34 protein-coding genes and 9 pseudogenes are annotated in these 44,419 nt (G+C 57.0%); 24 read left to right on the forward strand and 19 right to left on the reverse strand.

Annotated elements, in window-relative coordinates; translation table 11 throughout:
- The first annotated feature begins 126 nt into the window (after positions 1 to 126).
- From RHIBR816_RS38815 to RHIBR816_RS38825, 3 genes are all read left to right on the forward strand, one after another.
- Complete coding sequence (locus tag RHIBR816_RS38815; RefSeq protein ID WP_245262822.1) at positions 127 to 678, forward strand: recombinase family protein; 552 nt, start codon at positions 127 to 129, stop codon at positions 676 to 678.
- Entirely contained in the window at positions 633 to 1,814 is a 1,182-nt protein-coding gene (locus RHIBR816_RS38820; RefSeq protein ID WP_245262824.1) for a recombinase family protein, read from the forward strand. The genes RHIBR816_RS38815 and RHIBR816_RS38820 overlap by 46 nt, the downstream gene beginning before the upstream one ends.
- Positions 1,815 to 1,999: 185 nt before the next feature.
- Positions 2,000 to 2,227 carry a hypothetical protein gene (locus tag RHIBR816_RS38825; protein WP_018240927.1) on the forward strand — a complete coding sequence of 76 codons (228 nt, stop codon included), beginning with the start codon at positions 2,000 to 2,002 and terminating at the stop codon, positions 2,225 to 2,227.
- A 215-nt stretch (positions 2,228 to 2,442) separates the two neighbouring features.
- On the opposite strand, the gene RHIBR816_RS35200 is transcribed toward RHIBR816_RS38825, so the two are convergent.
- From RHIBR816_RS35200 to ehuB, 8 genes and pseudogenes are all read right to left on the reverse strand, one after another.
- A complete protein-coding gene (locus tag RHIBR816_RS35200; protein WP_157628316.1) occupies positions 2,443 to 3,801 on the reverse strand; it encodes an ISL3 family transposase in 1,359 nt (452 codons plus the stop codon).
- 23 nt (positions 3,802 to 3,824) lie between these two features.
- Positions 3,825 to 4,043, reverse strand: a pseudogene (locus tag RHIBR816_RS38830) (ISL3 family transposase); the annotation flags it as partial.
- Positions 4,044 to 4,496: 453 nt separating this feature from the next.
- Positions 4,497 to 5,336, reverse strand: coding sequence for an aldo/keto reductase (locus tag RHIBR816_RS0133370; RefSeq protein ID WP_018240931.1), 840 nt, complete (start codon positions 5,334 to 5,336; stop codon positions 4,497 to 4,499).
- A gap of 414 nt (positions 5,337 to 5,750) precedes the next feature.
- Positions 5,751 to 6,482, reverse strand: a complete 732-nt coding sequence (locus RHIBR816_RS0133375; protein ID WP_018240932.1) for an aspartate/glutamate racemase family protein — start codon at positions 6,480 to 6,482, stop codon at positions 5,751 to 5,753.
- A gap of 223 nt (positions 6,483 to 6,705) precedes the next feature.
- Positions 6,706 to 7,527: an ectoine/hydroxyectoine ABC transporter ATP-binding protein EhuA gene (ehuA, locus tag RHIBR816_RS0133380; protein ID WP_026187722.1), complete on the reverse strand. Its 822-nt coding sequence runs from the start codon at positions 7,525 to 7,527 to the stop codon at positions 6,706 to 6,708.
- Between the two features lie 43 nt (positions 7,528 to 7,570).
- Complete coding sequence (gene ehuD / locus RHIBR816_RS0133385) at positions 7,571 to 8,236, reverse strand: ectoine/hydroxyectoine ABC transporter permease subunit EhuD (RefSeq protein ID WP_018240934.1); 666 nt, start codon at positions 8,234 to 8,236, stop codon at positions 7,571 to 7,573.
- Positions 8,233 to 8,898: an ectoine/hydroxyectoine ABC transporter permease subunit EhuC gene (gene ehuC, locus RHIBR816_RS0133390; RefSeq protein ID WP_018240935.1), complete on the reverse strand. Its 666-nt coding sequence runs from the start codon at positions 8,896 to 8,898 to the stop codon at positions 8,233 to 8,235. Before ehuC ends, ehuD begins: the two co-directional genes overlap by 4 nt.
- A 64-nt stretch (positions 8,899 to 8,962) precedes the next feature.
- On the reverse strand, positions 8,963 to 9,832 hold the full coding sequence (ehuB, locus tag RHIBR816_RS0133395; RefSeq protein ID WP_018240936.1) for an ectoine/hydroxyectoine ABC transporter substrate-binding protein EhuB: 870 nt from the start codon (positions 9,830 to 9,832) through the stop codon (positions 8,963 to 8,965).
- A 754-nt stretch (positions 9,833 to 10,586) separates the two neighbouring features.
- On the opposite strand from ehuB, the pseudogene RHIBR816_RS39160 reads away from it, so the two are divergent.
- A pseudogene (locus RHIBR816_RS39160) lies at positions 10,587 to 10,964 on the forward strand (phage integrase N-terminal SAM-like domain-containing protein); the annotation flags it as partial.
- Positions 10,965 to 11,002: 38 nt separating this feature from the next.
- A complete protein-coding gene (locus RHIBR816_RS35210) occupies positions 11,003 to 11,533 on the forward strand; it encodes a transporter substrate-binding domain-containing protein (RefSeq protein ID WP_018240939.1) in 531 nt (176 codons plus the stop codon).
- A 481-nt stretch (positions 11,534 to 12,014) separates the two neighbouring features.
- Here the strand turns inward: RHIBR816_RS35210 and RHIBR816_RS0133415 are convergent, their stop codons facing one another.
- Together RHIBR816_RS0133415 and RHIBR816_RS36970 are read right to left on the reverse strand one after the other, a co-directional pair.
- Positions 12,015 to 13,046 carry an IS110 family transposase gene (locus RHIBR816_RS0133415; protein WP_018240940.1) on the reverse strand — a complete coding sequence of 344 codons (1,032 nt, stop codon included), beginning with the start codon at positions 13,044 to 13,046 and terminating at the stop codon, positions 12,015 to 12,017.
- A 93-nt stretch (positions 13,047 to 13,139) separates the two neighbouring features.
- A protein-coding gene (locus tag RHIBR816_RS36970; RefSeq protein ID WP_085929596.1) for an IS5 family transposase occupies positions 13,140 to 13,900 on the reverse strand; the annotation gives its coding sequence in 2 pieces (ribosomal slippage) (positions 13,140 to 13,576 and positions 13,576 to 13,900; 762 coding nt in all).
- Positions 13,901 to 14,215: 315 nt separating this feature from the next.
- Here RHIBR816_RS36970 and RHIBR816_RS36975 point away from each other — a divergent pair.
- A complete protein-coding gene (locus RHIBR816_RS36975) occupies positions 14,216 to 14,491 on the forward strand; it encodes a serine hydrolase domain-containing protein (protein WP_245262825.1) in 276 nt (91 codons plus the stop codon).
- A 354-nt stretch (positions 14,492 to 14,845) separates the two neighbouring features.
- Here the strand turns inward: RHIBR816_RS36975 and RHIBR816_RS0133435 are convergent.
- Positions 14,846 to 15,259: pseudogene (locus RHIBR816_RS0133435) on the reverse strand (citrate/2-methylcitrate synthase); the annotation flags it as partial.
- On the opposite strand from RHIBR816_RS0133435, the pseudogene RHIBR816_RS38835 reads away from it, so the two are divergent.
- The 13 genes and pseudogenes from RHIBR816_RS38835 to RHIBR816_RS0133495 all read left to right on the forward strand — a co-directional run.
- Positions 15,254 to 15,401, forward strand: a pseudogene (locus tag RHIBR816_RS38835) (short-chain fatty acyl-CoA regulator family protein); the annotation flags it as partial. The pseudogenes RHIBR816_RS0133435 and RHIBR816_RS38835 overlap by 6 nt on opposite strands.
- A gap of 494 nt (positions 15,402 to 15,895) precedes the next feature.
- Positions 15,896 to 16,489 carry a HupE/UreJ family protein gene (locus RHIBR816_RS0133440; protein WP_018240945.1) on the forward strand — a complete coding sequence of 198 codons (594 nt, stop codon included), beginning with the start codon at positions 15,896 to 15,898 and terminating at the stop codon, positions 16,487 to 16,489.
- 238 nt (positions 16,490 to 16,727) lie between these two features.
- Positions 16,728 to 17,699: a lipoyl synthase gene (gene lipA / locus RHIBR816_RS0133445; protein ID WP_018240946.1), complete on the forward strand. Its 972-nt coding sequence runs from the start codon at positions 16,728 to 16,730 to the stop codon at positions 17,697 to 17,699.
- Between the two features lie 211 nt (positions 17,700 to 17,910).
- The gene (locus RHIBR816_RS35215) at positions 17,911 to 20,544 is read left to right on the forward strand and encodes a CehA/McbA family metallohydrolase (RefSeq protein ID WP_034817634.1); all 2,634 of its coding nucleotides are present in this window, start codon (positions 17,911 to 17,913) and stop codon (positions 20,542 to 20,544) included.
- Between the two features lie 623 nt (positions 20,545 to 21,167).
- Positions 21,168 to 22,907 (forward strand): CocE/NonD family hydrolase, encoded by a 1,740-nt coding sequence (locus RHIBR816_RS0133455; RefSeq protein WP_018240948.1) that lies wholly within the window; start codon positions 21,168 to 21,170, stop codon positions 22,905 to 22,907.
- 475 nt (positions 22,908 to 23,382) lie between these two features.
- A complete protein-coding gene (locus RHIBR816_RS0133460) occupies positions 23,383 to 25,053 on the forward strand; it encodes an ABC transporter substrate-binding protein (RefSeq protein ID WP_026187724.1) in 1,671 nt (556 codons plus the stop codon).
- A gap of 27 nt (positions 25,054 to 25,080) precedes the next feature.
- Positions 25,081 to 26,055 carry an ABC transporter permease gene (locus RHIBR816_RS0133465; protein WP_018240950.1) on the forward strand — a complete coding sequence of 325 codons (975 nt, stop codon included), beginning with the start codon at positions 25,081 to 25,083 and terminating at the stop codon, positions 26,053 to 26,055.
- A complete protein-coding gene (locus tag RHIBR816_RS0133470; protein ID WP_018240951.1) occupies positions 26,052 to 26,984 on the forward strand; it encodes an ABC transporter permease in 933 nt (310 codons plus the stop codon). The genes RHIBR816_RS0133465 and RHIBR816_RS0133470 overlap by 4 nt, the downstream gene beginning before the upstream one ends.
- Positions 26,981 to 27,991 carry an ABC transporter ATP-binding protein gene (locus RHIBR816_RS0133475; RefSeq protein WP_018240952.1) on the forward strand — a complete coding sequence of 337 codons (1,011 nt, stop codon included), beginning with the start codon at positions 26,981 to 26,983 and terminating at the stop codon, positions 27,989 to 27,991. The genes RHIBR816_RS0133470 and RHIBR816_RS0133475 overlap by 4 nt, the downstream gene beginning before the upstream one ends.
- Entirely contained in the window at positions 27,984 to 28,985 is a 1,002-nt protein-coding gene (locus tag RHIBR816_RS0133480; protein WP_018240953.1) for an ABC transporter ATP-binding protein, read from the forward strand. Before RHIBR816_RS0133475 ends, RHIBR816_RS0133480 begins: the two co-directional genes overlap by 8 nt.
- A gap of 816 nt (positions 28,986 to 29,801) precedes the next feature.
- Complete coding sequence (locus RHIBR816_RS36980; RefSeq protein ID WP_026187725.1) at positions 29,802 to 30,188, forward strand: M20/M25/M40 family metallo-hydrolase; 387 nt, start codon at positions 29,802 to 29,804, stop codon at positions 30,186 to 30,188.
- Between the two features lie 47 nt (positions 30,189 to 30,235).
- Positions 30,236 to 31,331: pseudogene (locus tag RHIBR816_RS0133490) on the forward strand (IS1595 family transposase).
- Positions 31,332 to 31,410: 79 nt separating this feature from the next.
- Positions 31,411 to 31,752: a hypothetical protein gene (locus RHIBR816_RS0133495; RefSeq protein WP_026187727.1), complete on the forward strand. Its 342-nt coding sequence runs from the start codon at positions 31,411 to 31,413 to the stop codon at positions 31,750 to 31,752.
- 398 nt (positions 31,753 to 32,150) lie between these two features.
- Here the strand turns inward: RHIBR816_RS0133495 and RHIBR816_RS0133505 are convergent, their stop codons facing one another.
- Both RHIBR816_RS0133505 and RHIBR816_RS0133510 read right to left on the reverse strand, forming a co-directional pair.
- Positions 32,151 to 33,557 carry a M20 family metallopeptidase gene (locus RHIBR816_RS0133505; RefSeq protein ID WP_018240955.1) on the reverse strand — a complete coding sequence of 469 codons (1,407 nt, stop codon included), beginning with the start codon at positions 33,555 to 33,557 and terminating at the stop codon, positions 32,151 to 32,153.
- Between the two features lie 19 nt (positions 33,558 to 33,576).
- Complete coding sequence (locus RHIBR816_RS0133510) at positions 33,577 to 34,377, reverse strand: enoyl-CoA hydratase/isomerase family protein (protein WP_034817638.1); 801 nt, start codon at positions 34,375 to 34,377, stop codon at positions 33,577 to 33,579.
- A gap of 127 nt (positions 34,378 to 34,504) precedes the next feature.
- Between RHIBR816_RS0133510 and RHIBR816_RS0133515 the strand changes: the two genes are divergently transcribed.
- The gene (locus RHIBR816_RS0133515) at positions 34,505 to 35,164 is read left to right on the forward strand and encodes a GntR family transcriptional regulator (protein WP_018240957.1); all 660 of its coding nucleotides are present in this window, start codon (positions 34,505 to 34,507) and stop codon (positions 35,162 to 35,164) included.
- A gap of 313 nt (positions 35,165 to 35,477) precedes the next feature.
- A complete protein-coding gene (locus RHIBR816_RS0133520) occupies positions 35,478 to 36,980 on the forward strand; it encodes a malonyl-CoA synthase (RefSeq protein ID WP_052522791.1) in 1,503 nt (500 codons plus the stop codon).
- Positions 36,981 to 37,615: 635 nt separating this feature from the next.
- On the opposite strand, the gene RHIBR816_RS0133525 is transcribed toward RHIBR816_RS0133520, so the two are convergent.
- From RHIBR816_RS0133525 to RHIBR816_RS0133540, 3 genes and pseudogenes are all read right to left on the reverse strand, one after another.
- A complete protein-coding gene (locus RHIBR816_RS0133525) occupies positions 37,616 to 39,043 on the reverse strand; it encodes an amidase (protein WP_026187730.1) in 1,428 nt (475 codons plus the stop codon).
- 272 nt (positions 39,044 to 39,315) lie between these two features.
- Positions 39,316 to 39,950, reverse strand: a pseudogene (locus RHIBR816_RS35225) (IS66 family transposase); the annotation flags it as partial.
- A gap of 124 nt (positions 39,951 to 40,074) precedes the next feature.
- A pseudogene (locus RHIBR816_RS0133540) lies at positions 40,075 to 40,320 on the reverse strand (transposase domain-containing protein); the annotation flags it as partial.
- 306 nt (positions 40,321 to 40,626) lie between these two features.
- Between RHIBR816_RS0133540 and RHIBR816_RS0133545 the strand changes: the two are divergent.
- Together RHIBR816_RS0133545 and RHIBR816_RS36990 are read left to right on the forward strand one after the other, a co-directional pair.
- A complete protein-coding gene (locus tag RHIBR816_RS0133545; RefSeq protein ID WP_018240897.1) occupies positions 40,627 to 40,806 on the forward strand; it encodes a hypothetical protein in 180 nt (59 codons plus the stop codon).
- A pseudogene (locus RHIBR816_RS36990) lies at positions 40,793 to 41,086 on the forward strand (recombinase family protein); the annotation flags it as partial. The gene RHIBR816_RS0133545 and the pseudogene RHIBR816_RS36990, both read left to right, overlap by 14 nt.
- 1 nt (position 41,087) lies before the next feature.
- Here the strand turns inward: RHIBR816_RS36990 and RHIBR816_RS35230 are convergent.
- The 3 genes and pseudogenes from RHIBR816_RS35230 to RHIBR816_RS0133555 all read right to left on the reverse strand — a co-directional run.
- Positions 41,088 to 42,437, reverse strand: a pseudogene (locus RHIBR816_RS35230) (IS66 family transposase); the annotation flags it as partial.
- A gap of 45 nt (positions 42,438 to 42,482) precedes the next feature.
- The gene (gene tnpB / locus RHIBR816_RS36995; RefSeq protein WP_018240762.1) at positions 42,483 to 42,836 is read right to left on the reverse strand and encodes an IS66 family insertion sequence element accessory protein TnpB; all 354 of its coding nucleotides are present in this window, start codon (positions 42,834 to 42,836) and stop codon (positions 42,483 to 42,485) included.
- Positions 42,833 to 43,267 carry a transposase gene (locus RHIBR816_RS0133555; RefSeq protein WP_018240763.1) on the reverse strand — a complete coding sequence of 145 codons (435 nt, stop codon included), beginning with the start codon at positions 43,265 to 43,267 and terminating at the stop codon, positions 42,833 to 42,835. The genes tnpB and RHIBR816_RS0133555 overlap by 4 nt, the downstream gene beginning before the upstream one ends.
- A 771-nt stretch (positions 43,268 to 44,038) precedes the next feature.
- Between RHIBR816_RS0133555 and RHIBR816_RS0133560 the strand changes: the two genes are divergently transcribed.
- On the forward strand, positions 44,039 to 44,419 hold a 381-nt coding region (locus tag RHIBR816_RS0133560; protein ID WP_018240960.1), incomplete at its 3' end, for a transposase.

Raw genomic sequence — 44,419 nt, forward strand, 5'->3', positions numbered from 1 at the left:
AGCGGCATGCCCTGATCAAGGCCAGTTTTACCTGTCATCGGCCACCCGACCGGCGCACGGCGAACTCAGCGCCGTCGTTCATGTCCTGGCGACCATCGCCATGAGCATCCACCAACGGAGAGCACCATGAATGTACACCTCAAAGTCCAGTCTCATCACCGTGAACGCAGCGCCTACCTCTACATCCGCCAATCTTCGATGCGGCAAGTCATCGACAATACCGAGAGCGCCATGCGCCAATATGCGCTTCGCGGCCGTGCTATCGCCCTTGGTTGGCGCGAGGAGCAGATTATCGTCATCGATAATGATCAAGGCGAATCCGGCGCATCGGCGGTCTGGCGCGAGGGATTTCAGCGGCTGGTCAGCGATGTCGGCATGGGGCATGCCGGGATCGTCATGGGCCTGGAGGTCTCTCGTCTGGCGCGCAACAATGCCGATTGGCAGCGGCTGCTCGAGATCTGTGCTCTCGCCGATACCCTGATCCTCGACGAGGACGGCGTCTATGACCCGGGTAGTTTCAACGACCGGCTCCTGCTCGGCCTCAAGGGAACAATGAGTGAGGCCGAACTGCATGTGATCAAGGCACGGCTGCGCGGCGGCATCCTCAATAAGGCCCGGCGTGGCGAGTTCCGTTGCCCCTCCCGACCGGGCTGGTCTATGACCATTCCGGCAACGTGACGCTTGATCCGGACATGCAAGTCAGAGAGACGATCGCCCATTTCTTCGAGACATTCTCTCGCGTCGGATCCGCCTCCCAGACCGTCAAGGCCTTTCGTCAAGAGGGCATTCTCTTTCCCTCCCGTCTGCACGGCAGCCAGACGGTTTTCCGGCCGCTGACGCCTTCGACGGCGATGCGCGTCCTGCACAATCCACGTTACGCCGGAGCCTATGCCTATGGCCGCCGCCGCTATCGACGCACCATTGATGGCAAGAGGATTGTGCGTGAACAAGATAATGATGATTGGACGGCATGCATTCCAGATGCCCATCCCGGCTACATCAGTTGGGAGCAGCATCAGGAGAACTTGAAGATTCTGAAGTCGAACATCTGCCACAAATGGAACGCGGCGGTCGCATCACCTCCGCGCGAAGGCCCGGCACTGCTGCAGGGGCGGGCCGTGTGTGGGCAATGCGGCAGGCATTTTCGCATGCGCTACGCCGCCCGACGCGGCCGGCAGGAAGCCTGGTACGTTTGTGATCGCGCCCGTAGCGATCGCGGTGAACCCCTATGCCAGGCGATTGCTGCACCTCCCGTCGACGAAGCCATCGGTATCCTGATCGCCGAGCAGATGACGCCGGCAGCCATCGAACTGGCGATTGAAGTCCGCAAAGAGATCGAAGCGCGACATGAAGAGGCGGATCGGCTGCGCTGTCGCGCAATCGAGCGCGCCCAAACGGAAGCCGATCTCGCCCAGCGCCGTTTCATGCTCGTCGATCCCAATAACCGCCTCGTCGCCGACACGCTCGAAGGCGAATGGAACGAGAAGCTCCGCATCTTAGCCAATGCCCGCGAAGAGCGCGAGCGCGGCCAGGAGCACGATCAATTCATCCTTGATAAGGCCGTCCGCGAGCGGTTGGTCGCAATGACGGCGGACTTCAAAAAACTCTGGACCAACCCAGAAACCCCGAACCGCGAACGAAAGCGTCTGCTTGCCCACATCATTGAGGACGTCACCCTCCTCAAACTACCGAAGAGAGGCACAACCAAGGCTCATATTCGCACTTCAAGGGCGGTAAAACCCAGACGCTCGTCACCATCAGCCCAAAATCGCCAAGCCAGCAGGTCAAGACGAACCCCGACGTCATCCAACTGATCGATAAACTCCTCGACGATCATATTTTTTCCGAGATCGCCGACATTCTCAATAATCAGGGACACCGTCCGGGCTCGGTGACGCGCCGTGACCAGCGCGACGCCCGCTTCACAACCAAACGCGTCACCTATCTTGTTCGCGAATACAAGCTGAGATCACGCTATGACCGGCTCCGGGATCGTGGGATGTTGACAAAGAAGGAGGCGGCTGCACACCTCAATATCCATGAGCATACCCTCGCCAGATGGGCCGAACATGGCCTCGTCACCAGCCATGCCTACAACGGACACTACTACCTGTACGAGCTTCCGAAGACAGATTTACCGCAAAAGCAATCCAGTCGATGGAACCAGCTCGTCGATCGCGTGGCCGCCCATAAGGAAAATGCCAGACACGCCAAAACCTTCAACTGAACCCGAAAGAGAGATGCAGTATGAATGCAGATCGTTGGCGTAAAGGCAGACGCCGGAGCCGCCCCACCAGACGATCTTAATTCTGTCCGCTCGTTTGAAGGAAGTCTGATGCGCAGCCATATCGCAATCCTTGTAGAGCTTCGAACAAATCTAAGGCCGATGCTCCGCCACAGGCAATGCTGAATGGTTCCCGTCCCCGGCATTCTGACTATCAGCTATGCCGCCATTAGAACGCGACTGCGCAGCAGTGCGTAGCCGGCACGACCATACATCTGCCGCTTCAGTGTCTTCAGGCGGTTGATCTGACCCTCGACGGGGCTGGTCGTCCATCGATGATTGATCGCGCCGCGGACGGCCTCGATGTCGCGGCTAATTCCGGCAGCCAAAGAGGCCAGTTCGCTGTCCCCGGCCTCAGCGATCCATCCCTCCAGGAGGGAGGCATCATCACCCCGCAATATTGCTGCTAATCGGCGAGAAAGATGCCCGGCAACCGAAAGCTGCGGCGCATGTTCGTAAACATGCTTCAGGAAACACGCGGCCTTCGCATCACAGGATTGCGGGTCCTGACCCAGAAGCCATGCACATCTTCGCCGGGATGGCGGTCGCCAGGGACGGCTCTTTTCTCGTTTGGAGGATTGTTGCTGTTTCTTCAGGTCTGCGGTCCATCGGTAAACAGTGGCACGGCTTCCTTTAAATCCCTGGGCTTTGATCTCGGACAGAAGCTGTCGACCATTGTGACATCCTTCGTTCCAACGTCGAAGAAGATAATCCTCGAACGCCAGAAGGGTATGGTATTGAACCGAAGGGCGGTGGTGTTCGGGTTCACCGCCCGCTGCCAGCCACCGTTCAATTGTACGCACACTCATGCCGACCTGCGGCGCAATCTGCCTCGCAGAGGTGATCCCGGCATCACGCAGGCGCATCACCTCCTCATACAGATCACGACGTTGCAGCTTTCGCTGGTGCCGCAAGCTTTGCAGCGATGTTTGCTTCTGCGATGGGTGTTCGGGGACCTCATGACTTTCTGCGGCGATCTCATTCATCGCGGCGACGCCGGCAAGACGGACAGCTTTGCGATGACGACCGACCGCCAGACGAAGAGCCTCACCCAAATTCGCGAGAAGATGCCATCGATCCGCGATCTGAGCGGCATCAGGGGCGCCTCGTCGTGCCCCTTCTGCATAAACGCCAGCACGGTCGCGGGCGATGATTTCTACGCCAGGATGACGGGCCAGCCATTCGGCTACAACATCAGCATTTCGTTCGGGAAGCAGATCAAGAACGCGGTTGCGTTCCAGATCGCAGACAATCGTGCCGTAACGCTGGCCCTTGCGCCAGGCCCAATCGTCGATACCAACGATCCGAGGGGCAGGATAGGATTCGTGCACCGATGAGCTCACCATTCGCAGAAGTGTATCGCCGCTCACAGGAATGGTCAGCTTTTGCGATAAGCGACCGCCGGGCTCGCCTCCTGCCGTAAGTCCGACCGCCGTTTGCGCCGCTCTGAGGCGGTTCGACGGGCCTTGGCCGAAACCAATCCCGGAAATCGTTCGGTGAAGATACGCGTTACGCATTGTCTGTCGACACAACGAAAACGCCTGGCGCGAAGTCGGATCGCCGCAGCTTGATCCTGGAAAGGCAGATCGGCAAGCCGGCGCAGGTAATGACTGTGAACGCGCCCGCTGGATCGGTCGCAAGTGGGGCAATTGGACGAGGCCGAAATCGACCGCGCCGAAATAACGACAGCGCCACATTGGCGCACGATCTCCACGACCTCGAAATTCGAGGGAAGCAACGAGTTGAAAAAGTGAAGCACGAGCAAATCACTGCATAGACTACGATTCCGAATCTATGACCGTATTCGCGCCACACGTGGATCCTCCTGCACCAAATATGCGGAAGAACCCTTGATTGCCGCTATGCAGCTCACCCCTTCCGCCAGACGGGGTCTGCTTGCCGCTTACCAACTGCTTCTTTGCGCTTGTCCTTATTCGCGGCGGTGGATTAGCGACCCCAGATCGCATTGGCGAGTTCCCATACGCATCGCGCGCGTCATCTTCGTCGTCATGATACCCCCCTAGCGATGAGGGCGCCATATGCCGTCGCCGTCACGGTCCCATTCTAGGTGAGGCAACGAACTCGCTCAGTAACAATCTGCCTGAGGCAATGTGACAAGCATGCACAAACACAAGGACCTGCCAGTCACGGACGCAACTCCCGCATCATAGTAGATGTCTTCGGAAGGCGGGCCATCCCATAACCAGGGATCTCAACTGTTGGCGTCCCATTCCGGAACGTCGTATCCCTCATTCACGTAGAATCGCGCATTTCGCACTCTGAGGCCTGAAATGCTTGCCATTTCATCAGCTGCGAGTTCGAAATCGAAAACGTCGAAATTCTCGCGGAGCCATTCCACACGCTCGGCACGCGGTATGGCCACCACTCCTTCTTGCTGAACCTGCCATCTTAGCAATATCTGTACCGGCTTCTTGGAATGCTTACTCGCAGCTGTCAATACTGCAGGTTCGTTGAGCAAATCACCGCCGCGCCCTAAGGGGCTGTAAGCCACCATTGCCATGTCCGCGTCCCGGCATCCGCGGTGAACCTTAGCTTGGCTCAGGTAAGGATGATATTCGACCTGGTTGGCCGCCAGCGGTGATTCTGAAAGGCGCACTGCATCAGCTAGCAAGTAACTCGGAAAATTGGATACACCAATATTTCGCGTGAGGCCGGAAGAACGCGCACGGTTCAATGCACGCATCGACTCCGCAAGCGGAATTGTCGGGTGCGGCCAGTGGATTAGGAGTAGGTCGATTGTATCAAGACCCAGTCTACGAAGGCTTGCCTCTGCCGAGCGCTCAAGATCGCCTTCAGCGATGTCGGTGTACCAGACCTTGGTTGAAACGAAGTACTCCTCTCGGGACACTCCTGAATAGCGGAGACCCTCGCCGACAGCAGCCTCGTTCTCGTAAATAGGGGCGGTATCAACGTGACGGTAGCCAATTTGTAATGCTTGTGCTACTAGCTCCGAGCAGGTTTCTCCCAATAACGTGTAAGTACCCAAGCCGATGGAAGGAATTCTCGCAGTTTTAGTTTCAACATACAACATGATCGTGGAAACCCCAAAGTTTCAGAGCGCAAGATTTATGCAGCTGGCTTGGATCTGTGATGATCTCCATCAGACTTCTCAAGAATATTCCGGCTGATGCGAGAGGGGGAGGTATTTCGAGGTATCCAACTGCGACCAGCTTGCCAACCGGGAATAGAGAACTCCCGGGGACGTCATCGTGTCCGTGACAAGTCTCCAACAGAAACGGCGAGAGAAGCGCTTTTCAACTGGTATGTTGGAAAAGGTGCTCGGCGGCGAAGATGATCAACGTCGATATGCTTGCCTAGCTCACGCAATCCCTCGAGCGCCTTGCCAAGGGCTGGTCGGGCAGCGAAATCGACGCGCTCATGCCGTGAACCTTCGCCTGCTAAACGGCCTCATTGCCGCTTACGGTCTTTCCATACACCGATGGCATTATTCCTTGGTGACTAAGTTGCGCAAAGGGGCTCGCGCCAGCCGGCCGGCCCCGTCCGTTCCGTCGTAACCAGCAATGCGACAGGCGTGCCAAATCGTGGCCTGGTTTGCTGTGATAACTGGCTTGCCTAGAGCTTGTTCAAGATCAGAAATTATGGAGTACGTGTTTAGGTCCGTGCATGCGAGAACCACCGCCTCTGCTTCTGAGGTGTCTGCCTGCTGAGCGAGTTTAAAGATCCTGTCCGTTTCAATTCTGCCGACGGCCTGAGCCACCCCCAAGCTTCGACTGGACATGGGTTCCAGTCCGGATTCAGCGAGATACTTCTGGAACTGTGATGTGATTTCTGCAGGATAGGGTGCACCTATTGCGATCCGCTTGACACCCAGCGCATTGCACGCTGCAACGATAGCGCTAGAAGTAGTGGTAGCCCGCGAGTCCGCACCTTTTTCAATTTTTTGCTTGATGGAGTTGTCTCCTGATAAGCCCCTCGCAAAGCTAATTGACGTACAGGCGTAGGCAACTGCTGCAGGTCGAATCGGACGTAGCGCTTCCGCAGCTAAATCCAAGTCCTCATCATCGACCAGCCCCTGCACGAGTTCAAGCGTGGCTGGCGCTTCGGGAAAGCGAACCCTGGTAACATGGATCGTTGCTTCGGGTGGGGCAAATTGCCAAAATTCCCGGTCAAGGGTTCCGTCAGACGGATAGATGACTCCAATGCGAAAAGTACTCATGTCAATCCTTTCAAGCGCGAGCCGCACTGGCTGCGTACTAGAGTTAAACGATCTGCGCCAAGCTCCCGCGTCATACTTGTTAAATCCCACCGAGCATGCGCAATGCTGCGCTAATCGACCCGTCATGGTTCGCGGGAGCTGTAACTTTTGCAACGGCTGGCTATCTCTGCACCGTCGGGAGGTGAACCCTGCACATAGCAATAGGTGGTCGTAGGTTTCCCGATTAGCCGGCCTCCAGCACCGCGCTCAGAAATTGACGAGTTCGCTCATTTTGTGGGTTGCCGAAGAGTTGGTCAGGTGGGCCCTGCTCAGTAATCTTCCCCCCGTAAAAGAAGCATACGCGGTCAGAGAACTCCTTTGCAAAACCCATTTGATGGGTGACCATGAGCATCGTGAGGTCGTGCTCTGCACCCAGCTTGCGTATAACGTTTAGGACTTCCCCAACGAGTTCAGGATCAAGCGCGGAAGTGACCTCGTCAAACAACATCACCTTCGGTCGCATGGCAAGCGCGCGGGCAATCGCCACACGCTGTTTTTGCCCGCCAGAAAGCTGGATTGGATAGTGTTTCTTTTTATCGCCGAGGCCCACCATGTCGAGCAATTCAGCGGCCCGTGCTTCGGCTTCTTGCTTGCTGAGGCCCAACACAGATATTGGCGCTTCCATACAGTTTTGGAGGGCGGTCATATGTGGGAAGAGGTTAAAGTGTTGAAACACCATTCCAATTTTGCCCCGGACGCGCCGCATGTGCGCGTTGGTTGCGGGGACCATCTTGCCATTCTTTTGCATGTGCGTGAGTGGCTCATCATCCACCCAGATTATGCCGTCATTAATTCGCTCTAAAGTCATTAACATCCTGAGAACGGTCGTTTTTCCTGACCCTGACGGGCCGATTATCGATACCTTCTCGTTCCGCGCGATGTCGAGGTTAAGGTTATCAAGCACGGTATATGTGCCGTAGCGCTTCGAGACATTTTCGAATCGGACAAAGGGCTTCGCCGGTGAAAGCTCCGGATTGACGGGTAGATTACTTGGTTTGAGTGCCATGACATTTCCAATGCGGCTGATCGAGTCGCTCATATTGGACCTCCTACAGTAGGTGATAGCGGCGGTTCAGCCAATAGCTAACCGCCTGTACGATTGCAGACGCGATCAAACTAAAAACCAAGTAAAAGAAACCTGACATAGTGATGACTTCGAGGTATCGGTAGTTATCGGAGCCAAAATTCTTGGCCTGCTGCAGCATTTCCAGTATCGCAATCGCAGCGAGCACTGGTGTGTCCTTGAACATACTGATCAAGTAATTGCCTAAGCTGGGCACGATAGGAGGGATCGCCTGGGGTAGTATGATTACCCGCCAGCTGCGTATCGGTGAGAGATTGAGAGCGGTGCAAGCTTCCCACTGACCCTGCTCGACATTCTCAATTCCGGCTCGATAGCACTCTGAACAGAAGGCGGCGTAATGAATTCCCAAAACTCCAACCCCAGCGACCCATGCGGAAATATTCAGCCCAAACTGCGGTCCGACGAAGTACACAAAAAACACCTGCAGCAGGAGGGGTGTTGATCGGATAAACTCGACGATTTCGGTTACGCTGGCGGAAACAATGCGGTTTGGGGATTGGCGGATTAATGCAAAGCAGAGACCGAGGATGAGCGCGATTGCGAAACCGAGGATCGTTGCCTGGATAGTGACGATCGCGCCACGATATAGATATGGGAAAGCTTCCCAAACGACAGACCAGTCCCAAGTCATGCTACCGCCTCACGAACGAAGCCGCGGGAAAACCGGCGTTCCGACAACCGAACGAACGGTGTTACAAGAAGTCGCGCTATCAGGTAATAGCTGAACAGCGCTACTGCGAAAAAGAGCAAGTAATTCCCCGTGGTGTCTGCGGCCTGCTTCGAAGCGCTGGTCAGTTCGGGTATTGTGATGAAGAAGACTAGCGAGGTGGCTTTAAGCAGATCGACTAGTAGGTTTCCCCAGGCCGGCAACATAGCACGTATTGCTTGAGGAAGGAGTATCCGGCGCATCATGGCAAACCGGGAAAAATTCAGTGCCACGCTGGCTTCATATTGACCCCGATCAACACTTTGGATTGCCGCTCGAACTACCTCAGCGCCATATCCGGAAACGTTCATTCCGATGCCAAGAATCCCTACGGTCCACGGCGAAAGCGTAACGCCGAAAAATGGCAACACGAAAAACCAGAGATAAAGCTGCACCAGGAGAGATGTCCCTCGAAAGAACTCAATGTATATGATCGCTAGGCAGCGGAAGGCCCAGAACGAGGACACGCGAATGTAGCCGATTGTGATTCCGAGAATGATGGCCACCGCAGATGCGCCTAACGTTATGACAAGCGTCGTCAACAACCCGTCGGCAAGCGCGGTAGCAATGAATGTGCTACTATTCATCTCTATTTCCTGCAGAAAGCTCTCCGGCTATTGGCCGGAGAGACAGCTCCGATAAGCGGAGCGTTTAACCCTTGCAGAGGTCGGCTGTGGTCTTGCTTCCTGGCAGGTGCTCCTTCGTGTATCCGTATTTTGCAACTCGTGCCAGCATTTCATCGGAGCCAAGATAATCCTTCAATACGGCATTGAAAGCGTCCACCTCTTCCTGCTGACTTGGCAAGAAGGCCAGCGCAGGATACCCCTCGGGCATGATTTGCTGAAACGGATCGGCCAGTTCTAGTGAATTATCGTTGTCAACGAACCTTTTCATAACGAAGTAGTCGCCCGAGCCTGCCGCTGCGCGGCCGCTCTTAACAGCCTGTACAACCTCAGGTGCGCCGGCGACCTGCAGGATCTTGTCATCAGGGATGCCTGCCTGCCTCGCGGCCTTGACAGACAACCATCCTGCTCCGGTCACGATCGACAGGCCCTTGTCACGGATATCATGGAAAGAATGGAGCGCCTGAGGATTTCCTTTCGCCACAAGGAAAGCATCGCCAAACTTTCCCAACGGCTCTGTGAAAAGCATGTTCTTGCAGCGGTCTGGAAGCACAAACATGCCTCCAGTGATAACATCAAACCGGCCAGCTTGGAGGCCAGGAACCAGAGAACCCCACTCAGTTTGAATAGGCTCAATTTTGGTCGTACCGAGCTTCTTAAGCACCTGGATGGTTATGTCATTGATAAAGCCGAGCGGTTCGCCTTTGTCACCCGGATACCCGTATGGGTTTTCATTTGCGAAACCGAGCTTAACAACGTCTCCCGCTTTTATTCGCTCAAGAAGTGACTGCGCCGCGTACGCTGACTTAGCGAGCGAGACGAACGGCGAGACGATGCCGATTGCTGCAATCGTTTTGAGCAGAGAGCGCCGCGAGGAGGTGAATACGCGATCATTCATTTCTAGATCTCCACTTGTTAGCCGCCGCCTCGAAAAGCATTTTATTAGTTACGACGTTGCGGCAGTTCCCCTTGTTAAACGGCTGCAAGGTGCAAACCTTGAGTGAGCTCCTTTTTTGCTCCCAAGGGATACCTGCTGCCGTACTGTCACATTAGCAAGGACGTCATTGCCGCTTTTGTTAAATAAAGGACTGTTGGCGCAGGAGTTATGCGTTCTGGGCTTTCTTATTGCACGAATGCTGCACAAGACGGCAAAACTGGCGGAGGGCGTAACGGAAATCTCCTAAGCAGCGGTGTTTTGTGGCGAAATCCATAGATCATCGGCGAGCGAAGGAAACCCTTGAACTGTTTGTGTGCATCGAATGCACCGGAGTGTGTGTCGCCCAGCACCGAGTTCGTGAAGCCGATGATGCAGACGATGATGACCAAGTTCCAGAGAGGCTTCATACGAGCATGCCGTGCTTCGTCGCTGCTCGGCGCGATGGTATCCGACGGGACAGCCGTGACGACCACTTCCTGGGTAATTTCTTCCCAGCGCCAATCAACGGGTAAGTGGCCGCTGAACAGCTGAACATGAGATTAGGCAAACTCGATCTAAATGCGTTCCCGCTGCCCCTTATGCTCCTACAGCCGAACTTGGCCGGATGGTTACACAAAGCCAGTAGTCGCGGCAATTGGTGCCCGCTTTTGAGAGACTGCCTCCTGTCCGAGAGGATTTGGGTGTTACCAACCCACCCTTCAGACAGGAGATCCGAATGGCCGAGATGAGCCCTCTGCGTCGCCGGATGATCGAGGACATGACGGTGCGCAATCTATCTCCGGCCACGCAGCAATCCTATCTTTAACAGTCGCAGAGTTTAGCCGCCATTTCGGCCGGTCGCCGGATCGGTGGGCCTTGATGATGTCCATGCCTTCCAGGTTCACCTCGTGTCGACTGGCACCTCCTGGTGGGGTTGAACCAGCTGCGCGCTCAGATTCCTTTATGGCGTAACGCTCGGCCAGGACCACAATCCCGGAGCATATTCCCTATGCGCGAGCCTTGCCTGTTGCCCGTCGTTCTTTCCAGCGACGAGGTCGCGGAATTCCTGCAAGCCCTCTCCAGCTTGAAGGCGCGGGTGGCGCTGAAAACGGCTTAATATAAATCGTCGAATCTGCAGGAAATCGGTGCGGCATGTTCATCCTGCCCGACCGCTGCCGCAATGTACTATTTGCGCAGCCGCTCGCTAAGGCTCCTGACGCGCTGATCGTGCGGAAAGGGAATCCTGATAACATCCATTCTTACCAAGACATTCGGGATAAAGGACTAACAATGGCGACGGGCGCCGGCTACATTAGCGTAAAATGGGCAAAAGAAGTCGGTATCCCTGACGATAAAGTCCTGCAGGTGGCCACGGCAGTCGAGATTGCGCTAGCCGTCAAGGTCGGCCGCGCCGCCGCCGGGACTATCGACTACTTCGGCTTTAAGGGACTTGTCGAGAAGGATAACAGCGTCGAGACAGCGAGTCCGTATACACCATGGGGCAAACCCGGATATCCCTCCGTCGCTTTCGCATCCAATGAACAGGCCACCGTCGATGCGTTCAACGCCGCTTTGAAGGACTATATGGGTTCCGATGAAATGTTGAAGGCAGTCAGCCAGTATGGTTACACCAAAGGCCACTTACCCGGCAATGTCACGACGGACGAACTTTGCAAGGGCTGAATGCTAGGCGAGTAAGCGCAAGCCTCGCGGTCGTTTCAACAACGGGCGCGAGGAGTGGCCCACCCTACCATGAGCGAACCAAGCCGTTTGACGCGGTTCGGACAAGCAGTGAAGAACGACAGCAACGTTCCCGCCTGATGCCGTGGCACCGTGGCGCAAAGAGGTAACGTGGCATTCCGATTGGAGCATTCGGTTGTCTAGGCTCAGGACTTCTGTGGTTGCCGCCCGTGATGCAAGAGGGTTTCTGACCTTCTGAACTGGTGATCGAATGCGGTCTTCTGTCAGGCCTTGATTGCGGCGCTTTCGGAGGCCGCTGGCCGGTATGGTGATCCGCGGGTCAGGTCCAAATCTCATTGCCGAGCTCAAGTGGCTCGGAGTCCTGAACTGGTTTTCCTGATCCAGATCTGTTCGATCATTTTGCCCATTCGGGTCGTCGCCTTCTCACACCCCTTTCATCCAGCCTGCCTGGGTTTGCCTCACTTTAGGCAGCCATGACCGGCATCGGATTCTTGTAGTCCTCGTTCTTTGTCAGCATGGCCCAGATCTGACGCGCCATCTTGTTGGCCAGCGCAATGGCGACCAGCATGCGCGGCTTTCGGGCCATCATGCGAGCCAGCCATGAGCTTTCCGGGATCGACTTGCGTCCCATCCAGTTCAATCGCGACATGGCGCCAATGATCAGCATCTGCCGGATGTCGGCTTGGCCGGCCTTGGAGACCCGCCCGAGCCGCTCCTTACCACCTGATGAAAACTGTCGCGGCACCAATCCAAGCCAGGCCGCAAAGCCACGGCCATTGTGGAAGCACGCCATGTCAGGCGCAAAGGTCTCCACGGCCATCGCCACCACGGGGCCGATACCTGGCATGGTCTGCAATCGCTTCGATACCGGTGTGGCGGCTGCGAGTTCCTTGATCTTTGCTGTCTTCCTATCAATCCAGCCATTGAGCACAGCGATCTGCTCGAGCATCGCTACGCACTCCTCGCGCATCAAAGTCGGCAGATCGCTGTTGGGCGCCTCCAGGATCGCGCGGATGGGGCCGACTTGCTGGATGCCCTGAGGGATAACGTGCCCGAACTCATACAAAGCCGCCCGCAAGGCGTTCACCGTCTCGGTCCGCTGACGCACAAGGCGCTGGCGTGATCGATACAGGATCGCAGCGCTTTGCTGAGACTCGCTTTTGGGCTCAACAAAGCGCATCTCGGGCCGCTGGGCCGCCACCACAATCGCCTCAGCATCGGCTGCGTCGTTCTTCTGGCGCTTCACAAATGGGCGGACGTAGCGCGGCGCGATCAGCCTGACCTCGTGGCCAAATCCGCTCAACACACGGGACCAGTAATGGGCGCTACCGCACGCCTCCATTACGACCGCGGCGGCCGGATGTCGGGCCATAAGCGTGCGAAATGCCTGCCGCGAAAGCTTGCGTTGAAACTGAACCTCGCCGTTCATCGACGCCCCGTGAACCTGAAAAACAGACTTTGCCAGATCCACGCCAATCATCGTATCGATACTCATGGTCGCCGTCCTCTCCGTTCGTAGCTTGAACCAACGCTACGCTGGCACAGCTTGATGCCGTCAGGGAGGGCGGCAACCACCCCATCTCGTTGATCAGAGCCAGAAGATAACGGTAGCAGCGAGAGCGATTGCGGAGAGGAAGGCCATTGGGCACCTGTCATAGCGCGTCGCTACCCGCCGCCAGTCTTTGAGACGCCCGAACATGATCTCGATCCGGTTGCGCCGTTTGTAGCGGCGTTTGTCGTATTTGATGGCCTTGTTGCGGGATTTGCGACCCGGAATGCAGGGAGTGATCCCCTTCGCCTGTAAAGCGTCACGATACCAGTCGGCATCATAGCCACGGTCGGCCAGCAGCCATTTGGCCCTGGGAAGTTCATCAAGCAAGGCGGCAGCACCGGTATAATCGCTGACCTGACCGGCTGTTATGAAGAAACTGATCGGTCGACCATTCGCATCCGTTACGGCATGAAGCTTGGTGTTCATGCCGCCTTTCGTGCGGCCGATCAGGCGGCCCGCGCCCCCTTTTTTACCCGCAGGCTGGAAGCCGTGCGGTGGGCCTTGAGATAGGTCGCATCGATCATGATGGTCTTGTGCTCTGCAGCTTCAGGCACAGCCAGGCCTTCCATCATCTGGATAAAGATGCCTTTGTCGCCCCAGCGTTTCCAGCGGTTATAAAGCGTCTTCGCCGGACCGTATTCCTTCGGCGCATCACACCACCTGAGCCCGTTGCGGTTGACGAAGATGATGCCGCTCAGGACACGTCGATCGTCAACGCGCTGGCGGCCATGGCTCTTGGGAAAGTAGGGCCGAAGGCGAGCCATTTGCTCGTCCGACAGCCAAAACAAATTACTCATAATTCAGGCTCCTTCGCAGCCGCCTGAATCATAGATATCACTTCAAATCAATGGGTCCTGAGCCTAGAGTCTTTTCATGTGTTTACGGCAGCGTATCCAGCATTGCCGAATAGCTGTTCCATTCGCATGCCTCTATGGTTTGGACGACGCGATGTGTCGCCAGGTGTTCTCGACGGTGCGTTTCTGGGCCTGGCGAACTGTGTTTGATCTTGGCGAAGGCCTGCTCGATTGATGGTGTAGATGGCTCCTGCTCCCGGCGTCGCATTGTGCCATAGTTGGGATAGAACTTCGAATAAAAGCACGGAGGTAATAGTGATGATCAAAGGTTCGTGTGATCCGCATTTTTCAGCCGTACGCGATGCATTCGCTTGCTGCTTCGATCAGGGCATCGAGCACGGTGGTGGCGTGGCCGTTGTGGTCGATGGCAAGGCTGTTGTCGACCTTTGGGGCGGTTATGAAGATCCTCAGCGTACTCGCCCGTGGCGTCAAAGCACACTGGTCAATGTCTGGTCTTCCAGCAAGGGGGTTGTAGCCTTGGCGATGGCCATGCTGGTCGATAAGGGAAAAGGCTTATCCCTTTCGCTCAGGTAACCGCAACATCTTGTGACTTTGGGCAGTGGGATGGCGAATGGAAAAATCGCCCGCGCAATCCATGGTGGTGGCATGCTGCGTGCATTGTCAATGCAGACTTCGATCAGATTCGCAGGGGAGAGTCTTCGATTACTCGATTAATCGACCATAGGCGCTGAATTCTAAACCGTGGATGAACAGCCGTCCGACCATGGCAAAAAGGGGCCCGGCATCTGTGATACCGGGCGTGAGCGGGAAAATGGCAGCTTCCCGCGGGAAGCTAGTAGGTCAGCTCAATTTCTTTTCGATTCAGGGGACGGGGAGGAGCGCAACAGTGCTGGCGACAAGGCTTATCGTTCAGACATCGGCACGTAATCAATCGCGCAGCGGTGCGCCGATATAGAGCTGACGCGGACGACCGATGCGCTGTTCCGGATCCTCGATCATCTCTTTCCATTGCGCGATCCAGCCGACGGTGCGGGCAAGCGCGAAGAGCACCGTGAACATCGTGGTGGGGAAGCCTAGCGCCTTCAGCGTGATTCCAGAATAGAAGTCGATGTTAGGATAGAGCTTCTTTTCGATGAAATATTCGTCGGTCAGGGCAATGCGCTCGAGTTCCATCGCGGCTTCGTTGGCGCCGCCGTGCGCCTGACCCCAGAGGCAGGCGATGCCGGCCGCGATGCAGGGGTTCGCGCCCGACGAACCGGCGAGCCGCACGGTCGAGGTCGATGCATTCTGCTCGTGGTCGGCGTGCAGGACGAAGGTGCGATCCACGGCGCGCGACATCAGGTGTTCACAACACCGCTAAAAGTGGTCGCCCAGTGGCTGGAGTTACCCGACGGCCAGCGATTTTTTTTCTGTCGCTCGCACGGTGAGCTCCGGAGGCGGAGCTTTCGCGACTCCGCGGAACGATCGCGTCGCCGCACTGGGGAGGTGTTCAATTTGCTTCGCCACACGAGGTTCGCCGCTACACAAGCGAGTATTTCGCCGATGGGGGTCTTCCAAGATGGCCATTTTAATGCACATCCTGCACAAAAAAGCCAATTTCCTGCATCTTGTCACGGCAAATGCGTGCAAGACGCCTCACTTGCGGCTGCTATATTCATGGCGGCTAAACGCCGACGTCACCCTACCGTTTCCTGATGGAGTGATGAGGCAATGTGAGCACGAGCCATGCGTCAACGCCCCGGGGCAGTGAAATCATCATGCATCCACGGCAACGGTGGGACACCAGGTTGGCAAGACCGTTGCAAAAGCCGACTTCAGTCACCTGTGTCGCGCAGCGAGGATCGTCAATTCGGGTTTTGGTGCCTTCAAAGCTGGATGGCAATGACCAAACTCACAACCCGGGCACGCATCGTTCCCGGCGGATAGCGAAAAGTTGGCCGCTCGCGGTTCTAGCGAGCAACATCGAGGGACGATCTGATGAGTCGAAACACATCCACTAGAAACTTCTTCGCGGCGATCATACTTGCAGTTTCATACGAGCCAGCATTCTCGCATGTCGGAGTCGGCCCCGCTTATTCCTTTACTGCCGGCCTTGTACATCCACTCTTTGGTCTTGGCCACATCATCGTAATGGTTGCAATCGGGCTGTTGGCGGCCATAAAAGGAGAGAGAGCCCTCTGGGCTTGGCCGGCGGCATTCGTCGGCCTTATGCTTGTCGGGGCTGTGCTGGGTATTGCCGGCGTGCCCATTCCCTTGGTCGAGTACGTCATCCTCGGCTCGATTGTGGCAGTAGGGCTGGTAGCCGCTGCCGCGGCGGATCTGCCTGTGGTGACAGGCACGCTGGTCATCGGCGTTTTTGCGATATTCCACGGTCACGCTCACGGCACCGAAACCCCTTGGGCGGCGGGGTATCTTGAGTATTTCACCGGCCTCGCACTTGCCACGGCATTTCTGCACGGCATTGGTATTGGATTGGGTCTATTGCTAAGTGGACGGCTTCGGAGTTTGGTACAGCTGGCAGGCGCAACGACTGCGGCAGTTGGCCTCGGGCTTATGGTTGGGATTCTTTAGTGGCTGATAAGCGTCCGGTAAGCGGCTGCTTTGGTGGCTTCACACTCGGGAGATTCAAGAAAAGGGGAGCGTGGCTGCGAGCCATCACTCTCCGCTTAACCGCAGTTTTTCAGCGTAGGGAGAGAAGAATTTGCTTACTACCTGCGAGAAACCCAATCTTCAGCAGCAAATGCGCGAATAAGGCATCGTATCATGCTGATTGAAGAGCAATCCGGTCTGACATTTGAGCACCCAGTAAATGGTCACCATCCTCGACACCAGCAGTCCGGCAAGACGAGCACGCCATCCGGAAAAGGCCAATCGACCGGACACGGAAGTGCTGCGCAAACCGGAATGGATCCGCGTGAAGGCGCCGGTCTCCAAGGGCTACCAGGAAACGCGCGGTCTCGTGCGCTCGCACAAGTTGGTGACGGTCTGCGAGGAGGCGGGCTGCCCGAATATCGGCGAGTGCTGGGACAAGAAGCACGCAACCTTCATGATTATGGGCGAGATCTGTACCCGCGCCTGTGCTTTCTGCAATGTTGCGACCGGCAAGCCGAACACGCTCGACATGGCAGAGCCTGAGAATGTCGCCAAGGCCGTCAAGCAGATGGGCCTTAGCCACGTCGTCATCACCTCCGTCGACCGCGACGATCTGGAAGACGGTGGTGCCGAGCATTTCGAAAAGGTGATCTGGGCGATCCGCGCAGCGTCGCCGGCTACCACCATCGAGATCCTGACGCCTGACTTCCTGAAGAAGTCGGGTGCTCTGGAGCGCGTCGTTGCTGCCAAGCCCGACGTCTTCAACCACAACATCGAAACGGTGGCGGGCAATTACCTGACCGTTCGTCCGGGCGCCCGTTACTTCCACTCTATCCGCCTGCTGCAGCGCGTGAAGGAACTGGACCCTACCATGTTCACCAAATCGGGCATCATGGTCGGTCTCGGTGAAAGACGAAACGAAGTGCTACAGTTGATGGACGACTTGCGTACGGCGGATGTCGACTTCCTGACGATTGGCCAGTACCTGCAGCCAACGCGCAAGCACCACGCGGTCATGAGCTTCGTCACTCCCGACGAATTCAAGTCATACGAGACAGTGGCCTACACCAAGGGTTTTCTGATGGTGTCTTCGCACCCACTGACCAGGTCCTCACATCACGCTGGAGAGGACTTTCTTCTTTTACGGGCGGCGGCGCGGGAACGTAAGCTCTCGGTTGAAGGGGCATAGGAGTAGCGGCAAGGCATTTAGATCTAGTTTGCCTAATTCATGTTCAGCGGCCAGCTATACCGGTGATTGGCGCTGGTGGACCTGACCGTCACGGCTGTCCCTCCCCTTCTGCATCAGCCGATTAACGAGAGGCGGTGGCCTGCTGCTCGTGTCCCCGCTGGTCTGTCTCCTGACAACGCAAAGACCCAATAACTCAAGCGGATTTGACCAAATGAAAACACCTGCCTCGCCGCACTTCAAAACTCTCGATTTGAAGAGCACCTATAATGCCATTCGTCGCGATCTCGCTGGTGGACTAGCCATGAAAGAGAGTGACAATGATTGGAGCATTAAACTTCAGGGATTTCAGACGTGTAGAGGCATGCCCTTCTTGTTTGGGGAAGGGTCCGGCCCTGATGTGGTGCGTTTGAAACCTGGGGACGCTCCTGTCACCATTATGCTCCCGCTTACAGTGGCGACTTATATAATATTTGTTCAGGCGGTGGCAGACCGGCCAGCTGTCGATAAATATGGATTCGGACAAATAGGGCCAGCTACGCTTGGGGTTGATGGCAATGAACTTGGAGATTTGGTGTCGACCTACTCGCTGAAATACACCGATGGTAGTGAAATTGAGCTGCCCCTTTTGCGTCGGTTTGGGATACAACAAAGGCATATTTCGTGGGCAGCTAGCCCATTTGCGGCAGTCCCAGCAAGAGCACCAAGTGTGCACGCAACTCATGCCGAGGACTTAGCTCTAAGGCGCGCTCCAGTTCTTGATTATGGCATTGCAGAACAGCGAAACTCATCCGGACGTCTTATCGATGATGAGAACCTTTGGCTTTACGCACTTCCTAATCCCCACCCTGCGAGAGAAATCGCATCCCTGCGACTTCGCGCGGACAATGAGGAGTCACTGATATATGCAATTAGCTTCACAACTCTCGAAGAGCATCCGCTGCGACTTCGAGAACGCCGTAAGTTGAGAATGCGTTTGCCTGAAGGTGTTATGTTGAATTGCCTCGGAGAACTCGATGTCGATGATCGGGGTGATCAAATTGGCATAGATCTTGGGACAGTCATCTCTGCGCGCGCCGTTCTCGAGTATTCCCCGCATGATTGGCTGAGTGAACTACCTGACGTTCAGCCAGTGCGATCGAACAGTGACATCATCGTTGAGTATTCCGCCCACCCGGATGCTCAACTTTACCTTCGGACCGACGATGGCAGCCTGCTAGTGCGGGAGCTTCGATTGCTGGAAAAGGCCCATCCTGTCGTCGACCCAGTAGCTGAAGCAATGGCAATTGAGGCAGCGACAAAGTCCGTTAAACTTCGAATAATTGAAAAAGGTACCGGCCGGGGTGTTGCCGCTCGCTTGCATATCCACGGCCCACACGGAGAGTACCTTCCGCCGAAAGGACACCACCGGAAGGTAAACACCGGCTGGTTTGAAGACCTCTACGGCGAATTTGCCAACGGACTAAATCAGTACGCCTACATAGACGGCACCTGCACAGTGGACCTTCCGGTTGGAGTCGTCTTTGTTGAAATTTCCAGGGGTTTCGAGATGCGCCCGGTTCGCCGCATGATCGAGATCGAGCAAGATACGGAGACTTTGACATTCGAGCTGGAGAAAGTCCTCCGATGGCGTGAGCAGGGTTGGGTCTGTTCTGATACGCATGTCCATGTGCTGAGCCCGCAGACAGCTCTTCTCGAAGGGCAGGCAGAGGGTGTCAACGTTGTCAACTTGCTGGCGTCGCAGTGGGGCGAAATGTTCACCAACGTGGGAGACTTCGACGGCCGAACCACTTTAGGGGCGAAAGATTTTGGTGGTGATGGCGAGTTTCTTGTTCGTGTAGGCACGGAAAATCGCCAACACGTGATGGGTCACATATCTCTTCTTGGCTATAGCGGCGAGATAATTGATCCCCTATGTACCGCTGGACCGCACGAGGCAGCGATCGGCGATCCGCTGGAGAGGATCATGGCCGACTGGGCAGAGCGTTGTCGCCAACAAGGTGGCCTCGTAGTAATGCCACACGCCCCAAACCCTCAGGCCGAGCGTGCAGCAGACATCGTACTTGGTCTGGTCGATGCGATCGAAATGATGACTTTTAATCCGCGCGACGCTCAGATTAGTGCATTTGGACTTGCCGATTGGTATCGATATTTGAACATTGGATATCATCTGCCGCTGGTCGCAGGATCTGATAAGATGAATGCAGCATCGCTGCTTGGGGGCATCCGAACATACTCCTATTTAGGCGATTGCGATTTCACTTTTCAGAATTGGATGGACGCTGTACGTCGCGGCGACACGTTTGTCACAGTAGGGCCGCTCGTCCGCATGGCTGTAGAGGGTCGGTTTCCTGGGAGTAAGATCCGGCTTCCTCCTAGCGGTGGCACAGTCGGGATCGATTGGCGCATCGATTCCGTTAGCGTTCCTCCAAAGCGCGCCGAGTTACTTCTCAACGGAGTTGTCATTGAGGAATTTCATTCGGATAAACTCTCTTGCAATGGACACACCTCGCTGCATTTGACAGAATCTTGTTGGCTGGCTGTCCGCGTTCGAGGCAGTGTGGCAGGACGCGATGCCGATATTGCCGCACACACGAGTGCCGTCTTAGTGGAGGTCGGAGACAAACCGATTTTCGCAACAAGCGACGCTGTGGCGGTGCTCGCCCAGATCGAGGGATCAATAGCGTATCTGGATACCGTCGCCCCGAGGAGCGACGAAGCACGGCATGCTCGCATGAGAGCCTCTCTGGAACTTGCTCATCATCGTCTGCATCATCGGCTTCACGAACTCGGTGCTAGCCATGAACATACTCCCGTGCATTCCATGCACACGAAGCGGGAGCATTGAGAATCACGACCCACGTGGATGGCTACTGCGAGAACCGCTTCATAACAAAGCGCGTTCTGCTGACCATGCGATGTAGCTCTCATAGTCATTCGCGACATTGGAGGCGGCAGTGGCCTCCCTGCGGTTTGTCACAGATATGCCGGAGTAGAACTGCATGAGGAATTCCGCGAAAGGCGGGAACCTCTACTGAAGATAATCAAGGTTGTACTATCATTTGCTATTTGTGACAGGGCCGATGATGTGTGTGACAAGCAGTTCTTGTCTGGGGACACAATCCTGAAACGTCTCCAGCCACACAAAACGCCGTGCGCCTGGGACGTATTAAGCCGGGTCTGGAAACACCCACATTGTGGTTTCATTCTTCGCGAGAGATTGCCGGTTAACTGCGCAATGTCGGGAAAAAACGGTAATTTCCTGCTTCTAGTGCGGGGATTTGGCGTTAAACGCCAACGCATCGCTGTTACTTTCGCGATGCAAACGCTGAGTTGCCAAACCCACCGATCTGACAGGCTTGCTGCAAACAAACACCACTAATCACCGCATGCATGCATTGCCGATGGCCGTGTGGCATTGGGCCAGTTGTTTTTGCGCGGAACAATGCGAACTCGAGGGGAGATCCGCAGATGAAAGGTAATGCCTACCTTACCCAAGCTGATGTGGTGCGCGACATCGGCTACGTAACCATGAAGGACGGCACGCGTATCGCCCACATTTCATACCGTCCGAAATCTGGCCGCCATCCAAGCGTTTTCTTGTATTCCCCATATTCGGCGAGTTTCACTCCCTTCGAGGTTGCGAAACCGTTTCTCGATGCCGGCTACGCTTTCGTCGGCGCCAACTTCCCCGCGACGGGTTGTTCGGAAGGTGTCATCGATTATTGGTTTGACCGTAAGGAAGGAATTTACGGTGCCGAAGTGGTCGAATGGATTGCCGAACAGCCTTGGAGCGACGGCAATGTGGGAATGATTGGCAATTCATCTGCAGGCACCGTTCAATTCTGGGTCGCTGCGGAACAACCGCCTCATCTAAGGGCCATCGTAGCGAGCGGCGTCGAAGACGGCTATGAGGATACCTGTTCCGTGGGTGGAATGCCGCGGCTAGGTGTATTAAAATGGGCTATCGAAAGTGAGTTCGTTCTTCAAGTCAAAGGAGTAGAGGGCCGCATCAGCGCAGGCGATACTGAATGCGTCGCAATTCGAAAGGGTGACAGGCAGCTTGTCAAACGTCCATTCTGTGACGAGTTTAGAAAGCGGCCATTTAAAGATGAATGGTGGGATTCAATTTATTTGGCGCGCGATGAGGTCGCCGGCAAGATAGCCGTACCCACCATGCTTATCGCCTCCTGGCAGGAGGAAGCTGGCACGGCGGTTAGGGAAAGCGCGCGGTTATTTACAAAGCTGATGCCGAACGCGGAGTATAAAAAACTGGTTCTGATGAACGGCGATCATTCTATCGGGGGACCGGGCCCACGGAGCTATAGCATTGTAGACGATGAGCGGATGAAGTTCCTGGATCGCTGGGTAAAGGGCATTGAAAATGGAGTAGAACATGAGTTTCCAGTGACCGTCTATTGGGAGGTTTCGGAACCGAATGGAGATCCTAAGAAGTCGGTTGCCGGTTGGGTTACAAGGCACGCCACCTGGCCAGAACCGGCCGTCGAGCGGCGTGCCTACTATCTCACTGCCGATGCGAGGATCTCGCCCGACAAACCTGATGGTAGCCCGACCGAGGGATCTCGCGCCTACCTATATCCAGCAGGAACGGAACTGCATCGTAACAATCAGCAGTTTGCGCTCGAACCGAATAGTGTAGGCGTGCTGAATTACCGGACCAAGCCGTCGACCTCGGATATGACGCTGCTAGGAAATCCGGAAGTCACGCTGTATCTCAGCATCGACAATGGAGATGACGCTGACCTGTATTTGACGTTGAAGGACGTGGATCCCGAAGGTAACGTACTCTTCCTCATGTCAGGCGGGCTGCGTGCTTCGCTGCGCGCAATTGATGAGACGCGGACCTATTCTGACGAAGTCGTGCATGTATTTCGTAAAAGCGAGAAACTCGTTCCAAACGAGATTTATGAAATACGAATGTCGCTGTTGGCGCCGATTGCTTACGTAATTCGGCAAGGGCACTCTCTTGAGCTAACCATCGGCGCTCCCAATCCTATCTCCGAAATAATTCCGGCAGGCGAGGCATCCATCAACAGGGTGTATCACTCGAAGACTTATCCGTCGAAAATCCTTCTCCCAATTATTCCGGGGGCGACAGCGCAGGCGCCCGCGCCTGAATGGGGGACGCAGCGAGCGCAGCCGTGTCGAAAAGGATCGGAATTTGTCCCCGGCGGACTGCCGATACGATAATGCTTATTCTATCTGACGCTTGCCTGGCTCTTTTCAATATTGTCCATGCGAAGACAGGCGACTCAAAGGCTCAAAACCCATCAAGCTGAAAACCGTTAAAACCTCGGTGGATGGCGGTCACCGTTGACCGCCATCCATAGGCTCGCATGCTCTCCACTGGTGGAGCCGGGCTACGGACCGCACGGGCAAGAACGGCGCCATTTCACATTTATCTCCCTCGATGATCGGGGTGGGCGACCGGCATCCTGCAGATGAAGGCGTGTAGATGCATAATTGCGGAAAGAACGCCGAATTGCTGCGCCCACAGCCGATTTTTTCCGAACGGCGACCTGCTGGGCACTGCTACATTGAAAATGCAATGTGCTGAGGGGCACTGCCGCAAACAAACTTCATCTCAACAAATGGAAATGAATAACGCTCCCAATGTTTTTGATGGGACGCAGCGGCGAAACAACAAGACGGAGGATTTCAAGGAATGTACAATTGGCAACTTAGCCGCCGTGCGGCTTTGAAAGCGATGCTGCTGGGATCAACTGCGCCGTGGATTCTGAACTCACGGGCGGCTGCTTCGTCGTGCGTTGATCACATCGTGCGCCTTGCCGCGATTGCGGCTCCCGACACAATGAACCCATTTGCCACCTGGGGCTCGTTTTGGCCGCTGGTCTTCACTTATGATTACCTCGTCGGCGTTGATGCCCAGCGCAATCCTGACCGGAGCGGATTTGCCAAGGAGTGGTCGGTTGCCGACGACAATCTCACGTGGACCTTCAAGATCTGGCCTGGCATGAAGTGGTCGGACGGCCAGCCCGCCACGGCCAAAGACGCCGCATTCACCTACAATTATCTTCGCGGCTCCATTGGCAAGCCCGACGAGTTGAACGTTGGTGTTAACAACACTGACGGCTTGGAAAACGTCGATTCTATCACTGCCGTCGATGACGAAACGTTGCAAATCGTAACCAAGCTTCCTACACGCTGGCCTATCAACAACTTCACTGCGATCGTCCCCGAGCATATCTGGAAGGACATCAGCTACGCGGACGCGCGCAGCGCCTTTCGAAACGATCCGCCTCTGGTGGGCACAGGCCCCATGGTCGTTTCCGAGTTTCAGCAAGGACAGTTCGCGCGCCTTTCGCCCAATCCTTATTTTCGTACCGGTCAACCAAAGACGGCCGGGATGGTTTTCCGCTTTTTCAACACCGCCGATCCCATTGCCCAGGGTCTGAAGAGCGGTGACCTCGATTATGGCCTCAGCCTGACTGCTGCACAGTGGGAGGACCTCTCCAAGGATCCTGCAATCGTAGTCGGTGAATCGCGAGTTGAGCAGCGAAACTATCTCGCTTTCAATACCATCTCAGGGGAAGGGATGGGCAGTACTAAGGCCCTGCAGGATTCTGCGTTTCGCGATGCGATCGGCTATGCGATCGATCAGCAGGCCATCGTGGATCGAGCTTTGCGCGGACATGCCGACCCTGGCGTAGGATTGGTCATGCCCACGGCCACCGACTATTTTTCCGATCTGAGCGACATTAAACGTCACTTCGATCTTGCCGAGGCCGCTCGGCGGCTCGATGCTGCCGGTTATCTTGATACAAACGGCGACGGCGTTCGAGAGGACAAGGAGGGCAAGAGGATCCAGCTCGAGCTGATAACGGGAAACGCCTCGGGTGCGCTGGAAATGCCGATTTCCGCCGTGCAACTTATTGCTGGTTGGTTGGGGGAAATTGGCATCCCCGTTTCGGTGACGCAACTCGACTCCGGCGCGCTGAACGCCCGTATGGCAGCCCCGGCGAATGGCGGTGGAGGCTGGGATTTGCTTGTTAGCGCCAGTTGGTTGACTCCTTTTCCTCACGACATTCTCAGCTTAGGTAGTAGCAAGCTCATAGGCACCAGCAACGCTGCGTATTGGTCAAATGACAAGTTCGATGAGCTTCTGTCGCAGACCGATGCCACCATCGATCTGAAAAAGAGCCAGGAGCTCGTTGATCAGGCGGTGCGTCTCATTTACACGGAAGCTCCCTACATCATGCTGTGTTACCCCCTCGTCCTCGAAGGTCGACGCACGGAGTGCTTCGAAGGATGGGGGACGAAGGACATGATGTCGATGTTCAGCTACTTTCCGTTCGATCGACTGAGGCCGATCTGAAGTGAGTACCAACGACAGGGAGGTCGCATGAGCCGGCGCATCGGGGCCATATTCCTCAGGGCGATGATGACGCTCCTGATGGTGGCGACGCTAAACTTTATACTGTTCAGGGTCATTCCAGGTGACCCTGCATCGCTTCTGCTTGGCGGGGCTCGCATCAGCGTGACGGCCGAGCAGATCGAGGCGCAGCGCCAGAGCTGGGGCCTCGACCGGCCGCTATTCCCGGACCAAGTGGTCGATTACTTGTCGGCAACTGTCCATGGTGATTTTGGCTACAGCTTCAAGTTCAGGGGCAGGCACGTCGCTGACCTGATCTTGGAGCGGTTGCCAGCCACCATCGCCTTGGTCGGTCTAGCCCAATTCATCGCAATTCTGTGCGGGGTTATGCTCGGCGTGTATGCCGGTTGGCGCAGAGGAGGAGGAATCGACCACGTCGCCACTGGAGCCTCTCTGGCGCTCTATTCCACGCCCTCGTTCTGGCTGGGCATGCTTTTGGTGGTAATCTTCAGTACCGCATTGGGTTGGCTTCCGGGCTATGGTGCATCTTCGCCCGGCGCGACTATTGGTTTTGTTGCCTGGTTGCTCGATTACCTGCGGCATCTCGCGCTTCCAGTCTTTGCAGTAGCCCTTGGGCTAATCGGCCAATACGTGGTGGTAGCGCGTGCTGCGATGAGTGATGTCGTCACGGAGGACTACATGGTCACAGCACGGGCTAAGGGTCTCACCAACGGTCAGATGCTGATGCGTCATGCATTTCGCAATGCGATGCTGCCGGTCGTGACCTTGGTTAGCCTTAATCTCGGTTACGTCGTAGCAGGCGCCATTACTGTCGAAGCCGTGTTCGCATGGCCGGGGATAGGCGGCCTGACGGTGGAAGCGCTCAATGCGCGAGACTACCCCGTCCTTCAAGGCGTTTTCCTGTTGCTCGGCGTCTCCATCGTTATCGCAAACCTAATCGCCGATCTTGCTTACGGCCTTCTTGATCCACGAGTGAAACAATGAGCGAAGGTACAGTTCAATCTCTGTCGCGGATCCGAGCGCGAGCAATTAAGGGTTTTTTGCGCCAACTCCTTGGTCATGGCGGCGCGCAGCTTGGCCTGGTTTGTCTGGTGTTCTTTGTCGCCGTAGCAGCTATGCCCAATATTTTGGTGGGACCGCTTCAGACTGCGATCACTGCAACCGGCGATTTCCTCGCACCACCATCAGGCCAGCATCTGCTGGGGACCGACGACGTGGGGCGGGACGTGCTCAATCTGGTTGCACACGGAGCCCGGATTTCTCTCACGATCGCGCTGCTGGCGACTGTGATAAGCCTCATCGTTGGAACGATTGTCGGAATAACGGCGGGCTACTTCGGTGGCTGGGTTGACGTCTGGCTGATGCGCTTGACGGACTTCTTCTTCGTTGTTCCGTCCTTCGTCCTCGCGCTGGTCATTACCCCGGTGGTTCTCGAGGTCATGGGACGCGGCGGAGAAATCCTTGGCTTCCGTCCTTCTCTCTTTGTGATCATTGTAGTCATCGGCTTGACGAGCTGGGCTTTTATCGCACGTGTAATTCGTAGTCAGACACTATCGCTTAAGGAGCGAACGTTTGTTGATCGAGCGCGGATTGCGGGCAGCAGCGATACCAGCATCATGGTGCGGCACATTCTGCCCAATCTCGTGCCACAAATCGCCGCCAATGGTGCGCTGGTCGTCGCCAACGCGATCTACATCGAGACTTCGCTCTCCTTTCTGGGCTTGGGCGACCCATTACAACCTTCATGGGGAACGTTGCTTTCCCTCGCTCAGCGCGCTGGTGCAGCCAGCGTTGGTGCCTGGTGGTATCTAGGCGCGCCTGGCATCTGCGTGCTGATGGTGTCTCTTGCTTTCGTGCTGATTGGCAATGCGCTCGACGACACCTTCAATCCCCGCCGGAGGGTCATTCCATGAGCAATACGTCTAAAAACACCACGCCTCCGCTCCTGATTGTTGATGGGCTTACTGTTGACTATGGAACGAAAGGTGTTTCGTTGCGTGCAATCCACGACGTGAGCTTTGAGCTTCGCGCCGGAGAAGCTGTTGCCCTCGTCGGAGAATCCGGCAGCGGAAAGACCACGACGGCAATGGCGATTGCTGGCCTGTTGTCGCCCAATGCACGCGTCGCCGGTGGCGAGGTACGCTATCGCGGCAGTCCACTGCCGATCGACGACGATGCGGCGATGCGGCCGCATCGCTGGAGTGAGACGTCCGTGGTATTCCAAGGGGCCATGAATGCGCTTAACCCGGTCCACCGCATTGTAAACCAGATCGCCGAACCATGCGTGCTGCATGGCATGTCCCGTGCCGAGGCAATGGCAAGGGCGAGGGAACTGCTTGAGCTCGTCGGTATTCCTGCCGATCGTGGTGCCGCTTACCCTCACCAACTGTCTGGTGGTATGCGCCAAAGGGTGATGATCGCAATGGCGTTGGCTTGTCGGCCTTCAATTGTCATCGGCGACGAGCCGACCACTGCCCTCGATGTAATCAATCAGGCGCAGGTTCTCAAGCTGCTTGTTGATCTCCGAACCAAGTTCAATCTAGCGCTGATTTTGATCACGCACGATTTGTCTGTGGTCGCGGAGTCATGTGATCGCGTCATGATCATGTACTCCGGGCGCATCGTTGAGGATGGGTCCGTTGCCGACATCTTCGCCGAGCCCAAACACCCTTATACGCGGCTGTTGATGGATTCGATCCCGAATCCGGCGGAGGGAAAACGGATGCTTCGGCCGATTCCGGGAGATCCTCCTACGTTGATGAAGCGCCCTTTAGGGTGCGCTTTCCACCCGCGGTGCCCGTCTGCGATGGCTATTTGTGCAACCGAAGCTCCTCACCTCAACGCGTACGGGAAGGGCCGCGTGGCCTGTCATCTTCATAATTCGTTGGCTCCAGCAGATAAGGTTTCCGTCAATGCCTGACAACGCCGACATCCTGCGCTTAGAGAACCTGCAAGTAAGCTTTCCGATGCAAAGCGGGGTGTTTGACAGCATTTTGGGACGGCCCAAGGGGGTCGTTCGTGCCGTGGACGGGATAAACCTCAACGTCAACCGCGGTGAGATTGTTGCGCTTGTCGGAGAATCGGGTAGCGGCAAAACAACGGTTGGCCGCGTTATCACCAAACTCGTCCAGCCGACGGGCGGAAGGTTGCTGTTCGACGGTGAGGATATGACCACAACGCATGGTTTTTCGACCTTGCGTCCCTACAGACACCGCGTCCAGATGATCTTCCAGGACGCTTATCAGGCGCTCAATCCGCGCCATACCGTCTTCGATGCGGTGGCAGAGCCGTTGCGGTCATTGCGCTTGGTCGAAAACCGCGCCCAGCTCACCGAACGCGTCAGCGAAGCCCTTTCAACCGCGGGGTTGAACCCTCCCCAGGAGTTCTTCGCGCGCTTTCCGCACGAACTGTCCGGCGGCCAGCGCCAGCGCGTCGTCGTAGCCGGCGCGCTTGTCGTGAAGCCGGACTTTATCGTCGCCGACGAACCAGTGTCGATGCTTGATGTATCCATCCGGGCACAGATCCTCCAGGCGCTGATCGATCTGCGTGACAAATACCGCTTGGCGCTGCTGTTTATCACGCACGACCTGCCGCTCGCGTGGCTGATCGCCGACCGGATTGCGGTCATGTACCTTGGCCGGGTGGTGGAGATCGGCAGCGCCGATGACATCACGTTGTACCCCCGCCATCCCTATACGGTCGCGCTGCGAAACTCGACGCCCCAGGTGCGCCGTGATGCAGGGAGCGGCGGCATTCAAGCGTTGCAGGGGGAGGTGCCGAGCGCCGCCCGCGTCCCGAAGGGCTGTCGTTTCCATCCGCGTTGCCCTCTCGCCTTCGATCGCTGCCGACAGGAGGAGCCGTCGGCCATCGAAGTGGGACCGCAGCACCTGTCAGCGTGCTGGCTGGCAAAGTGAAGGTTGCCTGGCGCTACTCAGAACCTCTTCAGCACCCAAGGAGGAAATTACCTGAAGGATACAGTGGGAGCACCAACCGAGGGAGGTACAGTATGTCGGACGTTGCGCCAATCTTGCCGTCCGTGCCGGCAAGCATCCATGCTTCAGGCGAAGGGTACCAGCGCCTGTTACCTACCGTCAATATTTCAATGCATGAAGGCGTTAACCTGTCGGCCGGACTCTACCTGCCTGTGACCGAACCCTCCATCTAGCCGTGGCAGATCGAGGGCGGTAACTATCATCCGGCAAATCACCGCGTTTCGCAGCAGAGCGAACGTCGTTGGGGGGTCTGGGGTGGGTTTTCTAGGTTGCATTGTCTCTGAGACTTCAAATACCCACCGACTTGGAGCAAGCGTGTTTGCAGCAACGGATAGGACAATCGATATCACATCACACGCCAATGATCACTGACATGAAATTTAGTCCTTGGGTCCGGTATCGCGTCGGTTGCGGTCATGCAGCTGGGGCGGATAGCGGAGTTCGCCCCATGCATCTAAAAATAGCAAAGTCATGACTTCCCTGTGCGTTGAGCGCAGTTTTGAAACATATTGACGCGAACCGCGCCTCTTACCTCGACCGTCTGATTGAGTATCTCCGCCATCCCAGCATCAGTGCCGAGAATGTCGGCATCGCCGAGGTCGGCGCGTTGCTTGTGGGGATGCTCAACGGGATGGGGCTGGAGGCCGGCCTAGTACCGACGGCAGGGCACCCCATGGTGGTGGCACGCTGGGAAAAGGCGCCGGGAAAGCCGACCGTGCTGCTCTATGGCACTATGACGTGCAGCCGCCCGACCCACTCGACAAATGGCTTTCGCCTCCCTTCGACCCCATCATCCGTGACGGGCGAGTCTATGCGCGTGGAGCTGGCGACAACAAGGGGCAGCATTTTGCAGCAGCATTTTGCGCAGATACTGGCAATAGAATCTCACTTGAAAGTTCATGGCGCGTTGCCATCAACGTCATCTTGTTGTTGGAAGGCGAGGAGGAGATCGGCAGCACCCACATCGCCGATTTCGTGCGTACCAACAAGGATAACCTAAAAGCTGATCTTGCTGCCACTGCCGATGGCCCGCGCCATGCAAGTTGTGCTCAACTTCGGTGGCGTGGTGCCCAATCCAATCTGGACGCGGCCTTTATCAACGAAAGACAGCAATATACTTGCTAACCAAGGGTTGCCATGCGATTCTTCGGACGTGACCGAAGGAGATGAGAATGGCGGAAACGATGCTTAGCGCTTACCAACATTCGGACCGCGGAAGATATGATCGTGGCCTTTCGCGATGAGGAGCAGTGTCGGAGATTGCTGGAAAGCATGGTGTGGCCGGGTGGGAGAGTTTGCCCTGCCTGTGGTTACAAACGCTCGATCGCGATTGCCGGGCGCGATATGGGCAAGCGGCGTGCGCGTCCGGGTCTCTATCAATGCTCCAACGGCGATTGCCGGTTCCAGTTCACGGTGACGACACACACGCCTCTGCATTCCACAAAGCTTCCTTTGAGTGTCTGGCTGAAGGGCATGTGGCTGATGCTGCAGTCGGATAAGGGTTTGTCCTCGGTGCGCCTGGCCGAGGCTCTGGGGGTGAGCCAACCCACGGCCTGGCGGATGGGACACGCGTTGCGTCTCATGGCGGCGCGCGAGCACATGCTCGATGGCACGGTGGAGATCGATCATTTTCATCTCGGTGGGCGACCGAGAATAAATCCGGACGATCCACCGCCTGGACGGGGCCGAAAAGGTCTGCCGAACACGCAGAAGACACCGGTCATGGTGATGGTGCAGCGACCAGATGACGTGACACCCGGCACTCCGGCCGGTGACGCCCGTGCTGCGGTGGTGACTGGCCTGTCGCTACGTGCAGCGGCGCGCGCCGCTGGAACGCAGATCGAGCCTCATGCCTGCTTGATGAGTGATGAGGCGACAGCGTTCATAGCCCTTGGCGAGACCTATGCCAGCCATGACACCGTGAAGCATTCCAGCCGCGAATACGTTCGGGACGCCGTTCATGTCAATTCGGTCGAAGGTTTCAATTCCCGTGTCCGTCGCACAATTGCCGGCGTCTTTCATCATATCAGCCCGCAGCATGCCGACCTGTATTTCCACGAGATTGGCTTCCGCTGGTCGCAGCGCATTGTTACGGGCCAGGCGCTGCGGAAAAGCCGAAATGGCAGGGAACGCATGAAAACCCTGTGGTCGCGGGTGCCGCCGGCGCTGCAATTGCTGCAAGTCTTTCGCGTGGCTACCGGCCGCCAAATGCGCAGAAGCCCGGATGGTGGGATCATCGTCAAATCAGCAGTCGCTGTCTTTGGTTGATAAAGGCCCTGGACGCTGGTGCACCTGCTCGGTACCATGAAGAACGAGGCGGGCGAGATCACCATCGCCGGCTTCCACGATGGCATCGAGCCGCGCCGATGTGAAGTTCATCGCGATGGAGAACATGGCCCCATCAAAGACGCCTATTGCCTCGCACTTCACCCTGCCGCTGCGCCGCGCCTTTGTTGCAGCGCAGGGGGAAGAGCCCCTACTTATCCCAGCAGGGTTTGGCAGCCTGCCCAACTACGTCTTCTCCAAGATCCTCGGAATTCTTGCCTTCGACACGCCTTACGCGAACCACGATGAAGCAAACCACGCGCCGAATGAAAATCTGACACTTGACTGTTTCTATAGCGGGATTCGCACAGGTGCTGCATTACTAGATGAGCTTGGCTCCTTGCGCTCTGGTCAACCTTTATGAATAGCGCAGCCGATCCATACGTAAAAAGTTGTTTCGCAGCTGAGATGCGCTTGACCTTCCCCGGAGCTGATTTGGAAGTTAACGTGACGCCATGCTGCCGACGAGCCGTGAAGAGGGATAGCTCGTATTAATTCAACTAAAGGACGTTGCAGCAAATGCCAGGCCAACCTATCCAAGAGGGACGTGGAGAGCCGCCGCCGGGCGTAGCCTTCGCGGCCGAGATCATCCCAAATCGGTACTCACGTACAAAAGGGCACTTCGTGCGAACGACCTTTTGTAGAACAGTTTGTCCGGCTGACCACCAAATCGCGGGAGGACAGAAAGGCTCATCTGCGAGAGCTTCGCCCCCACGGTCTTCCACGAGCGCATGGAATTCCTCTCCCTCCTCACAACGGAAGCTAGCTGGCGCGATGCTCGCACGAATCGGGCGTCCGGCCGGTGCCAATATCCCAGTAGAAGCCGGCCATGAGGCGGAGCGCCTCGCGGACCAGGATTTTCGGCAGGTGCTCGTTCGGGGCGTGTTGAGAGCACCCCGGATAGGAATGCGGCACCCATATGGTGCGCAGGCCGAGGACCGCGGAGAAGATGTCATTCGGCAGCGACCCTCCAATGTTCGGCAGGATGGCCGGCTTCTTGCCAGTCGTAGTAGCAATGGAGGCAACCGCCCACGTCACCCAAGGATCGTCCGGATCGAGCCGTGTCGCGGGGAAGATCTCATCGCTGCTCTTGGTGACCTTCACCATCGGCAATCCGTGTCGAACTAGATGGCGGCGGAGTGCCGGCAGCACCGTGTTTGGATCGACGCCAACGACGAAATATAGCTGGCAACGTGCCCAGGCGTTCGGCGGCACGGCGTAGACCGGCGTTTCCGGGATGCCTGCCTTCATGGCAAGCACATAGAATGAACTCCAACCGAAGACCTGCTCGGCAGGCGTGAGGCCAGGCTCGCCCCAGTCAAGATCAATGGCCGGCCCGTCCGGACCGCCGTCCATCTCGCAATCGGCGAGAACGCGGCGCACGACCTCCGGCAGCTCATTTGGCACCCATTCGTGTATGCGGATTTGGCCGGTCGGAGAGACGATCGTGGAAATGGCGTGAGCAAGTTGGATGGCGGGATCGGAGAGAAGTCCGCCCCAGTTGCCGGAATGATGTCCGCCCTCGCGAGCGGTGATCGACATGTCGAAGGACAGGCCGCCGCGCGAGCCGAGGAAGACAGTTGGCCGTTCAGCGCTAAGGCGGGGTCCATCCGAGGCGATCAGAAGGTCCGCAGCAAACAGTTCCTTGTGGATTTCGCAGAGCTCCCGCAGGCCGGGTGAGCCCACCTCCTCGCCCATCTCGATCAGATATTTTACGTTAAAGCCCAATCTGCCGCGCGTCGCGATCACGGCCTCCAGCGCCGCAATATTAATCGTGTGCTGGCCCTTGTTATCGGCGACGCCGCGGCCGTACCAGCGCTCGCCCATTTCCGTGAGCACCCAAGGGGAGAGTTCATCCTTCCAGTCGCCGTCGAGGCCGCGTTGGACGTCGCCATGGCCGTAGCCGAAGATTGTCGGAAACGCGAGATCTTCGATGCGCTCGGCGTAGAGGAAAGGGAAGGGCGCCATTGGGTGCGTGAGGAGGCGGCAAGCAAAGCCGAGCGCCGCTAGAGCCGGCACCATCTCCTTCTCGAGATAGTCGTGAAGCACGGGCGCGCGTTCGGGATTCTGGCTTTCCGTCGGCATTGCGACGCGGCGTGTCAGATCCCTCTCGAAGCCGCCCGACTCGAAATAACTTTCAGCCCGGGCGATGGCAGCATCGCGGCTCATGGGGAGGCTCTCCTTTACCTTATTGTTCAACGTCGCATAAGTCTGCGAATTTAGGAGAGCGGCGCTCGGACCACGCCGCCAATCCTTCCCGCGCATCGGGCGACGAGAGACTTTCGAAGAATTCTCTGTTGATCGCTTTTGGACTGGCGTCACCGCGACAGATCGAATTAAGCGACGCCTTGAGGCCACGAAGCGAAGTCGGAGAACGCTGAGCGAGCATTCCAGCAACGGCGTTCAATCGAGCCTCGAACTCGTCGGGCGCACAGACCTCATGGAGAAAACCGATCCGCAACATCGTTGCAGTGTCTACCTGCTCGCCCAACAGAAACAGTCGCTTTGCTTCAGACAAGCCCAGCCGCTCCACGTATCGCCGGAGACCGGAATAGTAGTATTGAATGCCTAGTCGAGTTGGTGACATCTGCAGACCACTGCTTTCAATTCCGATGCGGAAGTCGCACGCCAGTGCCAAGTCTGTGGCTCCTCCGTAGACGCTGCCGTTGACGCCGCAGACTGTCGGAAACGGCAACGCTTCGATCAAATCACACATGACCGCAAATGCGGTGGTGCACTCCACAGATCGAGGACTGGATAGAGTGCCGAGGTCAAATCCGGAACTGAAGCTGGGTCCGCGAGCCGTAAGAATAAGTACCCGCACGCCCTTCTGTCCCACGAGTCCTCCCAGCAGCTCCGACATGGTTTCAATGTCGGCAGGCTCGAACCGATTGTGTTCCTGTGGCCGGTTCAGTTCGATCCGCGCCGCCCCTTGAGACACGGCTAAACTAGGTGGCCCCGACGTTCTTGATAAGGGATTTTCGATCATAACTGTTTTATTGCTACTAAAAAAAATATCTGTCAATCTGAAAAATATGTAGACTTGCCGTGGAGCATATTGCGAAGGGCGAGGAGTGTTCCTAAGAAGGAATGCACTTGCTCGTGGGTCTCGCTCGATGAAAAAGAAACCGTATCGCACCGAAGAGATCGCTAAGTGGATTCGCCATAAGATCGAGTCAGGGATATTTCCGCCAGGCTCGCGGTTGGAGGAACGGCCGCTGTCAGAACAGTTCGGCGTTTCAAAAACGCCTGTGCGCGAGGCGCTCATTCAGCTTTCCTCGCTCGATCTGGTTGAACTTCGTCAGCGTCGGGGTGCTATCGTCAAACGGCTAAGCGTCGAGCAGGTGATCTCGTTGTTTGAAGTTATGACCGAGTTGGAAAGTATGGCAGCTAAGCTCGCTGCCTCGCGTATGTCGGTCGATATGCGCGAGGACCTGGCGAATATCCACCGCAGCAGTGAGGCATACGTTCCGAACGAAGATTTCGAGAAGTACGACGCCGTCAACACGGAGTTTCACGAACTGATCTACCGCGGTGCGTGCAACGACTATCTGGAGGCGATGGTAAAGGACATCCGCAGTCGCTTGCGCGTGTATCGCAGGTACCCATTTCAGAAGCGAGGCCGCATCCGCCAATCGTTTTCCGACCACGCCCAGATCCTCGATGCGATTTTGAAGGGTGACGGTGAAGCGGCCGGGGCTGCCATGCAAGATCACCTCAATGTCGGCGGACGCGTGTTCGCCGATTTGGTTGTCGAGATGAGACAGCACTCCTGACGAAGGGCGATCTTCTGCGATGAGTGTCTGCCTGGGGCTGCAGGACCCGCGCTTAGCGCCAAAGTGAAGCCTGAACTGTTCTGAAAGCGGCCGCTCTTCACACGCGCGCTTGGGGAGGAGTTCGACTCGATCTCGTCGTGACTCCGACAGGTGTCGTACTGCTTTCTCCCACTTAACAAAACCTCCCAGAACGTCCGCCCACCCGCGCTTGCATTTATTTAAACCTCTGATATTTTTTTTAGCGATAAAACATCTGCAGAACACGTCCGCCGGAGAGGCCGCGCAGTCCGTTCACTTTGATGCTGGAGAACCTATCGTGAGTAATCTCTTCGACGCTTTTAGGCTGACCGATCGAGCGGAACGCGTCGCTATCGTCCTTCAGAATGGTATCAGTGTAACCTACAAAGATCTGGCTACGCTTGCCGGGCGGATTGCCCGCAATCTTGATGACATAGGTGTAGCGCCCGGCGACCGGATCGTGGCTCAGGTCGAGAAGTCACACCTCGCCCTCGCTCTCTTTCTCGCATGCCTCCAACGCGGGGCCGTTTTCGTCCCCGTGAACACGGCATATACATTGCAGGAAATCAGCTACTTCATCGACGATGCCCAACCGAAATTGGTCGTCTGCGACCCGGAGAACTTGTGTGTCATCAAGAGTACGGTGGCGACTGTCGATCCAATTGTCCTGACGCTCGACGGCGATGGGAACGGTTCGCTGGCTGATGGGCTTAGCACGGCGACATTCAACGTCGAACCGCGAGCCCCCGACGACTTGGCAGCTATCCTCTACACCTCGGGTACGACAGGCAGACCCAAAGGGGCAATGCTGAGCCATGCCAACCTCGGGTCGAATGCTCGTGTTCTAAAGGACATGTGGCGCTTCACTCAAGACGACGTCCTGCTGCACGCTCTGCCCATCTACCATGCCCATGGGCTTTTCGTCGCCTGCAACGTGCTCCTTCTTGCAGGTGGCAGCATGATTTTCCTACCCAAGTTCGAAGTCGAGAAAGTGCTCCAAGCCTTGCCCAAGGCGACGACGATGATGGGTATTCCAACCTTTTATACGCGCCTGCTGGCGGATGAACGTCTAACGCCCGCTCTGGTCCACCACATGCGCCTGTTTACATCTGGTTCCGCTCCGCTGCTAGCCGAGACTCACGTTGCTTGGAAGCAACGTAGCAGCCACGCCATCCTTGAGCGGTACGGCATGACGGAAACCGGAATGATTGCATCAAATCCCTATGAGAGCGACCGGATTGCCGGCACTGTTGGCATCGCCTTGCCAGGAACGGAGGTGCGAGTGGTTGATCAGGAGAACGGCCGTGAAGTGCCACGCGACAAAATCGGGATGATTGAAGTCAGGGGCGACAATGTGTTTAAAGGATACTGGCGATTGCCCGAGAAAACAGCGACAGAATTTCGTCCCGATGGCTTCTTCATCACGGGCGATCTGGGAACCATGGACGAGCGCGGATATCTGCGTATCGTTGGCCGCGGCAAAGACCTCATCATATCCGGCGGGCTCAACGTCTACCCAAAGGAGGTGGAGACGGAAATCGATTCCCTCGACGGTGTTGTCGAAAGCGCCGTGTTCGGCGTTCCCCACCCGGATTTCGGAGAGGCCGTTACAGCAGTCGTCGTCACCAAAAAGAACTTCTCCATGAGTCAGGCCGACATGCTCAAAGTGCTGGCAGTTCGCCTTGCGAGATTCAAGCTGCCGAAAAACATACTCGTTGTTTCAGAATTGCCCCGCAACGCTATGGGCAAGGTGCAGAAAGCCGAACTTCGCCGACAATATCGGGGCCTCCACAGTTAGCGGCTGCCAAAGTGAGGTGGACACCTCGAACTACTGAATCGCAGGCTCGCCGAATTTGACGATCGGTTCGGTCTATGATTTAGGGCTCCGCTCTGGTTTGCTCGGTTAGCATGCTCCAATCAATCAATACAGCACTGCCCCGAACGCGGTACAGTGCTGCGCTGGCATGGATGGGCAGCCGGCACTTCGCTGAACTGCGGCGACTGATGCCGTAGAAACAGCCGCCTGCTATGTCTTAAGCTGCTGCTTTGCCTTGAGGGCGTTCTGGTTACGGCGGTTACCGTTTCCGATCGAGACCCCGTGGGGGCGTGGAGATGCTGACGACGGCGAAGCGATGAAGATGGAGAGCGCTGTGCGCCGAGGGCGTGCGCCCGTCAAGCAGAAGGCCGATAGGCGGGCACGTCCTCGGCGCACAGCGATCGCGGCACCTCATCAGCGGTTGGAACGCCGCCACCGCGTCAGAATAATGTGCCTCCTTCCTGCTGGACCTGACCGTCAACGCCACTCGAGCGCTTCGTTCGTGGCTCCGTCCGTTTGACGATGGTCACTATACATGAAACTCTGAAACAAGATATTCCGACGAAACCCTCTGACAAACAAAATGCACGCGCTAAGAGAGCGAAGCTGATACCGCCTCAGCAAGTAGATTTCGGTCCCCGCGGATCGATAGGTGTGGTCCGGCGCACGTCCAAAACATCCTCCAGAACTTTGGCGCCGGCAAGCAACTGAGCCTCGCAACCCGGCGAGGCCACCATTTGCAAACCAACAGGAAGGCCGGACTCAGTGAAGCCGCACGGCAACGACAGCGCTGGGCAACAGGCTAACGTAATCGCATAGGCAATACTGACCCATTGAACGTAGTTATCAAAGATTTTGCCGGCACATTCGCTAACAAAACGATTTTCTACAGGAAACGGCTTGACGATGGTCGCGGGCGTCAAGAGCAGATCGTATGTCTCGAAAAATTGCACCGCACGCGCAGTCATAGCCGCGCGCTGCATCTCGGCCCTCTCGACCTGTGCAACCGTGAGCCTCAAACCCTCCTCGATATTCCAGATGACCTCTGGTTTCATTAGTTCGCGATGCTCCGGGAGTAGCACTTCCATGCCCACGTAGTCTAACGCTCGCAGTACATGGAAGCACTCATGCGCTTCGCCAAAATCCGGATGCGTTTCTTCAACGATCGCGCCTGCTTCTGCAAATCGCCCTGCTGCCGCGCGTGTGATTGCAGCGACTTGCGGATCAACAGGCGTGATCCCAAGATCAGGCGAATAGGCGACGCGTTTGGGCTTTTTGCCTGAGCGAGCGGCCGAAAGGAACGAGTTGGTCAGCTTCGGTAGCGACAGCGGGTCACCCGGGTGTTGGCCGCTCATTGCATCTAGCATCAAAGCCACATCTTCAACATTGCGCGCCATCGGTCCGGTCAAGCCGAGCGTAGCGTCGACCTTACCCTTTGGCGTACGTGCCACCCGACCAATGCTGGGCCGAAGACCTACTACGCCGCAGAAGCTTGCCGGATTCCGCAACGAGCCCCCCATATCTGAGCCCTGTGCAAGCCATGCCATGCCAGTGGCGAGCGCTACTGCAGCACCGCCGGAAGACCCGGCGGCGCTGCATGATGTATCCCAGGGATTCAGTGTCGCGCCGAACACCTTGTTGAAGGTATTCGCACCGGAACCGAATTCTGGCGTGTTCGATTTGGCATAGATCAATGCGCCATTTTCCTCCAGACGCTCGACCAAGATATCTGAGCACACCGGGATGTTGTCCCTGAATATCGGTGAGCCAAAGGTGTTGCGCACGCCAGAGACGTCCGTGAGGTCCTTGATCGGCACCGGCAGCCCCGCCAAAAGCCCGCGGTCGGCTCTGGGCTTTTTCATGAGTTCCATTGCTGATTTTCGCGCACGGTCGAAGCATAGGATCGGTAAAGCATTGACTTTGCCATCGACGTCCGAGATCCGCTTTTCCAAGGCATCCAACAGGTCGAGTGGCGTCACCTCACCGCTTGTTAGCTTCACAACGATTCCGCACGCACTTTCCCCGATCAATTCCTGCTGACTCACCTTGATTACTCCACTCTTTCGTACGCTGGCCACAGACAGAGACCGCTCAGAGATTTCCATTTGAAAATAGTAACACCGCCACCGGCCCCCTCAGTGCCCGCTGAGTGAGCATAGCTGCGCCAAATTTGCGGTTTGCGCTAATTACGATCGATGAACGCAGGAAATCAGCGTTCCGTATGCGGCGTCTCCGCCCCATTGATTTTGCGGTTGCAACGGTGATGTCGATCGCTCGCGGAAGGTTTTGTGAGCTCGTCGGGGAGTCCCGGACGAGCTCATTGTGAGGCGCTGATCCGTTGCGCATAGGCCCAGGGCATGAGGGCGTCGATGTCTTTGGCGAGGTGGCCATTGGCGAGGCTGGTGAAGAGATCGCGCAGGTAGGCGTAGGGTTCAACGCCGTTCATCTTGCAGCTTCCGATCAGGCTAGCGAAACGGGCCCAGTTACGGCCGCCTTCATCGTGGCCGGCAAAGAGCGCATTGCGGCGGTTCATGGCCGGGCTTCTGATCGCGTTTTCGACCAGGTTGGAGTCAATGTCGACGCGGCCGTCGTCCAGGAACAGCCGGAAGCCATCCTGACGTTTCAGCATGTAAGCCATAGCTTCGCCGAGGTCGGACTTGCGTGAGACGCGCGCGGCCTGAGCTGCCAACCGGGTGAAGAACTCGTCCACCAGCGACGGGACAGGTTCTGGCGGACAGCCCGGCGATGATCGGGATCACAACCGCGGATGCTGTCCTCGATCTTGTAGACGGCGGCGATGCGCAACAGTGCCTCGTCGACGATGGGTGACCCCTTCTTGGGCTTGGCCTTGATCAGTTTTCTGCGGCCATGCGCCCAGCAGAAGGCCAGCTTCAACGGATCGCCGCCCGTGCGGTCTGGCGTAGCAAGGTGCGAGTAGCCACCGTAGGCGGTGGAGTGGACGCCCCCCCGACGGCATCAAATGTGCCAGAGTGCGGGTGCGCTGTATCCATACGCCGGGAACCGCGGAACTGGGTCGCGTGCGCGGGCAATTGCTGATGTATGCTGCGGATAAGATTCAAGCGGTGATCTGAGGAGAGGCTTTTTCGGCCTGGCGCAGTCTCTTCCACTCCCATGGGAGCAGTTCGTGCAAGCGGGAGACGGGCAGATCGGCGATGCGGGCGAAGACATCGGCAAGCCAGGCCTTTGGGTCGACATCGTTGAGGCGGCATGTGGTGATGACGGTCAGCATGACGGCGGCACGATCGGCCCCACGCTGGGAACCGGCGAATAGCCATGCCTTTCTTCCCAGAGCCATTGCCCGTTCATTCTGCCCATGTCGGTCAGGAATTGGAGGTTCATTACCGTTGGCATCCCTATTTTGGCCGCAAGGTCAGTGTGCGGCGGGTAGAGCATCGAGCGACGGGCCAATTTTTTAAGGTGCAAGGTCCATCGGGTCTCGTAGTTTCGATGGCTGCCTGGATGCTTGATCCGGTGGTTTGCGCCGGGATGACGCTGGGCGCGCCACAGGTCGATCTCTTGGCATTGTCCGATCTGAAGAGGCTGGTCACGGTAGCCGCTGCTCCCCCAAACTCCCAACGCGATAATGGAATCGCTTGGGAGAAAGTCGATGAAACAGCACGACGCGCCCGCGCTGACCTCGGGCAGACAGATGAGCCTGATATTCGAACCTCGCCGGCTGGACGGGATGAACGAAGCGGACCGGGCGAAGGTCGTTTTGACGCTTGCCCAAGTCCTGATGCAAGCCGCCGGCATCCGGGTCGAGGAGCTTGCCGATGACAAGCGCTGATCTGCTCCCGGCGACCGTGCTCCAGCGTAAGGCAGTCGTCTATGTGCGCCAGTCGTCGCAGTCCCAGGTCATGACCAATCTGGAAAGCCAGCGACGCCAGTATGATCTGGTCGACATCGCGCGCAAGTACGGCTTTGCCGACATCGAGGTCATAGACGACGATCTCGGGCGATCCGCGAGCGGAACGGTGGCGCGGCCCGGCTTCGACCGTCTGGTCGCTTGGCTCTGCGCGGGTAAGGTCGGGGCCGTCCTGTGCTTCGACGCGTCGAGGCTCGCGCGCATCTGCTGAGCGTGGCGCGTTCCTTCGTCAACCACTCGCGCATCTCATCGAACAGCGGCTTGCTCTTCTGTTGCCGCACAGCCAGTCGTTCTTCAGCGCTCAAACCGTTGATCTGGCGCTCGATTTCGAACAACTCGTCATAGCGCTTGACGGCTTCCAATGCGATCGGCGAGATCGGCTTGCCTTTGCGCTTGTGATCCCGAGCATTTTTCTGGATATCGGCCAGGGCAAAGAATTTCCGACGCGCATGCGCATGGCAAAAGGCAAAGGTGATCGGAACCGTCTTTGTCGCGGCGACAGCGAGCGGCTCGAAGCCATTGTAGCAGTCGCTCTGTAGAATGCCGCCATACGCGGCCAAGTGCCTCTGCGGATGCTCGCCGCGCCGATCACTCGACGCATAATAGATCGCCGCCGGCGCAGCCGCTCCCCCGAACGGCTGGTCGTCCCGGATGTAGCTCCATATTCGCCCGGTTACGCATTTGCCCTTGGCCTGGATCGGGATGGTCGTGTCGTCACCATGCAATCGCTCGGCCCCGAAGACATGCTTCTCGATCAGGTCGTAGACCGGCATGAGGGCCGCCGTTCCAAATCCGACCTGATCGGCCAGCGTCGAGGTCGACAGGTCTATGCCCTCACATTTGAACCTTGTGCTCTGGCGGTTCAGCGGACTGTGCATCCCAAATTTGTCGAAGACGATCGTCGCCAGCAGATGCGGACCAATGAAGCCGCGCGGCGTCGCATGGAACGGTGCTGGCGCCTGGCTGATCGCCTCGCAATCGCGGCAGGTAAATTTCTCCCGAACCGTCTCGATCACCTTGAAGCGGCGCGGTATCTCCTCCAGTGTCTCGTTGACATCCTCGCCCAGCTTCGACAGGCGCGAGCCGCCGCAGCAAGCACAGATGGTCGGGGGATCGATCACCACGCGCTCGCGCTCGGCATCCTCCGGCCAGGGTTTGCGCACCGGCCGTTTGCGTGCGAACGAACGCACACTCGACGTTCTGGCGGCAGCAGCCTTGGCCGCCACTTCATCCTCGGTCGCGGCCATCACGAGTTCTTCGAGCTGTAATTCCATCTGGTCGATCAGACGCGCCGTGCGCTCGGATCTCTGACCGCGCAGTTCGCGCCGGAGCTTTTCGATCGCCAGTTCCAGACTGACGATCAGCGCCTCACTGTCCGACAGCATGGCCTGCACATTGGCGGCCTGCGCCACCGCGATGTCCCGCTCGGCGACGACCGTGTCGCGCTCGGCGGCAACGACATCACGTTCAGCCTGCAGCATCTCACGCTCGGAAAGCAGCGCCAGATAGGCGCTCGCGAGGTCCGCAGGGAGATCCACAGGCTTCGATATCATGAAGCCATTCGATCAGATTCACCCAATATTTTCAATGCAATAATGCTACCCGACCCGTGTCGGACGAAAGGTTTCCTGCGGATGGCGCCAATCAATTCCGGACAACAAATAAGAAAGCTGCGCAGGCGATATCGCGATCGCGCCACCTTCTGCAGACGGCCAGACGAACCGGCCGCGCTCCAACTTTTTTGTAAAAAGGCAGCTCCCCTGGCCGTCACTCCAGATCACTTTTATCAGCGATCCGCTGCGACCGCGGAACACAAATAGATTGCCGTCCAGAGGGTTCAGTTTCAGCACCTCCTGCACCCGCAACGCAAGGGATGGAAACCCACACCGCATGTCGGTATGGCCCGTTGCAATCCACACCCGCACATTTTGACCGGAAGGAAGCGTGATCACCGCAACGTCTCCAGCCCCCGCATGATCCGCAGCAGCGCCTCAACGTCGACGCTGCCGTCCACGACCACACGACGGCCATTCGCCGCAACAATCTCCATGCGGCCGGAAGGAGATGCCACCGGATGCTCCATCGCAGCAGGTGGAGTGACCTGCTTCACCGGCACAAAAGTTTCCGGCATCACGAACGCCGGCACAAAACCGTCGGTTTGTTTCTGGCTGTGCAAACCCTGGCGTACCGATTTGCGCCAACGGTTCAACAGGGAACGGCTGATGCCGTACTCACGAGCCGTGGCCGACGCACGGCCTCTCCCCGCAAAGCTTTCTGCGACAATCCGCAGCTTCTCATCCTCAGTAAAGCGACGCCGCCGACCGGTGTTGATCACCTCAAGACGGCTCACCCGAGACCCGCTGTCTCCTTCAAAAATCTCCATGTTGGCAACTGTCCTTATGCATGGGAATAAGGACAGGGTCTGAACAGTTTTACTCAATATTCATAGGCGGTCTCGCTCGGACGGATACGTTGTACAAGGATCATCGGCGTGTGCAAATTTTGCCCAGATCCCTCAATGCCTCCCAAGGCAACTTGGCTGTCGTCCGACATGGTTCGGCGGCAGCCATTTTTTATACCGGAGAAGCAAGGTCAGAGGCATGGAACTACGCAATAGATCCATGGAGGACCGATGGATCTTCGTAATCACCGAACTCGGCGGCGGGGTACGGCGACTGCCCACAACGGCAGATTGGCCGCCTCTGGTGGATCCGCATCCTTGTTTCGAGCGCGTCCAGTTCGTCGAAGCCGGTTTGCCCGGTTTGCGCGGCAGGGTGAGATATGGGCTGCGGTTTTCGCCTTTGACCTCTTCGATGCAGCCGGGCGCCGCACCGGGATGGAATGATCTATCTCGGGTGCCTGCACGGGTACGTACATCGCGGGAGCGTCATCGTCTCTTCCGGTTGCGGAGGGACATTCTCAGTAGGTAACTAGACCGTATGTTCGCCTGAGTTGAAGGTGGCCCGCCCCGCAGTAAGTAGAAACGGGGGTTGCTCTGGATTGGCCGGAGCCGAGCCCCATACTTAGGAGGCGAGCCGTGGAAGAGTATAGCGACGTTTTTGTTGGATTGGATGTGAGCGCCACGAACACCCCACCTTTTCTTGTTTCGCTTGAGGCTTGAGGATCTGCCCTTTGATTTGGAAGGGCAGATTGGATGGACGACGAGAACGATAGTGCCATGCTCAGAGCCAGGTTTGAAGCCAGGCACCAGGACAGCTACCGCCGGGTTGAAGTGATCACTGGTGAACGTCGGCGACGGGACTGGTTGCCGGAAGAGAAAGACGAGATACTGCTGGCATGTGCCGAGCCCGGTGTGAACATCTCGGGGGTGGCGCGCCGGTATGGTGTCAATCGCGGCCTCCTGAACAAGTGGCGGAAGGCTGCGGGTCTGCCGGTCGGCAGGCGTGGCGGTAGAGGACTGGATGTTCCGGTTTTCGTTCCGGTGACGATTTCGGACGAAGTGGTTGAGGCGCAGAGCGTCGACAGCAGGTCCGATGTTGATACGAGCCGCATCGAGATCGAGCTTGGCGGCGGG

The sequence above is a fragment of the Ensifer sp. BR816 genome, assembly GCF_000378985.1.
In the GTDB taxonomy this organism is placed as follows: Bacteria; Pseudomonadota; Alphaproteobacteria; order Rhizobiales; family Rhizobiaceae; genus Sinorhizobium.

Coding starts and splice junctions, on each gene's coding strand:
- RHIBR816_RS38815 (WP_245262822.1), top strand. CDS start 127: ATGAATGTACACCTCAAAGTCCAGTCTCATCACCGTGAACGCAGCGCC.
- RHIBR816_RS38825 (WP_018240927.1), top strand. CDS start 2,000: ATGTTGACAAAGAAGGAGGCGGCTGCACACCTCAATATCCATGAGCAT.
- RHIBR816_RS35200 (WP_157628316.1), bottom strand. CDS start 3,801: ATGCGTAACGCGTATCTTCACCGAACGATTTCCGGGATTGGTTTCGGC.
- RHIBR816_RS0133370 (WP_018240931.1), bottom strand. CDS start 5,336: ATGTTGTATGTTGAAACTAAAACTGCGAGAATTCCTTCCATCGGCTTG.
- RHIBR816_RS0133375 (WP_018240932.1), bottom strand. CDS start 6,482: ATGAGTACTTTTCGCATTGGAGTCATCTATCCGTCTGACGGAACCCTT.
- ehuA (WP_026187722.1), bottom strand. CDS start 7,527: ATGGCACTCAAACCAAGTAATCTACCCGTCAATCCGGAGCTTTCACCG.
- ehuD (WP_018240934.1), bottom strand. CDS start 8,236: ATGACTTGGGACTGGTCTGTCGTTTGGGAAGCTTTCCCATATCTATAT.
- ehuC (WP_018240935.1), bottom strand. CDS start 8,898: ATGAATAGTAGCACATTCATTGCTACCGCGCTTGCCGACGGGTTGTTG.
- ehuB (WP_018240936.1), bottom strand. CDS start 9,832: ATGAATGATCGCGTATTCACCTCCTCGCGGCGCTCTCTGCTCAAAACG.
- RHIBR816_RS35210 (WP_018240939.1), top strand. CDS start 11,003: ATGTTCATCCTGCCCGACCGCTGCCGCAATGTACTATTTGCGCAGCCG.
- RHIBR816_RS0133415 (WP_018240940.1), bottom strand. CDS start 13,046: ATGAGTATCGATACGATGATTGGCGTGGATCTGGCAAAGTCTGTTTTT.
- RHIBR816_RS36975 (WP_245262825.1), top strand. CDS start 14,216: ATGATCAAAGGTTCGTGTGATCCGCATTTTTCAGCCGTACGCGATGCA.
- RHIBR816_RS0133440 (WP_018240945.1), top strand. CDS start 15,896: ATGAGTCGAAACACATCCACTAGAAACTTCTTCGCGGCGATCATACTT.
- lipA (WP_018240946.1), top strand. CDS start 16,728: ATGGTCACCATCCTCGACACCAGCAGTCCGGCAAGACGAGCACGCCAT.
- RHIBR816_RS35215 (WP_034817634.1), top strand. CDS start 17,911: ATGAAAACACCTGCCTCGCCGCACTTCAAAACTCTCGATTTGAAGAGC.
- RHIBR816_RS0133455 (WP_018240948.1), top strand. CDS start 21,168: ATGAAAGGTAATGCCTACCTTACCCAAGCTGATGTGGTGCGCGACATC.
- RHIBR816_RS0133460 (WP_026187724.1), top strand. CDS start 23,383: ATGTACAATTGGCAACTTAGCCGCCGTGCGGCTTTGAAAGCGATGCTG.
- RHIBR816_RS0133465 (WP_018240950.1), top strand. CDS start 25,081: ATGAGCCGGCGCATCGGGGCCATATTCCTCAGGGCGATGATGACGCTC.
- RHIBR816_RS0133470 (WP_018240951.1), top strand. CDS start 26,052: ATGAGCGAAGGTACAGTTCAATCTCTGTCGCGGATCCGAGCGCGAGCA.
- RHIBR816_RS0133475 (WP_018240952.1), top strand. CDS start 26,981: ATGAGCAATACGTCTAAAAACACCACGCCTCCGCTCCTGATTGTTGAT.
- RHIBR816_RS0133480 (WP_018240953.1), top strand. CDS start 27,984: ATGCCTGACAACGCCGACATCCTGCGCTTAGAGAACCTGCAAGTAAGC.
- RHIBR816_RS0133495 (WP_026187727.1), top strand. CDS start 31,411: ATGGCATCGAGCCGCGCCGATGTGAAGTTCATCGCGATGGAGAACATG.
- RHIBR816_RS0133505 (WP_018240955.1), bottom strand. CDS start 33,557: ATGAGCCGCGATGCTGCCATCGCCCGGGCTGAAAGTTATTTCGAGTCG.
- RHIBR816_RS0133510 (WP_034817638.1), bottom strand. CDS start 34,377: ATGATCGAAAATCCCTTATCAAGAACGTCGGGGCCACCTAGTTTAGCC.
- RHIBR816_RS0133515 (WP_018240957.1), top strand. CDS start 34,505: ATGAAAAAGAAACCGTATCGCACCGAAGAGATCGCTAAGTGGATTCGC.
- RHIBR816_RS0133545 (WP_018240897.1), top strand. CDS start 40,627: ATGAAACAGCACGACGCGCCCGCGCTGACCTCGGGCAGACAGATGAGC.
- RHIBR816_RS0133555 (WP_018240763.1), bottom strand. CDS start 43,267: ATGGAGATTTTTGAAGGAGACAGCGGGTCTCGGGTGAGCCGTCTTGAG.